This window comes from Salmonella sp. NW645 (assembly GCF_051703725.1).
Lineage (GTDB): Bacteria > Pseudomonadota > Gammaproteobacteria > Enterobacterales > Enterobacteriaceae > Salmonella > Salmonella enterica.
The window spans coordinates 1-57671 of sequence record NZ_JAMMKR010000005.1; the positions used below are offsets into that span (position 1 = coordinate 1).

A 57671-nucleotide genomic window follows, 5' to 3' on the forward strand; every position below is an offset into this window, starting at 1 on the left:
ATAAATTGTTAAAGAGCAGGTGCGACGCGGCTTTCAGCTCACCGTCGCGAGGTGGCGTATATTACGCTTTCCTCTTTTTGAGTCAAGCCTTTATTTTCGCTTTCCTCACAGACTTCTTAACGAAGCCTTTCTGACCCGGCGGCCTGTATGCCGTTGTTCCGTGTCAGTGGTGGCGCATTATAGGGAGTTATTAGAGCCTGACAAGACCTAAATGCAAAAAAAAGCTCAACCGTTCACTTTTCAAGCAACATTTGAACCAAAAGCCTATTTTCGCCTGGTTTTTAAACAAAAACGAGCCCGTCAGGGCCCGTTTTATTCAAATTTGTGACTTACTGCACTGCCACAATACGATCATCATTGGCTTCAAGGCGAATCACTTTGCCAGGAACCAGTTCACCAGACAGGATTTGCTGCGCCAGTGGGTTTTCGATCTGCTGTTGAATAGCACGTTTTAACGGACGCGCCCCGTAGACCGGATCGTAACCGTTGGCGCTCAACAGTTTCAGCGCCTCGTCGGAGATATGGATTTCATAACCACGTTCTTCCAGACGTTTGTACAGACGCTGCAGCTGGATCTGAGCAATAGAAGCGATGTGTTGTTCACCTAACGGATGGAATACCACAACTTCATCAATACGGTTGATAAATTCCGGACGGAAGTTTTGGCTAACCACACCCAGCACCATCTCTTTCATTCGACCGTAATCCAGTTCGCCAAAGCGCTCCTGAATGAGATCGGAACCGAGGTTAGAAGTCATAATGACCACCGTATTACGGAAGTCGACCGTTCTCCCCTGCCCGTCAGTCAGTCGACCGTCGTCCAGCACCTGCAACAGAATGTTGAATACATCCGGATGCGCTTTTTCCACTTCATCCAACAAGATGACGGAATAAGGACGACGGCGCACCGCTTCCGTCAAATAACCGCCTTCTTCATAGCCGACATATCCCGGAGGCGCCCCGACCAAACGAGACACGGAGTGTTTCTCCATAAACTCAGACATGTCGATACGCACCATCGCGTCGTCGCTGTCAAACATAAAGTTAGCCAGCGCTTTACACAGTTCGGTTTTACCGACCCCCGTCGGCCCAAGGAACAAGAAGGAACCAATCGGACGATTCGGATCGGACAGCCCCGCGCGGCTACGACGTATGGCGTTCGATACTGCGTCAACGGCTTCATTCTGCCCGATCACACGGCTGTGTAACTCTTGTTCCATACGCAACAGTTTTTCACGTTCGCCTTCCAGCATTCTGGCAACCGGAATACCGGTCCAGCGCGCCAGCACTTCGGCAATTTCCGCATCCGTTACTTTGTTACGTAACAGACGCATGGTTTTACCTTCCGACTGGGTCGCGGCTTCCAACTGTTTTTCCAGCTCCGGAATTTTGCCGTACTGCAGTTCAGACATTCGCGCCAGATCGCCCACACGACGCGCCTGCTCAATGGCGATCTTCGCCTGCTCCAGCTCCGCTTTAATAGTTTGCGTACCAGAGAGCGACGCTTTTTCCGCTTTCCACTCTTCTTCTAACTCAGAGTACTGGCGCTCTTTATCGTCCAGTTCTTCATTCAGCATATCGAGACGTTTTTTACTCGCCTCGTCAGACTCTTTCATCAACGCCTGCTGTTCCAGTTTGAGCTGAATAATGCGGCGGTCGAGCCTGTCCAGCTCCTCCGGCTTAGAGTCAATCTGCATACGAATGCTGGATGCCGCTTCATCGATGAGGTCGATAGCTTTATCCGGCAACTGACGGTCGGCGATATAGCGGTGAGACAATGTTGCCGCCGCCACAATCGCCGGGTCAGTGATCTGCACATGGTGGTGCAGCTCGTAACGTTCTTTCAGGCCACGCAGAATAGCGATGGTATCTTCCACTGAAGGTTCTGCGACAAACACTTTTTGAAAACGACGTTCCAGCGCCGCGTCTTTTTCAATGTACTGACGGTATTCATCCAGCGTGGTGGCGCCCACACAGTGCAGTTCACCACGCGCCAGCGCCGGTTTCAGCATATTCCCGGCGTCCATGGCGCCATCAGCTTTACCTGCGCCAACCATGGTGTGCAGCTCGTCGATAAACAGGATGACGTTGCCTTCCTGTTTCGCCAGATCGTTCAGCACGCCTTTCAGACGCTCTTCAAATTCGCCGCGATATTTCGCCCCGGCCACCAGCGCGCCCATATCCAGCGCCAGCACGCGACGACCTTTTAAGCCTTCAGGGACTTCACCGTTAATAATGCGCTGCGCCAGCCCTTCAACAATTGCCGTTTTACCTACGCCCGGCTCACCGATCAAGACGGGGTTGTTTTTGGTACGACGTTGCAGTACCTGAATGGTACGGCGAATTTCTTCATCACGACCAATTACCGGGTCAAGCTTGCCTTGTTCAGCCCGCTCGGTCAGATCGACGGTATATTTTTTCAAGGCCTGACGTTGGTCTTCAGCCCCTTGATCGTTCACGCTTTCACCTCCGCGCATCTGTTCAATTGCCTGAGTGATATTGGCCGTGGTCGCACCGGCTGATTTCAGCAGATCGGTTAACGTGCCGCGAGACTCAAGCGCCGCCAGAACAAACAGCTCTGACGAAATAAAATTGTCCCCCCGTTTTTGCGCCAGCTTGTCGCAAAGGTTCAGTACGCGTACCAGTTCCGAAGAAGGCTGTACGTCGCCGCCGGTACCTTCCACCTGCGGTAAACGGCTCAGCGCCTGATCGATAGCGGTGCGCAACTGGCCAGCATTAATGCCGGCGGAGGTTAATAAAGGACGTATCGATCCCCCTTCCTGGTTCAGCAAGGCGCTCATTAAATGAAGAGGTTCGATGAATTGGTTGTCGTGCCCCAGCGCGAGCGACTGGGCATCGGCAAGAGCAAGCTGGAATTTGTTAGTAAGACGATCCAGACGCATAACTCCTCCCATAACAGGTCAAAATTGCTACTGGAGATTAAATGAGGTCATCCCTCAATTATTCAAGGTGAATGACCTGAATTATGTGAAAAGAAAGTTACCCGTACCGGATCGTCTTGATTCTTTAGGTTATATCAGCCAAATAAAACTTGCCATACGACCTGTCGTCTTGTCGCGACGATAAGAGAAGAAAGTCTCACTTTCGCTAAAGGTGCAGCGATCCCCGCCATAGACATGTTCAACGCCGGTATTCGCCAGACGTTGGCGTGCAAGCTGATAAATATCCGCCAGAAATTTTTCCCCGTGCGGCAAAAATGCGCTATCGGCTTGCGCATCTTTTGCTAAAAATGCGTCACGCACTTCCGGCCCCACTTCAAACGCGGTCGGGCCGATCGCCGGACCTAACCAGGCGATGATATTTTCTGGTTTGTCAGCAAAGCAGGTGACAGTTTCCTCCAGTACGCCTTCACATAATCCGCGCCAGCCCGCATGAGCCGCCGCCACTTCTGTTCCCTCACGGTTACAGAATAGCACGGGCAGGCAGTCTGCCGTCATTACTGCGCAGACGGTTCCTGGCGTATTGCTGTAAGACGCATCCGCACGTTTGGAGGCATAAGGTTCTCCGGTAAGCCTCAACACATTTTTACCGTGAACCTGTTCAAGCCAGACAGGTTTCGAAGGCAGATTGCCCGCCGCAAACAGACGCTTGCGGTTCTCTTCAACATGCTCCGGGTTATCGCCGCAATGCGCGCCCAGATTCAACGAATCGTAAGGCGGTAAACTCACCCCGCCAATACGGGTAGAACTACAGGCTGCGACGCCTTTCGGCAGCGGCCACTGCGGGACAATCAGTGCATTCATAACCAGTCCACATCATCTTTATGATCTTCGAAATCGGCGCGCATCGCATCGATAAGGTCCACCATATCTTGTGGAATCGGCGCGTGCCACTCCATTTCGATACCCGATACAGGATGGTAGAGACGCAGCATCGTTGCATGAAGCGCCTGGCGGTCAAACTTACGCAACGTGGAAATAAACTCTTCCGATGCGCCTTTCGGTGGACGTGGACGACCACCGTAGACCTGATCGCCCACTAACGGGTGCGTAATATGCGCCATATGCACGCGGATCTGGTGCGTACGCCCGGTCTCCAGACGCAGCCTAAGACGCGTGTGCACACGGAAATGTTCCATAATGCGGTAGTGGGTCACCGCCGGTTTGCCCATGGGATGCACCGACATATGGGTACGTTTGGTCGGGTGACGACTGATGGGTTCATTCACCGTTCCTCCCGCCGTCATATGTCCGATCGCGACCGCTTCATATTCGCGGGTGATCTCGCGCAGCTGCAAAGACTCCACCAGGCGCGTTTGCGCCGGAACGGTTTTGGCCACCACCATCAGCCCCGTCGTGTCCTTATCCAGACGATGGACAATGCCCGCGCGCGGAACATCCGCAATCGGCGGATAATAATATAGCAACGCGTTCAGTACCGTACCGTCCGGGTTACCCGCGCCAGGATGTACCACCAGATCGCGTGGTTTGTTGATAACCAGAATATCGTCATCTTCATAAACAATATCTAACGGGATATCCTGCGCTTCAAAACGAATCTCTTCGTCGATCTCCGCATCAATAGCCACCCGCTCGCCGCCTAACACTTTTTCTTTTGGCTTATCGCAAAGTTGACCATTGACCAACACGCGCTGATTCAAAATCCATTCTTTTATACGCGAACGTGAATAATCCGGGAACATTTCGGCCAAAGCCTGATCTAAGCGTTGACCGAGTTGGTTTTCGGAGACCGTTGCGGTGAGTTGTACTCGTTGTGCCATATACAGCTTCTTCGTTTAACGTTGGGTTTTACGGCTTTGCCGTTTAATATAGTGTGCTATTGTAGCTGGTCTTAACCGGGAGCAGGAACAGAGAATCTCCCGTAAAACATTTTGAGGAAAGTCAAAACGTCATGACGCGCATGAAATATCTGGTGGCAGCAGCCACGTTGAGCCTGTTTCTGGCGGGTTGCTCGGGTTCAAAGGAAGAGGTGCCCGATAATCCGCCGAATGAAATCTACGCGACTGCTCAGCAAAAGCTGCAGGACGGTAACTGGAAACAGGCAATAACGCAATTGGAAGCGTTAGATAATCGTTATCCATTCGGACCGTATTCTCAGCAGGTGCAGTTGGATCTTATCTACGCCTATTACAAAAACGCCGATTTGCCGCTAGCGCAGGCCGCCATCGATCGTTTTATGCGTCTTAATCCAACGCACCCTAATATTGACTATGTCATGTACATGCGCGGCCTGACGAACATGGCGCTGGATGATAGCGCGCTGCAAGGTTTCTTTGGCGTCGATCGCAGCGATCGCGATCCGCAACATGCGCGGGCGGCGTTCAATGACTTTTCGAAACTGGTACGCAGCTATCCTAATAGCCAGTACACCACCGACGCCACTAAGCGTCTGGTATTCCTGAAAGACCGTCTGGCGAAATATGAATATTCCGTCGCAGAGTACTATACCGCGCGCGGCGCATGGGTTGCGGTCGTAAACCGGGTAGAAGGTATGCTACGCAATTATCCTGATACGCAGGCCACGCGCGATGCGTTGCCGCTGATGGAAAACGCCTATCGTCAGATGCAGCTGAATGCGCAGGCTGACAAAGTCGCGAAAATTATTGCCGCTAACAGCAAAAACACCTGAAGCAATACCAACAAGCAAAACGGCAGCCTTCCGGCTGCCGTTTTTTTATTCGGTATCTGATGCAACAGAAATGATTTCACTGCAACGCATCCAGTCAAATATGGCCTGCTTTCAGCCATTCCTCAAGTAAAAGATCGCTTCTTCCTGCGATGCCTCACAAAAAGTTCGCCTTGACAAAAAGTGACAAAATAATGTGATTTACATCACACATTTTGACATTAAGAACGGTATGCTGGAATCACCAAGACGGGAAAGACAAGAGGTAAAATTTATGACAATGAACATTACCAGTAAACAAATGGAAATTACTCCGGCAATCCGCCAACATGTCGCAGACCGTCTCGCCAAACTGGAAAAATGGCAAACTCACCTGATTAATCCTCATATCATTCTGTCTAAAGAGCCACAGGGCTTTATTGCTGACGCCACCATTAATACACCGAACGGACATCTGGTCGCCAGCGCAAAACACGAAGATATGTATACCGCTATTAATGAATTGATCAACAAGCTGGAACGGCAGCTCAATAAAGTGCAGCACAAAGGCGAAGCCCGTCGTGCCACCGCATCGGTGAAAGATGCCAGCTTCGTCGAAGCAGAAGAAGAGTAGTCCCTTACATTGAGTGTATCGCCAACGCGCCTTCGGGCGCGTTTTTTGTTGACAGGATTAAAACAGTACGGGTACTGTACTTACGTACACAAAGGAAACAGTTATGAAGCTCACCCGGTTTTTCTTCGCATTCTTTTTTATCTTCCCCTGACCGGGAGGCGTTTCGTCATGTGATAAAGAATGCGAAGACGAACAAGAAGGCCTCCCCCACCGGGAGGCCTTTTTTATTGATAACAAAAAAGGCAACACTATGACATCGGAAAACCCATTACTGGCGCTGCGAGATAAAATCAGCGCTTTAGACGAAGAGTTACTGGCCTTACTGGCAAAACGACGCGCGCTGGCGATTGAAGTGGGACAAGCAAAACTACTGTCGCATCGTCCGGTTCGGGATATCGATCGTGAACGCGCGCTGCTGGACAGGCTCATCCATCTCGGTAAAGCCCACCATCTCGACGCACACTACATTACCCGTCTGTTCCAGCTTATCATTGAAGACTCCGTGCTTACTCAGCAGGCGCTGCTGCAACAACATCTGAATAATACTCACCCTCATTCGGCACGTATTGCGTTTCTTGGGCCGAAAGGCTCCTATTCTCATCTCGCTGCGCGCCAGTATGCTGCACGCCATTTTGAGCAATTTATTGAGAGCGGTTGCGCAAAATTCACCGATATTTTTCATCAGGTCGAAACCGGCCAGGCCGATTACGCCGTGGTTCCGATAGAGAACACCAGCTCCGGCGCTATCAACGATGTGTACGACTTATTGCAACACACCAGTCTGTCGATTGTCGGTGAGATGACCGTCACTATCGATCACTGCGTGCTGGTTTCCGGCGCTACGGATCTGAATACCATCGAAACGGTGTACAGCCATCCGCAGCCGTTCCAGCAGTGCAGTAAGTTTTTGAGCCGCTATCCGCACTGGAAAATCGACTATACCGAGAGTACGTCGGCAGCGATGGAAAAAGTCGCGCAGGCGAACTCTCCGCGCGTCGCGGCGCTCGGCAGCGAGGCAGGTGGCATGTTGCACGGATTACAGGTGCTGGAACGCATCGCCGCAAACCAGACGCAGAATATCACCCGCTTTCTGGTACTGGCGCGCAAAGCCATCAACGTTTCCGATCAGGTTCCGGCAAAAACCACTCTGTTAATCGCCACCGGGCAGCAGGCTGGCGCGCTGGTCGAAGCGCTGCTGGTGCTGCGTAACCACAATCTCATCATGACGAAACTGGAGTCGCGCCCCATTCACGGCAATCCGTGGGAAGAGATGTTTTATCTCGATGTTCAGGCGAACCTGGAGTCGCAGGTAATGCAAAGCGCGCTAAAAGAGCTGGGCGAGATCACGCGCTCAATGAAAGTGCTTGGCTGCTATCCCAGCGAAAACGTCGTGCCGGTAGAACCTGCCTGACGTTCAATAAAACGGCTTTTCTTCATCCCTGCGACGGCTACCTGCAGGGTGAAGATGGCGCCGGAGAGCGGATAATCCGCCACTTCCTGAGCAGACATATTTTCTCTGGTAGTTGTAATAAACAGCGTTTTCATATCTGCGCCGCCAAAGCAAACCATCGTCGGACAACGTACCGGCAACCGGTACTCTTCCAGCTGCTCTCCTTGCGGTGAGAAACGCGCCACGCGCCAGCCGTCAAACATCGCGCTCCAGTAGCACCCTTCGCTATCCATCGCCGCGCCGTCGGGAAGTCCTTCTCCTTCGCCAAAATGGCGAAAAAGTTCACGCTTGCCCGGTTCGCCATGTTTATCAAGTAACGTGCGGTATATCACGCCATTCGGCGTATCGGAGGTATACATCCACTGGTTATCCGGGCTGAACGCCAGGCCGTTGTGTCCCTGGATATCGCACTGGATCACTTTTGCCGTCAGGTCATGATCGATCCGCATCAGCAACGCGCCATTATAGTCACCTGGCGCCCAGAACGTTCCGGCATAAAAACGTCCATCGCCATCAGTGCCGCCATCGTTGAAACGCGCCAGTTTCGTATTAGAGGGATTGTCGCAAACCTTACGCTGCAATAATCCATTTTTATCGGCCAGCCAGATAGCATGACGCATGGCCACAATAAATCCGCCCTGCTCACGCAAGGCAAAACAGCCCACCTCTTCCGGAAACGCCAGCACGCTATGCGTCCCGCTCGCCGGATGGTAACGATGGATCTCCTGTTCCAGGATATCGGTCCAATATAGCGCGCTTTCATCCTCGCTCCATGTGGGACATTCTGGTAGATGTCCGACATAATTAAATAAAACGTGCGGCGTAGTCATAACGGTTCCTTAAACGAAAAAAGCCAGCAAAGCTGGCTTTTAGTATAGATGTCATCATTATGGTCGGCTGTCATTCGCCTGACGCAATAACACACGGCTTTCATTCTGGAAGCGTCTGGCATAATCGCCAAACCAGTGTTCAACTTTGCGAAAACTGTCGATAAAAGCCTGCTTATCACCCTGTTCCAGTAACCCGATCGCATCACCAAAACGTTTATAGTAACGCTTAATAAGCGCCAGATTGCGCTCCGAGGACATAATAATGTCCGCATACAGTTGCGGGTCCTGGGCGAACAGACGCCCGACCATCGCCAGCTCCAGTCGATAAATCGGCGATGATAGCGCCAGAAGCTGCTCAAGCTGGACGTTCTCTTCCGCCAAATGCAGCCCATAAGCGAAGGTAGCAAAGTGGCGCAGCGCCTGGATAAAAGCCATGTTCTGATCGTGCTCGACAGCGCTAATTCGGTGCAACCGCGCGCCCCACACCTGGATTTGCTCAAGGAACCACTGATACGCTTCCGGTTGACGCCCATCACACCAGACCACCACCTGCTTCGCCAGGCTCCCGCTGTCCGGGCCAAACATCGGATGCAAGCCCAACACGGGGCCATCATGGGCCGCCAACATTGCCTGCAACGGACCGCTTTTCACCGATGCCAGATCGACCAGAATACAGTCGGACGGCAGGGGCGGCAGTTGCGCTATGACCTGTTCAGTAACATGAATCGGCACGCTGACGATCACCATTCCGGCATCGGCGACAATGTCCCTGGCGCGCGGCCAGTCCTGTTGTTCCAGAATACGGACCTGATAGCCCGACAGCGTGAGCATTTTTTCAAACAGACGCCCCATCTGTCCGCCGCCGCCCACAATGACGACCGGACGCAGAGAAGGACAAAGCGTTTTGAACCCCTTATCATTTTCGCTGGAGTAAGATTCGCGCATTACCCGGCGCAGGACATCTTCAATGAGATCGGGCGGGACACCGATCGCTTCTGCTTCCGCCCGTCGTGAAGCCAGCATAGAGGCCTCACGCTCTGGCACGTAAATAGGCAGGCCAAAACGGCTTTTCACCTCGCCGACTTTGGCAACCAGTTCCAGGCGCTTAGCCAGTAAATTCAACAACGCTTTATCGACATCATCTATTTGATCGCGTAATGCGGTCAATTCAGCAACCATAACAACCTCTTATGCGACGCGCACCGCCAGCTGGCCGCTCAAATCTTTATGAATTTCACGCAACAGGGCATCGGTCATCTCCCAGCTAATACAAGCATCGGTGACGGAAACGCCATACTTCATTTCGCTGCGCGACTGTTCGGAAGACTGATTACCCTCATGAATATTACTTTCAATCATTAAGCCAATGATTGAACGATTGCCATCTTTAATCTGCGCAACCACAGATTCGGCAACGGCTGGCTGGCGGCGATAATCTTTATTGGAGTTACCATGACTGCAATCTACCATCAGCGAAGGACGTAGTCCCGCCTGTTCCATCTCTTTTTCACACTGAGCGACATCTGCCGGGCTATAGTTTGGCGCTTTGCCGCCACGCAGAATTACATGGCCATGCGGATTTCCCTGGGTTTGCAATAACGCAACCTGACCGGCCTGGTTAATGCCAACAAAACGATGAGGTTGCGCAGCGGCGCGCATGGCGTTAATCGCTGTCGCCAGGCTGCCATCCGTGCCGTTTTTAAAGCCGACCGGCATAGAAAGACCAGACGCCATTTCGCGGTGGGTTTGCGATTCGGTTGTGCGCGCGCCTATCGCCGACCAGCTAAACAGATCGCCCAGGTATTGCGGGCTGTTCGGATCCAACGCTTCGGTCGCTAATGGCAACCCCATATTCACCAGTTCCACCAGTAGCTGACGCGCTATTTTCAACCCGGCTTCCACATCAAATGAGCCATCCATGTGAGGATCGTTAATCAGCCCTTTCCAGCCGACGGTAGTCCGCGGCTTTTCAAAATAGACGCGCATTACCAGATAGAGGCTATCGCTGACCTCTGCGGCAAGGGCTTTAAATCGACGGGCATATTCCAGAGCGGTTTCAGGATCGTGAATAGAACAAGGACCGCATACCACCAACAGACGCGGATCGCGCCCGGCAATAATGTCAGAAATGATTCCCCGGGACTGCGCTATCTGCGCTTCCTGCGCCAGACTCAACGGAAAGGCCGCTTTAAGCTGCTCCGGCGTCATTAATACCTGTTCATCGGTGATACGTACGTTATTCAGCGCGTCTTTTTGCATGATGGCGATCCTGTCTTTTCTTGTTTGCGATAGTTGATCCTCCACGAGGATGTTTAAACCATACCACAAAAAGTAAAGATTTCAATCCATATCACGTAAAATAAACTTTACACCATGCACAATCGTCGATTAAACCCCTTCATTTCGTATCAAAAACTTTACACAACAAGTGAATTATTTTATTCCCAGCCTCAGAAAAGCGGTAAAATGAGCGATGCTCGCTATTTTTTGATTATTTTTTCTCCGCACACATATTTTTACTTTCTGATATAGGGTGATTAATACCATTATCACAAGAATTTAATATCAGGGATGCCATTTAAATTATTCATATTATCAATAAGAAATAATGACGATATGGCAAAATAATGTTATTTTGCTACAAACAATCACGGATGTATTTTAATGCTTTACGACTGAAGATGGTGGGGACTTGTTAATGCGTTTTTCTCACCGATTTATCCTTCTGTTATCGCTATTATTAGCAAGCTTGCCTCTGTATGCTCAACGCGTCACGGAAGAAGAGAAATCCGTACGCGCCATCGTCTCCGGTATCGTCAGTTATACACACTGGCCGGCGTTATCCGGGCCGCCAAGGCTATGCATATTTTCATCTGCGCGTTTTGTCAGGGTACTTAGCGAAGAGGCTGACTGGGCTTTCCCTTATCAACCGCTTGTCATCCGTACCACACAAGAAGCCCTGAGCGCCCACTGTGATGGTTTTTACTTTGGCAATGAATCGCCAGCTTATCAGGTGGAGTTAACGCGTCATTATCCCGTTAATGCCTTGTTATTAATTGCCGAGCAAAATGCCGAATGTATTATTGGCAGCGCATTTTGTCTGATCATTAACAATGATGAAGTCAAATTTTCCGTCAACCTGGACTCCCTCTCGCATAGCGGCGTGAGAGTGAATCCAGAAGTATTAATGCTTGCACGGAATCAAAAGCATGAATAAGGAATTTTCTCTGTCCAGACCAACATTTAAACGCACACTACGGCGGATTAGTATAATCAGCGTGCTGCTTACGATGACATTGATCTGGCTATTAATTTGCGTTGCGTCTGTCCTTACGCTCAAACAGTATGCGCAAAAGAATCTCGATTTGACCGCCGCCACAATGGCCCATAGCCTTGAAGCGGCACTGGTATTTTCCGATAACACGGCCGCAGCGGAAACGCTCGCCACACTGGGACGCCAGGGACAATTTTCAGCGGCGGAGGTCCGCGATAAAAATGGCCGTATTATCGCCTCATGGCGCTATGATGCGCGAGCCGCAGACGATAAGCTCATTGGCTTAATTAGCCACTGGCTTTTTCCATTGCCGGTATCACAACCCGTCTGGCACAACGGCAGGGCCATCGGCGAAGTACGGCTTGTCGCCCGCGACAGCCTTATTGGTCATTTTATCTGGCTATCGCTGGCAGTGCTGACAGGATGTATTCTGCTGGCATCCGGCATTGCCCTGCTGCTCACGCGTTATTTACACAATGGCGTTGTGGATGCGCTGCAAAATATTACTGAAGTTGTACACGACGTTCGCACTAACCGAAATTTTTCACGCCGGGTACCTGATGAGCGTATTGCGGAATTTCACCTGTTTGCGCAGGATTTCAATAGCCTTCTGGATGAGATGGAAGAATGGCAGCTACGGCTTCAGGCTAAAAATGCCCAGTTACTACGTACCGCGCTGCACGATCCGCTGACGGGGCTTGCCAATCGCGCAGCATTTCGCAGCTGTATTAACGCGCTGATGAAGGACAATTCCGCTCGTAGCAGTTCGGCATTGTTATTTCTGGATGGCGATAACTTTAAATATATTAATGATACCTGGGGACATGCGGCAGGCGACCGGGTACTTATAGAGGTTGCCAAAAGATTAGCGGAATTCGGTGGTAGCCGTTATCAGACTTACCGACTCGGCGGCGATGAATTTGCGATGGTGCTTTACGATGTACATTCGGAATATGAAGTACAACGTATTTGCGCAGCGCTATCCCAGGCGTTTAATCGACCTTTTGAACTGCATAACGGCCAGCGGATAACGATGACCATGAGTATTGGCTTTGCGCTGACATGGGAACATGCCACTGCCGAAAAACTACAAGAACTGGCCGATCGAAATATGTATCAGGCTAAACACCGGCGTGCGGAACGCTCGCTAAACTAAGGAACGGGCCTGGCCGTTTCTGATTCAGCGTTGATACCACTGACCCGGCCTAATCATGTAACCGTCTATGGCGTGGAGCAACCCATAAAAAAGGGGCCAGCGTAATGCCAGCCCCTTCTTTTCTACAAGCTTTCGGATGTTGCGAAAGCGCGTTCTTAGTTAAGACGCTCTTTGATACGAGCCGCTTTACCAGTACGCTCACGCAGGTAGTACAGTTTAGCTTTACGAACAGCACCACGACGTTTAACAGCAATGCTGTCAACTACCGGAGAGTGAGTCTGGAAGACACGCTCAACGCCTTCGCCGTTGGAAATTTTACGAACAGTGAATGCAGAGTGCAGACCGCGGTTACGAATAGCGATAACCACGCCCTCGAATGCCTGCAGACGTTTCTTGGTACCTTCAACAACCCATACTTTCACTTCCACGGTATCGCCCGGACGGAAGGAAGGTACGTTCTGCTTCATCTGCTCTTGTTCAAGTTGCTTAATAATGTTGCTCATAATTTAATCTCTTATCCTGGGTAAACTGATATTCGGGGGCCTATGCCATCCCATCATGTTTATGCTGCTGTTGTGCGTGTTCTGTTTTGAACTCCGCCAGCAACCTTGCTTGCTCTTCAGTCAGAGCCAGGTTTTCCAGAAGTTCAGGTCTTCTAAGCCAGGTTCGGCCCAGCGACTGTTTCAAGCGCCAGCGACGTATCTCGGCATGGTTTCCCGACAGCAATACTGGCGGTACTTCCATCCCCTCTAACACTTCAGGGCGCGTATAGTGCGGACAATCCAGCAACCCATCAGCAAACGAATCTTCGATTGCTGATGCTTCATGCCCCAGAACTCCCGGTATAAACCGGGCGACGGAGTCAATCAGCGTCATTGCCGGTAGTTCGCCACCGCTGAGAACGTAATCGCCAATTGACCATTCTTCGTCAATTTCGGTCTGAATTACGCGCTCATCTACGCCTTCGTAGCGACCACACACCAGAATAAGTTTCTGATTCGTGGCCAGCTCGCTAACGCCCGCTTGATCAAGCTTGCGTCCCTGAGGCGACAGATAAATCACTTTAGCGCCTTCACCTGCCGCGGCTTTTGCTGCGTGAATGGCGTCCCGCAAGGGTTGCACCATCATTAACATCCCTGGTCCGCCGCCGTAAGGACGGTCGTCCACGGTACGGTGCCGGTCATGAGTAAAGTCTCGAGGACTCCAGCTCTGGATGTTCAGCAGGCCATTTTTTACTGCCCGGCCAGTTACCCCGTAATCGGTAATTGCGCGGAACATTTCAGGAAACAGGCTAACGATACCTATAAACACAAGCCAATCCCCATAACGCCGACTTTTACCGTTTATCCGGTGGTTTAAAAACCAGGATCCCAGTCTACTTCGATAGTACGAGTAGCGAGATCGACTTTCTTGATAACCTGCCCATCGAGGAACGGTACTAGTCGTTCCTTGATACCAAATGCATCTTTCAGGTTCGCCTTAATGACGAGAACGTCATTCGACCCGGTTTCCATCATGTCGATAACTTTACCGAGATCGTAGCCTTCAGCGGTGACTACCTGGCAGCCCATCAGGTCTTTCCAGTAGTAGTCTCCCTCCTCAAGCGCAGGAAGTTGCGAGGAATCCACGACAATTTCGCAATTCGTCAGAAGATTCGCGGCATCTCGATCGTCAACGCCTTTCAGCTTGATGATCAGATCCTGATTGTGGTGCTTCCAGCTTTCCAGCTGTACCTGCTGCCACTGACCCGCCTTCTGGATAAACCAGGGCTGATAGTCAAAAATGCTTTCGGCGTCTTCAGTGGAGGAAAACACTCTGAGCCAACCACGGATACCGTATGAAGAACCCATTTTCCCCAGTACAACCGGTTCAGCGGGTACTTGTGCGGCGAGTTGCTTGCTCATCATGACCACCGTGACAGATTAAGCTGCTTTTTTTACTTCTTTGATCAGCGCCGCAACGCGATCGGAAATGGTTGCGCCCTGGCCAACCCAGTGAGCGATGCGATCCAGATCCAGGCGGGTGCCTTCTTCTTTTTCGCTAGCGATTGGGTTGAAGAAACCAACGCGCTCAATGAAGCGACCGTTGCGTGCATTACGGCTGTCGGTGACAACAACCTGGTAGAACGGACGCTTTTTAGCGCCGTGACGAGCTAAACGAATAGTTACCATAACATCCTCTTGTGTGAATAAAACAACCGGGCCCCATCGAGGAACGGAGCCCGGCGTCATATTAAAAGCCCGAAAATTTTACTGATTTCTGGGAAAATTGCAATCAACAGTTAATAACTCTGCTGTAGAAGGCCGTCGGCGGCGCAGCGAGTTCGGTGCCGGCGTGCGCGCAGCCACCGCAGCGTACACGCAGTACGTGAGGATGGCTAGCACACCCCGGTGCCGAAATAGCAAGTGAGCCAGGCCGGGAAATTAGCGGCCAGGGAAGCCTGGCGGCATCATCCCCTTCATACTCCGCATCATCTTCGCCATCCCGCCCTTCTTCATTTTCTTCATCATGCGCTGCATGTCGTCGAACTGTTTCAGAAGGCGGTTAACGTCCTGCACCTGCATCCCACAGCCTTGTGCGATACGGCGTTTACGGGAACCTTTGATGATTTCCGGCTTCGCGCGCTCTTTCAGCGTCATCGAATTGATGATCGCCTCCATACGCACCAGCACTTTGTCATCCATTTGCGATTTAACGTTGTCCGGAATCTGCCCCATGCCCGGTAATTTGCCCATCAGACTGGCCATACCGCCCATGTTTTTCATCTGTTTGAGCTGTTCCAGGAAGTCGTTCAGGTCGAAACCGTCGCCTTTCTTCAGTTTGGTCGCCAGCTTTTCAGCCTGTGCGCGGTCAACTTTGCTTTCGATATCTTCGATAAGAGACAGTACGTCGCCCATGCCGAGAATACGCGAGGCGATACGATCCGGGTGGAACGGTTCCAGCGCGTCGGTTTTCTCGCCGACACCGAGGAATTTAATCGGCTTGCCGGTGATATGACGAATAGAGAGCGCCGCACCGCCACGCGCATCACCATCGACCTTGGTCAGCACCACGCCGGTTAACGGCAGCGCTTCGTTAAAGGCTTTTGCGGTATTCGCGGCATCCTGACCGGTCATCGCATCGACGACAAACAGCGTTTCTACTGGCTTAATAGAAGCGTGGACCTGTTTGATTTCGTCCATCATCGCTTCGTCAACGTGCAGACGACCGGCGGTATCCACCAGCAGCACGTCGTAGAATTTGAGCTTCGCTTCTTTCAGCGCGGCGTTGACGATATCAACCGGTTTCTGGCCGACATCAGACGGGAAGAAATCCACGCCAACCTGTTCAGCCAGCGTTTCGAGCTGTTTGATCGCCGCCGGGCGATAGACGTCGGCAGAGACGACCAGCACTTTCTTCTTGTGCTTCTCGCGCAAGAATTTACCCAGCTTACCGACGCTGGTGGTTTTACCCGCCCCCTGCAGACCCGCCATCAATACTACGGCTGGCGGCTGCGCAGCTAAATTCAGCGTCTGGTTCTCTTCGCCCATCGCCGCAACCAGTTCGCTACGGACAATCTTGACGAACTCCTGCCCTGGGGTCAGGCTCTTGTTAACTTCATGACCAACCGCTTTCTCTTTTACGCGATTGATGAACTCACGCACTACCGGCAGCGCAACGTCAGCCTCCAGCAGCGCCATGCGCACTTCGCGCAGCGTCTCTTTAACGTTGTCTTCAGTAAGGCGCCCACGGCCACTGATATTGCGCAGCGTGCGCGACAAACGATCGGTTAAATTATCAAACATTGTCTCTCGCCTGGGGTGGAAACGGTTGGTCGCCGCAGCGACACAGTTACAGAATTTCGCCACAGTATACCATGAAGCCGTCTTTGTTGTTATGCAACGGTTGGAGCTGCGGTCACGTAACGCTATACTGCTTCTCTTTCTCACTGGTCAACTGTCGACACAACTATGCCCGTTTTTGCTTTACTTGCCCTTGTCGCCTACTCCTTCAGCCTCGCGCTGATCGTTCCCGGACTGTTGCAAAAAAACAGCGGCTGGCGGCGTATGGCTATTCTTTCTGCGGTCATCGCGCTGGTGTGCCATGCTGTCGCGCTGGAATCGCGTATTCTGCCCGGCGGCGACAGTGGACAAAACCTGAGCCTGCTGAATGTCGGTTCGCTGGTCAGCCTGATGATCTGCACGGTAATGACCATTGTCGCGTCGCGTAATCGCGGCTGGCTACTTCTGCCCATTGTCTATGCTTTTGCGCTGATTAACCTGGCCTTCGCCACGTTCATGCCTAATGAATATATTACGCATCTGGAAGCGACCCCAGGCATGATGGTGCACATCGGTCTGTCGCTTTTCTCTTACGCGACGCTGATAATCGCCGCGCTGTATGCGCTACAACTGGCGTGGATCGACTATCAGTTGAAGAACAAAAAGCTGGCGTTTAGTAATGAAATGCCGCCATTGATGAGCATTGAGCGCAAAATGTTTCATATCACGCAGATTGGCGTCGTACTGCTGACCCTTACTCTGTGTACCGGCCTGTTTTACATGCATAACCTGTTCAGTACTGAAAATATTGATAAAGCCGTGCTCTCTATCGTGGCATGGTTTGTCTATATCGTTCTGCTGTGGGGGCATTACCATGAAGGCTGGCGGGGTCGGCGGGTCGTGTGGTTTAACGTCGCAGGCGCGGGTATTCTGACGCTGGCCTATTTTGGTAGCCGCATATTACAGCAATTTGTAAGCTAAGCTTTTAAAGGAGTTTCCCCTGGAACACATCTCCACCACCACGCTGATTATCATATTAATCATCATGGTGGTCATCTCGGCCTATTTTTCCGGTTCCGAAACTGGAATGATGACGCTAAACCGTTACCGTTTACGCCATATGGCGAAGCAAGGTAATCGCTCGGCAAAACGGGTAGAAAAATTACTGCGTAAACCCGACCGACTGATAAGCCTGGTGCTGATCGGCAATAACCTGGTCAACATTCTTGCCTCGGCGCTCGGCACGATTGTGGGTATGCGGCTTTACGGCGACGCCGGCGTGGCTATCGCCACCGGGGTACTGACGTTTGTCGTGTTAGTTTTTGCCGAAGTCCTGCCCAAAACTATCGCCGCGCTCTATCCGGAAAAAGTGGCCTATCCCAGCAGCTTCCTGCTGGCGCCGTTACAGATACTGATGATGCCGCTGGTGTGGTTACTTAACACCATCACCCGCCTGCTGATGCGTCTGATGGGAATTAAAACGGACATCGTGGTCAGCGGGTCGTTAAGCAAAGAGGAATTACGCACTATCGTGCATGAGTCCCGTTCGCAAATCTCTCGCCGCAATCAGGATATGCTGCTATCGGTCCTCGACCTGGAAAAGGTCAGCGTGGATGACATCATGGTACCGCGTAATGAAATTATCGGGATCGATATCAATGACGACTGGAAATCTATCGAGCGGCAGCTTACCCACTCCCCGCACGGACGCATCGTGCTCTATCGCGATTCGCTGGATGACGCCATCAGTATGCTGCGCGTGCGCGAAGCCTGGCGGTTAATGGCCGAGAAAAAAGAGTTCACCAAAGAGATGATGCTGCGCGCCGCCGATGAAATCTATTACGTCCCGGAAGGTACGCCGCTCAGTACGCAACTGATCAAATTTCAGCGCAATAAAAAGAAAGTCGGACTGGTCGTCAACGAATATGGCGATATCCAGGGGCTGGTCACCGTGGAAGATATTCTCGAGGAGATCGTTGGCGACTTCACCACATCGATGTCGCCGACACTGGCGGAAGAGGTCACGCCGCAAAACGACGGTTCGGTCATTATTGACGGTACCGCCAACGTCCGGGAAATCAATAAAGCGTTTAACTGGCACCTGCCGGAAGACGACGCGCGCACCGTCAACGGGGTGATTCTGGAGGCGCTGGAGGAAATTCCGGTTGCTGGCACGCGCGTGCGCATTGAGCAGTACGATATCGATATTCTCGATGTACAGGAAAATATGATTAAGCAGGTAAAGGTTGTACCGGTAAAGCCGCTGCGCGAGAGTATTCTTGAATAACCCTCCTCCTTTCTTAAAACGGCAGCCAATGGTTTGCCGTTTTCCTTATTAATTAAGATTTTATTCATTCATCTCCTCTCCGGAATAGTGACACAATAAAAACTTATTAATGGAAAGGAAAACCATACTATGTACGATGATTACGTTGTTGAATGGGATCTGGCGTTTGCTGAATATTTAAAAAAGCTGGCCAGCATTTTCTTAAAGGAAACGCCAGGTTTATGGCCCAATATCGTCTCCCGCCTCGCCAGCGATCCTGCCAGTTTTGAAGACGACGAGGACGATGACTACGGGATGGTGGAAGTGCTTGATTGCAGTGGCGGTGATTTAGACAATCGTGCGTTGTTACAGGCATTCATGCAGGTTCTACGTACTGAAGGCGTTATTGAAGAAATCGATTACAAGGGGGAGGGTGAAGAAGGTCTGCTCGCCACTTTTGCGGCCAATCGTTATTATGACCTGACAAAAGATTTTGCCAGTACAGATGAACTAAAAACGCGACTACTGGCACTCACCAGATATGATGAAATAGGCAAAGTCTGCAAAAAAGGCGACCGTTACGTCGATGAGATATTTGAGCGCATTCAAAGCCAGCTCAACGAACGTGGCTTTCAGATAGCCAGTCTCAATGAAGGCACTGATGCCTATAATATATTTGTTTTACCTATGGATGAGTACGAACAAATAGCTGACTTCAACACGCCGTGGCTGGAAGTGCAGGATTTTTTAAGCTAAAAAAATGGCCGACTTTACATCGGCCATCAGACTTTTACTTCGCCTTCGCTACAGTCACCATCGCCGCGCGAATGGTACGACCGTTCAGCGTATAGCCTTTCTGCATAATACCCAGCACATTGCCTGCCGGAACCTCTTCCGACTCCACCATCGCAATCGCCTGATGCACGTTCGGGTCCAGCGGCACGTTGGTCTCAGCAATCACTTCCACGCCGAACTTACGCACCACATCCAGCATAGACTTCAGCGTCAGCTCAATCCCTTCGACCATTGCCGCCATATCCGGATTGGCTTTGTCTGCGACTTCCAGCGCGCGATCCAGGCTATCGATTACCGGCAGCAATTCGTTGACGAACTTCTCGAGAGCGAATTTATGCGCTTTTTCGATGTCCTGTTCAGTACGACGGCGCAGGTTTTCCATTTCCGCTTTGATGCGCAACACGGTGTCGCGTTCGCGAGTCTGGGCTTCTGCAAGCTGAACTTCCAGATTCGCAATTTTTTCATCGCGCGGATCCACCTGCTCAGCAGAATCGTTTGGTTCAACTGCCTCAACCTCTTCGTGCTGATCCATGATAATTTCTTCCGGGGCTTGCCCCTCAGGCGTTTTCTGTTCTTTACTACTCATGAATTTCTCCGCGTTTTTTTCGCATTCATCTCGCTAACTTCGCTTATTATGGGGATCAGATTCAGGGTTTCAAGGGAAGTACTCACATTGTCATCAATCTTCGCTACAAGGACCTCAGAAAAATGAATAATCATTTCAAGTGTATCGGCATTGTGGGGCATCCGCGTCATCCCACCGCACTCACGACACATGAAATGCTCTACCGTTGGCTATGCGATCAGGGTTATGAGGTCATTGTGGAGCAACAAATCGCCCACGAATTACAGCTAAAAAATGTGCCAACCGGCACGCTGGCGGAAATTGGTCAACAGGCGGATCTGGCGGTAGTCGTGGGCGGCGACGGCAATATGCTTGGCGCAGCGCGTACGCTGGCGCGTTATGACATCAATGTGATTGGCATTAACCGCGGTAATCTTGGCTTCCTGACCGATCTCGATCCGGACAACGCCCTGCAACAATTATCTGATGTGCTGGAAGGGCGCTATATCTCCGAAAAACGTTTTCTGCTGGAAGCGCAGGTCTGCCAACAGGACCGCCAGAAGCGTATCAGCACAGCCATTAATGAAGTGGTGCTGCATCCGGGAAAAGTGGCGCATATGATCGAATTCGAGGTTTATATTGATGAAACCTTCGCTTTTTCACAGCGATCTGATGGTCTGATCATTTCTACGCCGACAGGCTCCACCGCCTATTCGCTCTCCGCAGGCGGCCCTATTCTGACCCCTTCACTGGATGCAATCACCCTGGTGCCGATGTTCCCGCATACCTTGTCGGCGCGCCCGTTAGTCATTAACAGCAGTAGCACGATTCGTCTGCGTTTTTCGCATCGCCGTAGCGATCTGGAAATTAGCTGCGACAGCCAGATAGCCCTGCCTATTCAGGAAGGAGAAGATGTGCTGATTCGCCGCTGCGACTACCATCTCAACCTGATACATCCCAAAGACTACAGCTATTTCAATACATTAAGCACAAAACTCGGCTGGTCAAAAAAATTATTCTAATTTTACGTTAGCCTCTTTACTGTATAAAAAACCAGTTTATACTGTATTTAATTACAGTCATGGTTTTTCATACAGGAAAACAGCTATGTTGGCGCAACTGACCATCAGCAATTTTGCTATCGTTCGTGAGCTTGAGATCGATTTTCAGAGCGGAATGACCGTCATTACTGGTGAAACCGGCGCGGGTAAATCTATTGCGATTGATGCCCTGGGTCTGTGTCTGGGCGGTCGCGCTGAGGCCGATATGGTCCGTACCGGAGCGACCCGTGCCGATTTGTGTGCCCGCTTTGCGCTGAAAGACACGCCTGCGGCATTGCGCTGGCTGGAAGAAAACCAGCTTGAAGAAGGGCGCGAATGCTTACTTCGCCGCGTTATCAGCAGCGATGGCCGCTCACGGGGCTTTATTAACGGCACCGCTGTGCCCCTGTCTCAATTGCGCGAGCTCGGTCAGTTGCTGATTCAAATTCACGGTCAACATGCGCACCAGCAGCTTACCAAACCCGAACAGCAAAAATCGCTGCTGGATAGCTATGCCAACGAAGCCGCTTTAGCGCAGCAGATGGCTGCCCGCTACCAATTATGGCATCAAAGCTGCCGCGATCTCGCCCATCACCAGCAACAAAGCCAGGAACGCGCCGCGCGCGCGGAACTGCTGCAATATCAGTTAAAAGAGTTGAACGACTTTAATCCGCAGGCCGGCGAATTCGAGCAAATTGACGAAGAGTACAAACGGCTGGCCAACAGCGGGCAGTTGCTTACGACCAGCCAGAACGCTCTGGCGCTACTCGCGGACGGCGAAGACGTTAACCTGCAAAGCCAGTTATATAGCGCAAAACAACTGGTTAGCGAGCTGGTGGGTATGGACAGCAAGCTTTCCGGCATCCTGGATATGCTGGAAGAAGCCACTATCCAACTCACTGAAGCCAGCGATGAATTACGCCACTATTGTGAGCGTCTGGATTTAGACCCCAATCGCCTGTTTGAACTTGAACAGCGCATCGCTAAACAAATTTCGCTGGCGCGAAAACATCACGTCAGCCCGGAAGCGCTGCCGCAGCTTTATCAGTCACTGCTCGAAGAACAGCAGCAGCTCGACGATCAGGCCGATTCGCTGGAAACGCTGACGCTGGCGGTTAATAAGCATCACCAACAAGCGCTGGAAACGGCGCAAGCGCTGCATCAACAGCGTCAGTTTTACGCCCAGGAGCTGGGGCAGTTGATCACTGAAAGTATGCATTTACTTTCGATGCCGCACGGTCTGTTTACTATCGACGTGAAATTTGATGAGCATCATCTGAGCAACGACGGCGCCGATCGCGTGGAGTTTAAAGTGACGACGAACCCGGGTCAGCCGCTGCAGCCTATCGCTAAAGTCGCGTCTGGCGGTGAACTGTCGCGCATTGCGCTGGCTATTCAGGTGATTACCGCGCGCAAAATGGAAACGCCGGCGCTAATTTTTGACGAGGTTGATGTTGGCATCAGCGGCCCAACCGCTGCCGTGGTCGGTAAACTCCTGCGTCAGCTTGGCGAATCCACTCAGGTGATGTGCGTCACTCACCTGCCACAGGTAGCCGGGTGCGGTCACCAGCACTTCTTTGTCAGTAAAGAAACTGACGGGGCAATGACCGAAACACATATGCAACCTTTGGATAAACGTGCGCGTTTACAGGAACTGGCCCGCCTGTTGGGAGGAAGTGAAGTTACGCGTAATACGCTGGCAAACGCAAAAGAACTGCTGGCGGCGTAAACTTTTTTATCTCCCGAAGGTCTGAGTTCACAACAAAAACGCCGTAAGACCCGACAGCAAAAGGTTTTAAAGTGATGAAAGGTCTATTATCATCGGCATATTAATATGAGCCACGTACTGCTCAGGCCCGAAAAGGAACCCAATCACTATGCGCTGTAAAACGCTGACTGCTGCCGCAGCAGTACTCCTGATGTTGACCGCAGGCTGTTCCACTCTGGAGCGAGTGGTTTACCGACCTGACATCAATCAGGGGAACTATCTTACACCTACGGATGTCGCCAAAGTGCGTGTTGGTATGACGCAACAACAGGTTGCGTATGCTTTAGGCACGCCGATGATGACCGATCCTTTTGGTACGGACACCTGGTTTTACGTCTTCCGCCAGCAGCCAGGACATGAGAACGTGACGCAGCAGACTCTGACGCTCACCTTTAACAGCAGCGGCGTGTTAACCAATATTGATAACAAACCGGCGTTGACGAAGTAATTTTGTGATACCGCCTGATGAGGTTACGTTCATCAGGCCTGCAAACCTCTCCCCACCATTTGGTACGAATTTGCCTGATGGCGCTACGTTCATCTGGCTTACAGGCACACCTGTGCTTCAGGTGTGGTACGGCTTTCACACCGTTATCCGGCAAGGTTAATTATCTGCCAGCCGATTTTTCGGCGCGCTGGCGGCGTAATGCTTTTGGATCGGCGATTAAGGGACGGTAAATTTCAACCCGATCGCCATCCTGCACCGTATCGGTGAGTTTTACCGGACGACTATAGATACCTACTTTATTTTTCGCCAGATCGATATCCGTGCGCAATTCCAGCAAGCCGGAAGCGCGAATCGCCTCTTCGACCGTCGCGCCCTCCTCCAGCGTTACGCGCTGCAAATACTGCTTTTCCGGCAGCGCATAAGCCACTTCAACCACAAGTTTATCCGGCACGGTAAACCTCTTTGGCGCGAACCGTAAACGCTTGCACCATGTTGGACGCTAACTCTTTGAATACACGACCAAACGCCAGCTCAATGAGTTTATTGGTAAACTCAAAATCAAGCTGAAACTCAATACGGCACGCCTCGGGGCTGAGCGGGGTAAATTTCCAGCCGCCGATCAGCTTTTTAAAGGGGCCATCCACCAGATGCATCAGAATGCTCTGGTTACGCGTTAGCTGATTACGCGTCGTAAACGTCTTGCTGATACCCGCCTTCGACACGTCAACAGCCGCCGTCATCTGTGCTGGCGATGACTCCAGGACGCGACTACCAACACACCCAGGCAAAAACTGGGGATACGATTGCACGTCATTCACTAACTGATACATCTGTTCCGCACTGTAGGGGACTAAAGCAGTCCGACTAATCTGAGGCATAGCAATTCCCATCAACATAAATCGTGTAAATAATACCACTTATCAGCGAGTAAAAAAAATGCTGTCCCCAACCGTCATGCCTTAATTGTGCGTGCATAGCCCAACTCATGCTAAGATAGATTTTTGCACCTCATCAGGACGTAATGGGGTGTTTTCGATATCAGATTACCTATGAATTCACGACACTTATGACGAAGAAAAAAGCACATAAACCGGGCTCAGCCACCATCGCGCTGAATAAGCGCGCCCGGCACGAATACTTTATCGAAGAAGAGTTCGAGGCTGGTCTCGCCCTGCAAGGCTGGGAAGTAAAATCTCTGCGCGCAGGAAAAGCCAATATCGGCGACAGTTACGTTATCCTCAAAGATGGCGAGGCCTGGCTGTTTGGCGCAAACTTTACGCCGATGGCGGTCGCCTCGACACATGTCGTATGCGACCCAACCCGAACCCGCAAACTGTTGTTAAATCAGCGTGAGCTTGATTCACTGTATGGCCGTATTAATCGTGAAGGTTATACTGTCGTCGCGCTTTCTCTGTACTGGAAAAATGCCTGGTGCAAAGTGAAGATCGGCGTGGCGAAAGGTAAAAAACAACATGATAAACGTTCCGATCTTAAAGAACGTGAGTGGCAACTGGATAAAGCACGCATTATGAAAAATGCAGGCCGATAATAGACATTTTTGTGACCAGCTTCTCAGTATGAAGCTGGTCAATATTCATATCTCAGGCATGCCTCGAAAATATATTCTCTGTGTCTGACGCTTATCAATAGCAATAAATACCACACCACAACAAGAATATATTCTTTGTTTAAAAATTTTTATAGTCTAATAACACAATACTTCAAATGATTTTTATAAAATTTAATATTGCTGAATACCTTCACAAAAAGTATTGTTTTTATGTTAAAAGAGAAAAAGAAGAAAAAATTAAAATTCATTATAAAACATAAAGATAAATAAAAAATTATCATGTATTGTTAGCCCACCCTACATCTCCTTAACACAAACTCCGTTATATTTCAGACGCACTAACACCTTTATCAATAGATCTTAATTTGCAGAAAGATTTTTTTCTGACTATATCATCTAATACGAAAGCACTAGTCAGGCACAAAAAACAAAGGGTTATTCGGCGAGAAAACCAGACCTTCACCTACGCTCATAAAAAAGAATATGGCTACGGAAATTCATCTCTCACGATGAACGGGAAGGCTCGTCTACGCATTTTGCCCTGAACGTCGTGCCCGTTAATTAATACACAGAGCAAATCCATCAGGAGCTAATTTATGCGTCTACTCGCCGTGGTTTCGAAATTGACTGGCGTCTCCACCACTGTGGAATCCTCAGCGGTCACTCTTAACGCCCCGTCAATTGTTAAATTATCAGTGGCCCGGGAAGAAATTAGTCAACTTACGCGCATTAATCAGGATCTGGTGGTGACGCTCCATTCCGGCGAAACGATCACGATTAAAAACTTTTACGTTACCAACGATCTGGGCGCAAGCCAGCTGGTACTGGCGGAAAACGATGGCACGTTATGGTGGGTAGAAAATCCGCAAGCCGGGCTACATTTTGAACAAATCGCTGATATTAATGAGCTGCTGGTCACTTCCGGCACTTCCCATGAAGCAGGCGGCGCCGTTTGGCCGTGGGTACTGGCTGGCGCGGTGGCGGCTGGCGGCATTGCCGCTATCGCGTCTTCCGGCGGCGGCGATTCCCACCATCATTCGGATGGCGATAATCCGCCCCCCGATAACACCAATCCTGACGGTAATCCCCCTGATAACAGCAATCCCGGCGGCAGTAACCCTAACGGCAATACTCCAGGTAGCAGTAATCCTGTAGATACTACCCCGCCTCTCGCTCCCGGCAAGTTGTTGATTTCAGCGGACGGAAAAACGGTGAGCGGCGAGGCCGAAGCGGGCAGTACCATTACCATCAAAGATCCTTCAGGTAACGTCGTTGGCGAGGGCAAAGCGGATAGCGACGGTAAATTTAGTATTGATCTGACAGCGCCACAGATTAGCGGCGAACAACTTACCGTGACCGCTACTGACGATGCCGGCAATACCGGCCCATCCGCAACCATTGATGCGCCCAACATTCCTCTCCCCGATACACCGATTATCACCGCCGCTATCGATGATGCCGCTCCCCTCACCGGCACGCTGAGCAATAACCAGTTTACGAACGACAATACCCCCACTCTGGAGGGAACCGGCAGCGCAGGCACAGTCATCCATATTTACGCCAATGGTCAGGAAATAGGCTCCACAACGGTTGATAGCAGCGGAAGCTGGCATTTTGCCATTACCAGCGCGCTAGCGGATGGGGAAAATCATTTCACCGCCATTGCGACTAACGTTAAAGGCGAAAGTAGCGAATCAGCCCGCTTTTCGCTGACTATCGACACACTCAGCCCCGATGCCCCACGCGTTGAACTGATTGCCGATAACACCGGTTTGCTCACCGGGCCGCTACAGAATAATGACCGGACTGACGAGGCAAAACCGCTATTTTCCGGGCAGGGAGAGGCTGGCAATACCATCACGATTAAAGAGGGTTCAACCGTTATCGGCAGCGCTACCGTAGACGAAAATGGGCGCTGGACCTTTACGCCGACTACACCGTTAAGCGATGGCGAACATACCTTTACCGTCGAACAAAGCGACAAAGCCGGAAACGTGAGCCGCGTGACGACAACGCCTACTATCATTGTGGACACCACGCCGCCTGACGCCGCTATCATTGATAATGTCGCGAAAGACGGCACAACCGTTAGCGGTACCGCTGAAGCTGGCAGTACCGTGTCGATCTATGACCCGGCGGGAAATTACCTGGGCTCCACGATTACCGGAGAAAATAACCACTTCAGCATCACGCTGAATCCGGCCCAGACCCACGGCGAGCGTCTGGAAGCGCGTATTCAGGACGCCGTCGGTAACATCGGCCCCACCACGGAGTTTACCGCTTCTGATTCACAGTATCCTGCCCAGCCGACTATCCTTACCGTGACGGATGACGCTGGCACCGTTACCGGGCTGCTGAAAAATGGCGATGCCACAGATGATAACCGCCCAACTCTCAGCGGTATTGCCGAACCAGGCAGTACGATATCGATTAACGATAATGGCTTTCCTGTACCGACCTTTCCGCCCATTGTCGCTGACGCTGACGGCAAATGGAGCTTTACCCCCTCGCTGGCACTTGCCGATGGCGACCATGTCTTTACCGCTACCGCGACCAACGATCGCGGCACCAGCGGGCAGTCCGCCTCCTTTACCATTGATATCGACACGCAGCCGCCGGTGCTGGAAGGCCTGGCGGTTAGCGACGTCGGCGACAGACTTACCGGCACTACGGAAGCTGGCAGTACTGTGGTTATCAAAGACAGCCAGGGAAATACGCTCGGTAGTGGAACGGCAGGCGACGACGGTACCTTCTCAATAGGTATTAGCCCGGCGAAAATTAACGGCGAAACATTAAGCATTAGCGTTACCGATAAAGCCGCGAATAGCGGTCCGGTAGAAACGCTGAACGCGCCGGATAAAACTGCGCCTGCGGCACCGAACGGTCTTATCGTGGCGACCGACGGTCTGTCCGTAAGCGGTCAGGCGGAAGCCGGGGCAACGGTAACTATCCGCGACAGTAGCAACACCGTACTTGGCAGCGCCGTCGCTAACGGCAACGGACAATTTATCGTTCCGCTGAATACGGCGCAGAATAACGGCCAGGCGCTTATCGCTACCGCCACCGATGTCGCGAAAAACGAAAGCGCCGCCGCGACGGTTATCGCGCCGGACAGTACCGCGCCGGAAATGCCGAAAAACGTGGTAATTAGTGAGGATGGCGCCAGTATCAGCGGCACCGCCGAACCGGGTAGCGCCATCACGATCGCCACGCCGGACGGCACGCCGCTCGGCAGCGGCAAAGCAGATGGCGAAGGTCATTTTACCCTTCCCCTCGTCCCCGCACAGACCAACGGCGAACAGGTTACCGTCACCGCCACCGACAGCGCCAACAACGTCAGCCCGCCAACCACAGCGCAAGCGCCCGATATCACCGCCCCGGATAAGCCCATTATCACTCAGGTGCTGGACGATGTTGAAAGCTTCACCGGGCCGCTGGTTAACGGACAAACCACCAACGACAACCGTCCTACCCTTAGCGGTACGGCGGAGGCTGGCGCGCGTGTCGAAATTTTTGATAACGGTGTTTCGCTGGGACTCGCCACGCTACAGCCCAACGGTGGCTGGACGTTTACGCCGTCGCAAAATTTAGGTGAAGGCGCGCATCAACTGACCGTAATCGCAACCGACGCTAAAGGCAATGCCAGTCCGGCCGCGTCATTCGACCTGGTGGTCGATACGCAATCGCCGCAGCAACCGGTAATCACCTTCATTACAGATGATGCGCCGGGTATTCTCGGTAGCGTCGCGCATCTGGGACTCACTAACGACAGCACGCCAACGATTAACGGTACAGGTGAACCGGGTTCCACAGTACACCTGTATCAGAATGGCGCCTGGATAGCAGATATTATCGTCGGTAATTCCGGCGTCTGGAGCTACGCCTACACCACGGCCTCGCCACTGGCGGACGACACCTACACCTTTACCGTGACGGCCAGCGACAGTAACGGCAACACCACGCCTTTTTCGACCGATTTTACGATTACCATTGATACCCAGGCCCCTGCCGCCCCCGGCGTTATCGGCGTAACTGACGGCGACGGAAATACGATTGATACCAATCAGATTACCCAGGAATCCCAGCCCCGGTTGAGCGGTAGCGGCACCGCAGGCGACATAATCATCCTTTACGATAACGGCAATGCCATAGGTCAGGTGCTGGTCGGCACGGACGGGCGCTGGCAGTTTACGCCGCCTGCCGCGCTGGGCGACGGCGACCACCTTCTGACCGCTCGCGCCAACGATCCGGCGGGGAACGAAAGTCCCGAATCCATCAGCTTTACCCTACGCATCGATACCCAGGCGCCGGATGCGCCGCAGATCGTGTCAGCCGCCATCACAGGCGGAGAAGGCGAGGTGCTACTGGCAAACGGCAGTATTACCAATCAGCGTATGCCGACCCTCAGCGGCACCGGCGAACCCGGCGCCATCATCACCCTGTACAATAACGGCGTAGAACTGGCTACCGTCCAGGTCAATCCACAGGGTAGCTGGACCTATCCGCTAACCCGTAATCTGAGCGAAGGGTTAAACATCCTGACGGCCACCGCCACGGATGCCGCAGGCAATAGTAGCCCCACCTCCGGCGTTTTCTCCGTTACCCTTGATACCCAGCCTCCAGCGCAGCCTGACGCGCCGCTAATCAGCGATAACGTCGCGCCGGTTATCGGCAACATCGGCAATAATGGCGCAACGAACGATACCACGCCGACCTTCAGCGGCACGGGAGAGATCGGCAGCACGATAATTCTCTACAATAATGGCAGTGAAATTGGTCGCACAACGGTAGGCGATAACGGAAGCTGGAGCTTTACGCCTACGGCACTGACGCCAGAAACCTATACCATTACCGTCACGGAAACCGATATAGCGGGTAATATCAGTCCACCTTCCGCCTCAGTCACTTTTACGCTAGACACCACTGCGCCCGCCAATCCAGTTATCACTTTTGCCGAAGATAACGTCGGCGAAGTCCAGGATACTATTGTCAGCGGCGCAACCACTGACGACAATACACCGGTCATTCACGGCACTGGCGACATCGGCAGCATTATTACGCTCTATAACGGCAGCAGCGTTTTAGGCGTAGTCACCGTCGATGAGACCGGCACCTGGACGCTGCCGGTGACCAGCGCGTTGCCGGATGGCGTCTACACCCTGACCGCCATTGCCGCCGATGCCGCCGGAAACAGCAGCGGCGTATCGAACAGCTTTACCTTCACCGTCGACACCGTTCCGTTGCTGCCGCCCGTCGTCAATGAGATCCTTGACGATGTTGCGCCAGTGACCGGGCCATTAACCGATGGCGCTTTTACTAACGATCGGACGCTGACTATCAACGGCAGCGGCGAAAACGGCAGCACCGTCACGATTTACGACAATGGCGTGGCAATCGGGACGGCGCTCGTCACCGACGGGGTCTGGACATTCAATACGCCCGAATTATCAGAAGTCAGCCATGCGCTAACCTTCAGCGCGACTGACGATGCTGGAAATACCACGGCGCAAACCCAACCGATCACCATTACCGTGGATATCACCGCCCCGCCCGCGCCAACGATCCAGACGGTGGACGACGATGGCACGCGCGTCGCCGGACGCGCCGATCCTTACGCTACCGTTGAAATTCATCATGCCGATGGCACCCTGGTCGGCAGCGCTGTCGCTAATGGCACCGGTGAATTCGTCGTTACGCTCAGTCCGGCGCAAACCGATGGCGGTACGCTGACGGCAATTGCTATCGATCGCGCGGGGAATAACGGCCCGGCTACGAATTTTCCCGCTTCCGACAGCGGTCTGCCCGCCGTCCCGGCCATCACGGCGATTGAAGATAATGTCGGGAGCGTACAGGGGAATATTGCGGCGGGCGGCGCCACGGACGACACCACGCCAACGCTGCACGGCACCACGGATATCGGCTCTACCGTTGAAGTTTTCATTGATGGCGATTCGGCAGGCTTTGCCACCGTTGACGCCAGCGGGAACTGGATCTTTGAGATCGCGACGCCATTAAGCGAAAGCACACATTACTTCACCGTCCAGGCAACCAATGCGAATGGCCCGGGCGGCCTGTCCGCACCGGTCGGGATCACTGTCGATCTTAGCGCGCCGGCGCAACCGGTTATTACCAGCGCAACGGATGATGTCCCCGGCATGACCGGTACGCTGGATAACGGCGCGCTCACCAATGATTCACGCCCGACGCTCAACGGAACGGGAGAAGCAGGTGCCACGATCCGCATTCTGGATAACGGCGTAGAAATCGGTTCCGCTACGGTAGATCAAAGCGGCAACTGGCGCTTCACCCCGAACGCGCCGCTGGAGAGCATCGCACACATCTTTACCGCCGTGGCGACCGATCCCGCCGGCAATAGCGGCCAGCCTTCGGACGGCTTTACGCTGAGCATTGACGCGCAGGTGCCAGATGTGCCGGTTATCACGTCCGTGATTGACGATAACAATCAACCGACCGTTCCGGTGTTACCGGGGCAATCCACCGACGATCGGCAGCCAATACTGAACGGAACTGGCGAACCTGGCGCGACAATCACCATTTTTGATAACGGTACGCCGCTTGGCACGGCTCAGGTAGGCGAAAACGGTAGCTGGATCTTCCCGGTGCCCCGCAATTTATCAGAGGGAAGCCATAATCTGACGGTTAGCGCTACCGATCCGGCGGGCAATACCAGCGCGGTCTCCGCGCCGTGGACGATCGTGGTCGATATTACGCCTCCGGCGATCCCGGTTCTTACCTCCGTCGTAGATGACCAACCCGGTATTACCGGCAACCTGGTAAGCGGGCAGCTAACGAACGATGCGACGCCCACCCTGAACGGGCGCGGAGAGGCTGGCGCGACGATTAATGTCTATCTTGACGGTAATCCCGCGTCCATCGGTACCACGACGGTGAATAGCGACGGCACGTGGAGTTTCACGCCGCAGACGCCGCTTGCAAACGGTAGCCACACGTTCACCCTTAGCGCCACCGATCCGGCGGGTAATAGCAGCGCGGTGTCCAGCGGATTTGTGCTGACGATTGACGCCACACCGCCCGCCGCGCCGGTTATCGCCAGCGTGGCAGACAATACGGCGCCGGTGACGGGCATCGTCCCCGACGGCGGCTCGACGAACGAAACCCGACCAACACTTTCGGGTACCGGTGAGGCGGGTACAACCATCTCGATTTATAATGGCAGCGCGCTGGTCGGCACGGCGCAAGTTCAGGCCAACGGTAGCTGGAGCTTTACGCCGTCTACCTCGCTGGGCGCGGGCGTCTGGAACCTGACGGCGACAGCAACCGATGCGGCAGGCAATACCAGCGCCGCGTCCGAAATACGCTCGTTTACTATTGATACCACGGCTCCCGCCGCGCCTGTTATTGATACGGTCTACGACGGTACGGGCCCCATTACCGGCAATCTGAGTTCAGGGCAGATCACAGACGAGGCGCGCCCTGTCATTAGCGGCACCCGTGAAGCCAACACAACTATTCGTCTTTACGATAACGGCACGCTGCTGGCTGAAATTCCCGCCGACAATAGCAATAGCTGGCGCTACACGCCCGATGCCTCGCTGGCGACGGGCAACCATGTAATTACCGTCATTGCCGTTGATGCCGCAGGCAACGCCAGTCCCGTTTCAGACAGCGTTAATTTCGTCGTCGATACCACGCCGCCGCTGACGCCGGTAATCACATCAGTCAGTGACGATCAGGCGCCAGGCCTCGGCACGATCGCGAACGGCCAAAATACCAACGATCCTACGCCAACCTTCAGCGGCACCGCAGAAGCCGGCGCCACGATCACGCTCTATGAAAATGGCACGGTCATTGGCACGACAACGGCTCAGCCTGACGGCGCGTGGAGCGTCTCCACCTCAAAGCTGACAAGCGGAACGCACGTCATCACCGCCGTCGCCACCGATGCCGCAGGAAACAGCAGCCCGAACAGTACGGCTTTCACCCTGACGGTCGATACCACCGCGCCGCAAACGCCGATCCTGACGTCCGTAGTGGATGACGTCGCGGGCGGGGTCACAGGAAATCTCGCTAATGGTCAGATAACCAATGATAACCGCCCCACGCTGAACGGCACTGCCGAAGCGGGCAGCGTGATCAGTATCTATGATGGCAACACTCTGCTTGGCGTCACCTCGGCTAACGCGGGCGGCGCGTGGAGCTTTACGCCGACGACAGGGTTAAACGACGGCACGCGCACATTAACAGTGACCGCCACCGACCCGGCAGGCAACGTTAGCCCGGCCACCAGCGGTTTTACTATCGTGGTCGATACCCTTGCGCCAACGGTTCCGCTTATAACCAGCATCGTTGATGATGTCCCGAACAATACCGGCGCCATTGGCAATGGACAATCGACCAACGACACACAGCCGACGCTCAACGGTACCGCGGAAGCCAACAGCGCGGTAAGCATCTTCGATAATGGCGCGCTGGTTGCGACCGTGAACGCCAATGCCAGCGGCAACTGGAGCTGGACGCCAACCGCCGCGCTCGGCCAGGGAAGTCACGCCTATAGCGTTAGCGCCGCCGATGCGGCTGGCAACGTTAGCGCCGCTTCGCCATCGACAACGATTATCGTGGATACCATTGCGCCCGGCGCGCCCGGCAACCTGGTCATCAATGCTACCGGTAATCGGGTGACGGGCACCGCGGAAGCAGGCAGTACAGTGACGATTACCTCTGAGACTGGTGTGGTACTGGGAACCGCCACCGCCGACGGTACAGGCAGCTTCACCGCCACACTCACGCCCGCGCAGACCAATGGTCAGCCGCTACTGGCATTTGCCCAGGATAAAGCAGGCAACACAGGCATTGCCGCCGGATTTACCGCGCCCGATACGCGTGTGCCGGAAGCACCGATCATCACCAACGTAGTAGATGATGTGGGTATTTATACCGGCGCTATCGCCAACGGCCAGGTCACTAATGACGCACAACCTACATTGAATGGTACCGCTCAGGCGGGCGCCACGGTGAGCATTTATAACAACGGGGCGCTGCTCGGCACCACCACGGCGAACGCCAGCGGAAACTGGAGCTTTACCCCGACAGGCAATTTGACCGAAGGCAGCCACGCCTTCACCGCCACCGCGACTAACGCCAACGGTACAGGCAGCGTCTCCACCGCCGCGACGGTGATTGTCGATACGCTGGCGCCCGGTACGCCGTCAGGTACGCTCAGCGCCGATGGCGGTTCACTTTCCGGACAGGCAGAGGCAAACAGCACCGTAACCGTCACGCTGGCGGGCGGCGTGACGCTCACCACCACCGCCGGCAGCAACGGCGCATGGTCTCTCACCTTGCCGACAAAACAAATTGAAGGTCAACTCATTAACGTGACGGCCACTGACGCTGCGGGTAACGCCTCCGGCGCGTTAGGCATTACCGCGCCGGTTCTGCCGCTGGCGGCAAGGGATAACATCACCAGCCTTGATCTGACCTCGACCGCCGTCACCAGCACGCAAAATTATTCGGATTACGGCCTGCTGCTGGTTGGCGCGCTTGGCAATGTCGCCTCGGTTTTGGGTAACGATACCGCTCAGGTTGAGTTCATCATTGCTGAAGGTGGTACGGGCGACGTCACCATTGATGCCGCCGCAACGGGAATCGTGCTTTCGCTGCTCAGTACTCAGGAGATTGTGGTACAGCGCTACGACACCAGCCTCGGCGCCTGGACGACGATCGTCAACACCGCCGTTGGCGACTTCGCGAATTTGCTTACCCTGACCGGGAGCGGCGTTACCCTGAACCTGAGCGGCCTGGGCGAAGGCCAGTACCGGGTACTCACTTATAACACCAGTCTGCTCGCCACCGGGTCATATACCAGCCTGGATGTCGATGTACACCAGACCAGCGCAGGTATTATTAGCGGGCCAACCATCAGTACCGGCAACGTCATGGCTGATGATACCGCGCCGACGGGCACCACGGTCACCGCCATCACCAACGCCAACGGTGTCAGTACGCCGGTCGGCGCGGGCGGCGTGGATATCCAGGGGCAATACGGCACGCTGCACATTAATCAGGATGGCAGTTACACCTACACGCTGACTAAGCCCACGGCAGGATACGGACATAAAGAGAGCTTCACCTACACCATCACCCAGAATGGCGTCGGTAGCAGCGCCGCGCAACTGGTTATCAATCTGGGTCCCGCTCCTGTACCGGGCAGCGTGATAGCGACAGACAATAACGCCTCTCTGGTCTTTGATACTCACGTTAGCTACGTCAACAACGGTCCCTCGACGCAAAGCGGCGTCACGGTATTAAGCGTCGGACTTGGTAATGTACTGAACGCGAATCTGCTTGATGATATGACTAATCCGATCATCTTTAACGTTGAAGAAGGCGCTACGCGAACCATGACGTTACAGGGAACCGTCGGCGGCGTCTCACTGGTTTCCACGTTCGATCTGTACGTTTATCGCTTCAACGATGCCATTCAACAATATGAGCAGTTCCGGGTGCAAAAGGGCTGGATTAACACCCTGCTGTTAGCCGGACAGTCCCAGCCGCTGACCCTGACGTTGCCTGGCGGCGAATACTTGTTCGTGCTGAATACCGCCAGCGGCATTAGCGTCCTCACTGGCTATACGCTGGCGATTTCCCAGGACCACACCTATGCCGTTGACAGTATCACCGCCAACACCACCGGCAACGTACTGACCAATGATGTCGCCCCTACGGACGCCCTCCTCACTGAAGTAAACGGCGTGGCGATTGCGGCGACCGGCACGACGGAGGTAAACGGGTTGTATGGCTCGCTCATCATTGACGCAAGAGGCAACTATACCTACACGCTGAAGAATGGCGTCGGTGCCGACAGCATTAAAACGCCGGACAGCTTTATCTATACGGTCAAAGCGCCAAACGGCGATACCGATACGGCCTCGCTCAATATCACGCCAACCGCCAGGGCGCTGGATGCGATTAATGATGTCAGCGATACCCTTAGCGTCGCCACGCTTCAGGATACCGCTGCCTGGCTGGACTCCAGCGTCGGCAGCGCCAGTTGGGGGCTACTCGGTAAATCGGGCAGCGGGAGCGGCACCTTTGACGTTGCAACGGGCACCGTACTTAAAGGCGCGTCACTGGTCTTTGATGTCTCCACGCTCATTACGCTGGGCAATCTGAATATTAGCTGGGCCATTCAGGAGAACGGGACCGTCATACGCAACGGAACCGTTCCGGTGGCGAATATCACGCTGGGCAGCGCGACGGTGACCGTCAACCTGAGCGGCCTGGAGCTGGATGCCGGAACGTACACGCTTAACTTTACCGGCACCAATACCCTGGCCGGGGCGGCGACGATCACGCCACGCGTCATCGGCACCACCGTCGATCTGGATAATTTTGAAACGTCCGGAACGCATACCGTTCTCGGCAATATTTTTGACGGCAGCGATGCGGCGGGGGCGATGGATCAGCTTAATACGGTGAATACCCGCCTGAGCATTAGCGGGTATAACGGCAGCGCCGCCACGCTGGACGCCGCGGCGAATACCACCAGCGCCACGATTCAGGGACATTACGGCACATTGCAAATTAACCTCGATGGCGCTTACACCTACACGCTGAATAATGGCGTCGCGATGTCGTCCATCACCAGTAAAGAGGTCTTTACCTATCAACTGGATGACAAGATGGGTCATACGGATAGCGCCACATTGACCATTGATATGGCGCCGCAAATCGTCAGTACCAACCAAAACGATGTTCTCATCGGCTCCGCCTATGGCGATACGCTGATTTACCACCTGTTAAACGGCGCGGACGCGACCGGCGGCAATGGCGCCGATCGCTGGCAAAACTTCTCCACCGCGCAGGGCGACAAGATCGATATCCACGAACTGCTGACCGGCTGGGATCATCAGGCGGCGACGCTGGGTAACTTTGTTCAGGTTCATACCAGCGGCGCCAATACGGTGATATCCGTCGATCGCGACGGCGTCGGCAGCGCGTTTAAATCCACTGACCTTGTCACTCTGGAGAATGTGCAGCTCACGCTAAATGATCTTTTGCAAAACAACCACCTGATAACCGGCGGTTGATAAAAAAGCCCCAAACGCCACGACGTTCGGGGCAACAAGCGGTGATATTTAAAAGGGATAAACTATGGGAAGAGTCGCGCCTGTCGCCATCGTACTGGCATTTGCTTTGTTTCATCACCAGCCCCGGGGCGCAGAAGCGCCGCCAATGATTACATCCGAAGGATTAGCAACGGACCAGATGCTTCCTTCGCTGGATGGCTCCGCCGCTGAGTTGCCGCTCAGCGCCGCCGCGCCGGGCAACCTGACGCTCAATGACGCGGTCAATCGCGCCGTTAGCTGGCATCCTTCTATTCGCGAAGCCGTCGGCAAACTGCTCGCACAGAATGAACAAATAGAGGTCGCCAAATCGAAATATTATCCGCAAGTCAGCGCTGGTGTGAACAATGGGTACAGCAATACCTACACCGATCACGGGTATAGTCCCTCGCTGGTGCTGTCGGTATCGCAAATGCTTTATGACTTCGGCAAAGTGGCAAGCCAGGTTCGCGCCGAAACCGCAGGCGCAGCGCAGCAACAGGCCAATGTGTTGCTCAGTATTGATACCGTCGCGCACGAAACCGCCAACGCCATTGTACAAACGCAGAGCTGGCAGCAAATGGTAGAAGCGGCGGAAGAACAGCTCGTCGCGCTGGACAGCATCGGTAAACTTATCCGGCAGCGCAGCGATGAAGGCGCTACGTCGCTATCTGACGTAGTGCAAACCGAAGCCAGAATCGAATCCGCCCGCTCGCAACTGGCGCAGTATCAGGCCAATCTCGACAGTGCGAAAGCCTCACTGATGAGCTGGCTGGGCTGGAATTCGCTTAACGGCATCAATAATGACTTCCCGGCGAAACTTGCTCGCAGCTGTGAGACGGCAACTCCCGACGATCGACTGGTGCCCGCGGTACTGGCCGCCTGGGCGCAGGCCAACGTTGCGCGGGCGAATCTGGACTATGCCAGCGCGCAAATGACGCCGACAATTTCGCTCGAACCTTCCGTTCAACATTATCTTAATGATAAATATCCCAGTCATGAAGTGCTGGATAAAACCCAGTATTCCACCTGGGTGAAAGTTGAGATGCCGCTTTATCAGGGCGGAGGGCTGACTGCCCGACGCAACGCCGCCAGCCATGCGGTAGACGCGGCTCAGTCGACCATTCAGCGCACCCGGCTTGATGTCCGCCAGAAACTGATGGAGGCGCGCAGCCAGGCAATGAGTCTTGCCAGCGCGTTACAAATCCTTCGTCGGCAACAGCAGCTTAGCGAACGCACGCGCGAACTGTATCAGCAGCAATACCTTGACCTCGGTTCCCGCCCGCTGCTCGACGTGCTTAATGCGGAGCAGGAAGTTTACCAGGCGCGTTTTGCCGAACTGCAAACGGAAAGCCAGTTGCATCAGTTGCAACTGAACTGTCTGTATAACACCGGCGCGCTTCGTCAGGCGTTCGCGTTAAATCATCGCAGCATTCAATCCGTGGAGATCCAGCCATGACCCGCGCCGCCCCCGATGTAGAAGAGGTACTCAGTGAGCGCGCGCTAAGCCAATGGGCGCAGGCCATCAGCTATGTCGCCGGTCATTATCGCGTTGCCTGTTCTCCCGGTTCAATTCAGGCCAACGCCCCGTGGTTTAGGGGTAAAAGCAGAACGACCGCCTTAACGCAGCTCGCGCGGCAGGCGGGTTTATCCTTTCATGCGCCGGACATAGACAAAACGGCATTTAGTCAGTGGCGATTGCCGTTGGTTGTCGAGCTCCAGGACAGGCAGTTATTGGTCATCGAGCATGTTAATGGCGAAGATGCGGTAGACGTTTTTGTGATTGAAGAAGAGGGTCAGCGTAACCGCCTGACGCTCAGCGAGTTATTGCCGGAGATCCTCTATGTTGCCGCGCTACGCCCGCTATCGGCGCTCAAGGATAGCCGCGTCGATCGCTATATCTCCCGCTTTAAACCCGACTGGATGCGCGAGCTGGTTCTGCAGGATATTCGCCCTTATTTACCGGTAATGGTCGCCGCCTTTCTGATTAACGTGCTGTCGCTGGCCGGGATTGTGTTCTCTATGCAGGTTTACGATCGAGTGATCCCCGCTCAGTCATATCCTACCCTGTACGTGCTCTCCTTCGGCGTGCTGGTAGCGGTGCTGTTCGGTTTTCTCCTGCGTGAAGCGCGTACGCACATTATGGACGTGCTCGGTAAACGCGCCGATATGCGCATTTCCGATCGGGTATTCGGTCATGCGTTAAGGCTGCGCAACAGCGCTATCCCCCGTTCCACCGGCAGTTTTATCTCGCAGTTACGCGAACTGGAGCAGATCCGCGAGATGATTACCTCTTCAACGCTGGCGACCATTGTCGATCTGCCTTTCTTTTTCCTGTTTATGATAGTCTTGGCGATTATTGCCCCACCGCTGGCATGGATAGCGCCCGTGGCGGCTCTGCTGATGATCCTGCCGGGCGTCGCACTGCAAAAAAGACTGTCTGTCCTCGCCAACCAGGCCGCCCACGAAGCGACGCTACGCAATGCAGTCTTGGTCGAAAGCGTTCAGGGGCTGGAAGATATTAAACTGATGCAGGCGGAGAACCGCTTTCTTCAGCAGTGGAATAGCTATATCCGTATTACCGGCGAGTCGGGTCTACGCACCCGCAAACTCACGCAAGGGCTTATCAGTTGGGGGATGTCGGTACAAAGTCTGGTGTATGCCGCAGTGATTATGTTCGGCGCACCGATGGTCATTGAAGGCAGTATGACTACCGGCGCCGTGGTCGCCGCGTCGATGCTCGGCTCGCGGATGATCGCGCCAATGGCTAACCTGTGCGGCGTGCTGGCGCGCTGGCAGCAGGTGAAAGCGGCGAAGATGGGTCTCGACAACATTATGCAACTGCCCACCGAAACACAGCATGACGATAGCCTGATACACCGCGACATCCTCCACGGGCATTACCTCTTTGAAAACGCTCAGTTTCGTTACCATAACGACGATCAACGCATACCGTTGCGCCTCGTGCGTCTGGAGATCATGCCAGGCGAGCGGATTGCGATACTGGGGCGTAACGGTGCGGGTAAATCCACACTTTTACAGGCGATGGCGGGCGGCCTGGAGATGATTCAGGGAGATGCCCGGCTTGATAATCTCAGCTTGTCGCACATCGATATGGCGGATTTACGCCGCAACATCGGCTTTCTTAGCCAGAACGCGCGGCTTTTCTTCGGCACCCTACGAGAGAACCTGACGCTCGGCGCGCCGCACGCCAACGATGAACAGATTTTTGACGCGCTCGAAGTCAGCGGCGGCGCCGTCTTCGTCAGGCGGCTGGCAAAAGGGTTGGATCATCCCATTATGGAGGGTGGTAACGGCCTGTCCGGCGGGCAGCGTCAGTCCCTGTTGCTGGCGAGAATGCTGCTGCGCTCCCCCAATATTGTGCTACTTGACGAACCCAGCGCCTCGCTGGACGAGCATACGGAGCGAGAGTTTATTCAGCGGTTACATCAGTGGCTTGGCAATCGTACCCTGGTCGTTGCGACGCACCGGGTACCAATACTGGAGCTGGTTGAGCGTGTCATTGTCCTGAAAGAAGGACAACTGGTGATGGATGCGCCAAAAGCGCAGGCGCTTAACGCGGATCGGATGCAAAGTCACCGTCGGGAGTGGAAAAATGAAAATCAGTCAGCATGATGCCGCGATGGACGATCCCGATATTCAGCGTGAACGGGCGTTTTCCGGCGCGGGTCGTATTGTTCTGATCTGCTCACTGTTATTTCTCATTCTCGGCATCTGGGCGTGGTTTGGCCGACTGGATGAGGTTTCCACCGGCAACGGGAAAGTGATCCCCAGTTCACGCGAACAGGTTCTGCAGTCGCTGGATGGCGGCATTCTGGCGCAGTTGACGGTGCGGGAAGGCGACAGAGTTCAGGCTAATCAGATTGTCGCCCGGCTTGATCCGACGCGTCTGGCGTCCAATGTTGGTGAAAGTGCGGCAAAATATCGCGCTTCACTCGCCTCCAGCGCACGGTTAACTGCGGAAGTCAGCGACTTACCTCTCGCCTTTCCCGCTGAGCTGAACGGCTGGCCGGATCTGATTGCCGCAGAGACGCGTCTCTATAAAAGCCGCCGCGCGCAGCTGGCCGATACCGAAGCCGAGCTACGGGATGCGCTGGCGTCGGTTAATAAAGAGCTGACCATTACCCAGCGGCTGGAGAAAAGCGGCGCGGCCAGTCATGTTGAAGTGCTACGCCTGCAACGACAAAAAAGCGATTTAGGCTTAAAAATTACCGATCTGCGCTCACAATATTATGTGCAGGCACGCGAAGCGTTATCGAAAGCGAACGCTGAGGTCGATATGCTCTCCGCCATTTTAAAAGGACGCGAGGATTCCGTCACCCGCCTTACCGTGCGTTCGCCGGTACGCGGCATTGTTAAAAATATCCAGGTCACGACGATTGGCGGCGTGATCCCGCCTAACGGCGAGATGATGGAGATAGTGCCGGTAGACGATCGTCTGCTGATTGAAACCCGCCTTTCGCCGCGTGATATCGCCTTTATTCATCCCGGCCAACGCGCATTGGTTAAAATTACTGCTTACGATTACGCCATTTACGGCGGGCTTGACGGCGTGGTGGAGACCATTTCACCAGACACCATTCAGGATAAAGTGAAACCGGAAATTTTCTACTATCGCGTGTTTATCCGCACCCACCAGGACTATCTACAAAATAAATCAGGACGCCGTTTTTCGATTGTTCCAGGCATGATCGCCACGGTGGATATCAAAACCGGTGAAAAAACCATTGTCGACTATTTAATCAAACCGTTTAATCGCGCGAAAGAAGCGCTGCGCGAGCGGTAAATCGTTGAAGATAAGAAGATACGGGGGCTGGTCACGCGTGTCACAAGTCTGTTATACTTACCTTACACATTGGGGCTGATTCTGGATTCGACGGGATTTGCGAAACCCAAGGTGCATGCCGAGGGGCGGTTGGCCTCGTAAAAAGCCGCAAAAAAATAGTCGCAAACGACGAAACCTACGCTTTAGCAGCTTAATAACCTGCTTAGAGCCCTCTCTCCCTAGCCTCCGCTCTTAGGACGGGGATCAAGAGAGGTCAAACCCTAAAGAGATCGCGCGGATGCCCTGCCTGGGGTTGAAGCGTTAAAACGAATCAGGCTAGTCTGGTAGTGGCGTGTCCGTCCGCAGGTGCCAGGCGAATGTAAAGACTGACTAAGCATGTAGTACCGAGGATGTAGGAATTTCGGACGCGGGTTCAACTCCCGCCAGCTCCACCAAATATTGATACACTGACGTTCAGTGAAGTACAGAAAGTCCGCACGGCACAAGCCCTGCGGGCTTTTTTACATCTATTGCCGCCTGGTGAGGATTGCTGAGAGCCTCACGGGCATTGACGTCAAATGACGCAATGGGTGACAGGGCAAAACGCCAAAAGTCTCACCAATAACTCCCGAAAGAATTGGAATACGAGAGTCAAAGAAAATAGAACACTCACTGAGAGTCCTGCCTGGCTGGGGCAAAGCTCGCAGTCAGACTGTCGAGCATAAAGATAAGCAGTTGCCCGTGAGACGCCAGGATGTTGGGCTACGGTATCCATAGATTTACGAAGATTCAGCAGACCTTCTTTGCGAAGCTTTAATGATCAATTCTTTTCTGTCAGCTGCTTTAAGCGTCCTGGCCGTAGTGGCACGAGCAGCGGCGAAACTATCTATGCGCTGTCGAATGGTCTCTGTTCCTCCAGGATCAATATTTTCTCACGGAATTTTTTACTACCGTATACGTTATTCAGCGTAATCCGAAGACGTGATCCTGCTCACCCAGTCAAACATAACTTGCATATGATTGCCATTGGATGTCCTCACACCAACCTGACACGCATTTACGCCTGTCGTTTTGCCAGTCAAAACCTGTCCATACTTCATATAGATTTTGATACCGACTCCCTGTTTATAGCACTTATTGCAAATCGAGAAATAATCTCTTCTTGATGGAGTATCTTGCTGAAGATTAAATTCGTCAGCCGGCACCAGCGAAAGATTAAAAGCGTCATTACCTGATAATTCTTCAAGAATTGCCAGAGACTCTAATTTAACTTCAATGCGCTTATTTCCTTTAGGTTTATCCGAAGCCAGAATCAAATTTTCCCTCGGATTAAACTTCGCAATGTAGCCTGTGATTATCCGGGCATTATTACTCACCAATCGAACAGGGATATCATTAAAACGTAGAAATTGAACTCGACGAGCAAGCATAGAATAATCCCGCGGCCATATTTCAGCCTCTCGCCCGTAGGAAATATCATTTACAGCTATACATTCCATAAAGATATATTCATCTATGCTGAATGAAAAAGCCCCGAATTCACGGGGCTGAATAAAACGAAATAAATTAACGTAACAGAGACAGCACGTTCTGCGGGACCTGGTTAGCCTGTGCCAGAACGGAAGTACCGGCCTGCTGCAGGATCTGCGCGCGAGACATGTTGGAAACTTCGGTCGCATAGTCAGAATCTTCGATACGGCTACGCGCTTCAGACAGGTTGTTTACGGTATTGCCCAGGTTGGTGATAGCGGAGTTAAAACGGTTCTGTACCGCACCCAGGTCAGAACGCAGCGCATCCACCTGCGCCAGCGCGGCATCAATTTTCTGCAGCGGGTTTTCGGTGGTTTTAGCGGCTGCTTCAGCCAGCTCTGGTTGTGCTTTGAAATCATGACCAGCGGCTTTGCTGGCATTATAGGTTTTACCGTCGATAGTAACGACTTCGGTTTTACCGTCTACGCCACCCAGTTGGTTAGCCGCTGTTTTGGTAGTGCCGTCAGCAGCAATATAACTTGTGGTTTTAGCTTTAATTGCTCCTGTCGCTTCATCGTAATCTGCGGCGTAATACTTATCGCCAGCTTTAAGCGCATAACCGCCTTCAATTGTCTTACCATTTTTATCGGTATAAGACATTTTGACCAACTCAGCGCCATTAGCATCGGCAGTGTCAACGCCGCCAGCGATTAAGGCATTTTTAGCATCTGCTGAAACAACTGCTGGTGTATCTTTTAACTCCTGTACTTCTGTTTTAGTTGTCGCACCAGCAGGCATTGTGGTTTTAGTTGCGCCAGCCGCAAGGGTTACTGTACCGTCAGTAGCAACGTTAACTTCATAATCGCCATTTTTGTCGAGATCAGCACCAGTAAAGCCACCAATAGTAACAAAGTACTTGTTATTATCTGCGTCAAATTTAACCGCACTACCTGTTACACTAGGTGCACCATTCGTACCACCCGTAGCCGCTTTAATAGCTGCATCATCAAGACCCGATACATCCAGTGTAGTACCATTATTGGCATAAGCTTTCGTTGTTACTGCTGTATCTTTCACATCATACGCTTTCTGCACGTTCAGTGAATCCAGACCCAGGGTCTGCGAGTTGATCTGCTTCAGATCGATATCGATAGTTTCACCGTCGTTGGCACCAACCTGGATGGTCAGGGTGTTGTCCTGCGCCAGGACTTTCACGCCGTTGAACTGAGTCTGGCCGGATACACGGTCGATTTCGTTCAGGCGCTGGGTGATTTCAGCCTGGATGGAGTCGAGGTCAGACTGGGAGTTGGTGCTGTTAGCAGACTGAACCGCCAGTTCACGCACACGCTGCAGGTTGTTGTTGATTTCGTTCAGCGCGCCTTCAGTGGTCTGCGCAATGGAGATACCGTCGTTAGCGTTACGGGAAGCCTGAGTCAGACCTTTGATGTTCGCGGTAAAACGGTTAGCAATCGCCTGACCTGCCGCATCGTCTTTCGCGCTGTTGATACGCAGACCAGAAGACAGACGCTCGATAGCGGTGCCCAGTGCGGACTGGGATTTGTTCAGGTTATTCTGGGTCAGCAGCGACAGACTGTTAGTGTTGATTACTTGTGCCATAAAATTTTCCTTTTGGAAGGTTTTTGATAAAACAATCTCCCATGAGAAAAGCGACTAAAATTCTTCTTTATCTGATGTAAAGGAGAAAATCATGGCTACTATTGGGTATATTCGGGTGTCAACAATTGACCAAAATATCGATTTACAGCGTAATGCTCTTACTAGTGCAAATTGTGACCGCATTTTTGAGGACCGTATCAGTGGCAAGATTGCAAACCGCCCCGGCCTGAAACGAGCGCTAAAGTATGTAAATAAAGGCGATACTCTTGTCGTCTGGAAATTAGACAGACTGGGCCGCAGCGTGAAAAACCTGGTGGCGTTAATATCAGAATTACATGAACGTGGAGCTCACTTCCATTCTTTAACCGATAGTATTGATACCAGTAGCGCGATGGGGCGATTCTTTTTTCATGTAATGTCAGCACTGGCCGAGATGGAGCGAGAATTAATTGTCGAGCGAACCCTTGCCGGACTGGCTGCCGCCAGAGCGCAAGGACGACTGGGAGGGCGCCCTCGGGCGATCAATAGACATGAACAGGAACAGATTAGCCGGCTATTAGAGAAAGGCCATCCTCGGCAGCAATTAGCTATTATTTTTGGTATTGGCGTATCCACCTTATACAGATACTTTCCGGCAAATCGTATAAAAAAACGAATGAATTAAAATAAAAATTACAACAGGATGGATATAACATTTTTGTAATACAGACGTATGGCATGAATAAACCGAAAGGGTATACGAAAAAGACAGCATCTAATAAAAAAGAGAAAAAATTCAACGCATTAACATATATAGTATAACACACTCACGATAAAGCCTATGTTATATCCAGCTATAGACGACATCGCTCAAAACACTACCAGACGCAGTGTTCACATAGAAAGGCTTTTTAATCAAACTGTTAGATGTAAGCATTTACGGATAGAAAAAGTAGTAAAGTTTATGCCTTAAGTGTCGATAACCTGGATGACACAGGTAAGCCTGGCATAACATTGGTTATCAAAAACCTTGGTTTTCAAGAACCAATAAATCGTGTGGCTGATGCGCTATAAAAATCGCAGAGCGGTGACGATATCCGCATAAGGAGCTGTTCGTTCGCAACATTCGAACGGTGACGTTAAAGCCGGTTTCATTGGCTAATGAAGACGAAGGGGACAAAATTACTACAGAGTTGATACCACAGAGATAGTCCAGGCTCGCAGGTGATACGGGATTTAACGCCGTAAAGTCTGCACAGAACACGATCTGCCGCCGGATACCATTAAATTGCCCCGCAACGCGTTATCAATACAACTACCGACGTTTCCCGTTACCTTGTTGTCGGTACGTTTACCTCATTGTCTGAAAGGTTATTTGCGAAGTTATCATTAATAATCCACGGGCGTCTGGTATGCGAATCCAGTTCCCCAATCCTGGCGCTTTGCCTGTGCGACCATACGCGCATAAATAAGCCTGAAACCAAACTTCACCGCTTAACGCTCTCCTCTTTCCCGATTTTTACGCAAAAAATCATCACATGATCAAGTGTCGTATTAGTTATTGCATTTTACAAATGATATTGGTAATTATTATCATTCTCATTAACAGCTTGTTCGATTTATGACGTGGAGAGAGAGGATTTCTCATGCGTATTCTGTTTGTCGGTCCACCACTGTATGGACTGCTATACCCTGTGCTGTCCCTGGCGCAAGCGTTTCGTGTTAATGGCCATGAAGTACTGATTGCAAGCGGTGGAAAATTTGCACAGAAAGCAGCCGAAGCCGGGTTGGTGGTATTTGACGCTGCGCCTGGTTTCGATTCGGAAGCGGGTTATCGCCGTCAGGAGGCATTACGAAAAGAAAATAACATTGGAACAAAAATGGGGAACTTCTCATTCTTCAGCGAAGAGATGACTGACCCGCTGGTCGCGTTCGCCGGGCAGTGGCGACCAGATCTCATCGTCTACCCTCCCCTTGGGGTCGTTGGACCACTGATTGCCGCTAAGTATGACATTCCGGTAGTGATGCAAACCGTCGGCTTCGGTCATACGCCCTGGCACATCAAAGGCGTGACGAAATCACTTTCTAACGCCTACCGCCGCCATGGGGTCAGCGCGACACCAAGAGATCTGGCGTGGATAGACGTCACACCGCCCAGCATGAGCATACTGCAAAATGACGGAGAGCCAGTTATCTCCATGCAATACATCCCGTATAACGGCGGCGCCGTCTGGGAAGAATGGTGGGAACGTACACCTGATCGCAAGCGTCTTCTGGTCAGCCTCGGCACCGTCAAACCGATGGTGGATGGCCTGGATCTGATTTCCTGGGTAATGGATTCTGCCGGCGAAGTAGATGCCGAAATCATCCTGCATCTTCCGGCAAATGCCCGCTCGGATTTACGTTCACTACCGCCGAATGTCCGTCTGGTCGACTGGCTTCCGATGGGCGTTTTCCTTAACGGCGCCGACGGTTTTATCCACCATGGCGGCGCAGGCAACACCCTGACGGCACTACATGCCGGCATTCCGCAGATAGTCTTTGGCCAGGGTGCCGACAGACCCGTCAATGCCCGCGCCGTGGTCGAGCGCGGATGCGGAATTATTCCCGGTAAGAGCGGACTTACGAGCAGCATGATCAATACCTTCCTCGGTAATCGCGCGCTTCGCGAGGCGTCGCAGGAGGTCGCGGCGGAAATGGCGGCCCAGCCTTGCCCGACCGAGGTGGCAAAAAAACTGATCGCCATGCTGCAACACGGCTAACCGCGGCAGCGCAATGACAATATGGCGGCTGAACCCAGACTGTGTCGCCATATCTCATCTTTCACCGATAAGGAGGCTTAATGCCCGCGACTCATTCCCCCATGCCCGCTCGTGCCTGGATAGTTCGCCTTGCCCGCGTGTGTTGGGAACGTAAAACACTGAGCATCATTGTCATCGTAGCATCAGTATCGACCATTTTACTGGCTGCGCTGACGCCGTTAATAACGCGTCAGGCCGTCAATGACGCGATAGCAGGCGATACGACACGCCTGCCGTTACTTGCCTGCGGCCTGCTATTAATTGCCCTTTTTGATTTTATCGGGAATTACGTGCGCCGCGGCTATGCCGGGGAACTCTCGCTGTGGGTTCAGCATACGTTACGTAGCCGTGCGTTCGACAGTATTCAAAAACTGGACGGCGCAGGCCAGGACGCCTTGCGTACCGGGCAGGTCATTTCGCGTACCAACAGCGATCTTCAACAGGTACACACCTTGCTACAGATGTGTCCGGTGCCGCTGGCGGTGCTCACTTACTATGTGGCCGGTATCGCGGTGATGCTATGGATGTCGCCATCCATGACGCTTATCGTGATTTGCGTACTGGCCGCCCTTGCTATTACCGCCCTGCGCGCCCGTCGCCGTGTTTTCGCGCAAACGGGGCTTGCCTCAGACCGGCTGGCGCACATGACGGAACATATGCGCGAAGTATTGGAACAGATCTCAGTGGTGAAGTCCTGCGTGGCGGAGTTACGCGAAACGCGTTGGCTCGATGGTCAGTCGCGGCAGATGGTGCGAGTACGCATCGGTGCCGCTATCTCGCAGGCGATGCCGGGCGCAACCATGCTGGCGCTACCGGTGATAGGGCAGATCGTCCTGCTGTGCTATGGCGGCTGGTCGGTAATGAATGGGCGCATCGATCTGGGAACCTTCGTTGCGTTCGCGAGTTTTCTCGCTATGCTGACCGGCCCCACCCGCGTACTGGCATCGTTTTTGGTTATTGCACAGCGCACACAGGCGTCGGTAGAGCGCGTCTTCGCGCTTATCGACACGCGTTCTCGCATGGAAGACGGTACTGAGTCGGTTGAGGGTCAGATTATTGGGCTGGACGTGGAGAAGATGAGTTTCCACTACGACAACGGTAACCGTATCCTCAATGAGATCTCGTTTTCCATTCACGCCGGTGAAACCGTGGCAGTGGTTGGCGCCTCCGGCTCCGGGAAATCAACATTGCTGATGTTGCTGGCGCGCTTTTACGATCCCACCTCCGGCGGGGTGTGGCTCAACACCACTGCGGGTCAACAGAATATTCGCGACCTGAAACTGACGGCGCTTCGTCGTCGCGTTGGCGTAGTGTTTGAAGACGCGTTTCTGTTTGCCGGTACGGTGGCGGAAAACATCGCTTATGGGCACCGGCAAGCGACTCAGGACGACATTCGACGCGCCGCCGATGCCGCAGGCGCCAGCGGGTTCATCAATGCGCTACCGCAGGGGTTCAACACCCGACTGGCCGAACGCGGAAGCAACCTCTCCGGCGGCCAACGCCAGCGTATTGCGTTGGCCCGGGCACTGATTACCGCGCCGGAACTGCTGATTCTCGATGACACCACCTCGGCGGTCGATGCCGGTACTGAAGCGGAAATTAATACGGCTCTTGGTCGTTATGCCGATAATGAGCATATGCTGCTGGTGATTGCACGCCGCCGTTCAACACTGCAGTTAGCCGATCGGATCGTCGTGCTGGATAAAGGCCGCGTCGTGGATATCGGTACCCAGGCGGAGCTGGATGCAAGGTGTCCGACGTTTCGCTCGCTGATGAGCGGCGAGGGTGACTTTCTCGCCCTCGCCCCGGCGGAACAACGTGCGCTATGGCCAACAACGCCGACGGTAAAATCCGACGACGCGCATGAGCGCCAGCCCCCCGCCGGAAAAGGTTTTGTCGACCGGATGACGCGCGTTCCGGAACGCGCCGTACAGATGGCGCTGGCAGGCCACGGGCGTCAAGTCTCATCGCTGCTGACGCCAGTAGCCTGGATGTTCGTCATCGCCGCCCTGCTTATCGCGCTTGATTCCGCCGCAGGCGTTGGCGTGCTGGTGCTTTTGCAGCGCGGTATTGACTCAGGCGTTGCCGCAGGGGATATGTCGACTATTGGCATATGCGCCCTGCTCGCGCTGTGCCTGGTGGCGATCGGTTGGTGCTGCTATGCGCTGCAAACGATCTTCGCCGCCCGCGCGGCAGAGTCGGTACAGCATACGGTACGCTTACGCAGCTTCAGCCACCTGCTACGCCTGAATCTTCCCTGGCACGAGAAGCACATCGACTCGCGTCTTACTCGCATGACCGTCGACGTTGATTCACTCGCCCGATTTCTGCAAAACGGTCTTGCCAGCGCGGCCACCAGCATCGTGACGATGGTCGCTATCGCCGCGGCAATGTTCTGGCTTGATCCCATTCTTGCGTTAACGGCATTAAGCGCCGTGCCTGTAGTGATGCTGGCGACGTGGATTTACCGCCGTTTGAGCTCGCCTGCCTACGCCCAGGCACGGCTGGAAATTGGTAAGGTGAACAGTACGCTTCAGGAAAAGGTCTCCGGTATGCGGGTAGTGCAGTCACACGGCCAACAGAAGCAGGAAGCCGCTAGGCTACGGGCGTTATCAGACAACTTCCGCGCCACCCGCGTGCGGGCGCAAAAATACCTTGCTGTCTATTTTCCGTTCCTGACCTTCTGCACCGAGGCCGCCTATGCCGCCGTGCTTTTAATCGGGGCGACTCGGGTCGCCGGAGGCGAAATGACGCCCGGGATACTGGCGGCGTTCTTCCTGCTACTGGGACAATTTTATGGCCCGGTACAGCAGTTGTCAGGCATTGTTGATTCCTGGCAGCAGGCGACCGCCAGCGGCAAACATATCAATGCGCTATTGGCGACTGAGGAAACGGAGAATATTGAACCGTCATCCATAACGCCTGGCACTGGCGGCGCGCTACGTCTGGAGGCATTGACATTCCGCTATCCCGAAAAAACGCAACCTGTGCTTGATAATCTCTCGCTCACCATTCCGCCAGGAACGGTAGTCGCGGTGGTCGGACGTAGCGGCGCCGGCAAATCGACGCTGATCAAACTGCTGGCCGGGCTCTACTCTCCCGGCAGCGGGCAAATCCGTGTCGGTGAGCGCCTAATTGATGCCGCGTCGCTTAGTGATTATCGTCGCCAGACGGGGCTGGTCACTCAGGATGTCGCATTATTTAGCGGCGATATTGCCGAAAATATCCGCTATTCGCGGCCAGACAGCAGCGACACGGAGGTGGAGATCGCGGCGCGACGGGCGGGACTCTTTGAAACTGTGCAACATCTGCCGCTGGGGTTTCGTACTCCGGTCAATAACGGCGGCACGGATCTGTCCGCGGGCCAGCGTCAGTTGATTGCCCTCGCCCGCGCGCAACTGGCGCAGGCGCACATTCTGCTGCTCGACGAGGCGACAGCGCGTATCGACCGCAGCGCCGAGGAGCGCTTAATAACCTCGCTTACCGGAGTGACGCATACCGAGAAACGCATCGCGCTTATCGTCGCGCACCGGCTGACCACCGCTCGCCGCTGCGATGTGATTGTCGTAATCGATAAAGGATGTATCGCTGAATATGGCAGCCATGAGCAGTTGATAGCGGCTCATGGCCTGTATGCTCGTCTGTGGCGGGACAGCATCGGCCAGACACGCGATACGCAAGGAGAGGTCACAGGATAGTTTTTATCGCCACGATTTACGCAAAAGAAAGCCCGCAAGCGGCTGTTCCTGTAACAGCCGCTTTAGCTATTGATACTGACCGAAATATAAATGAGATGGAATACAGAAAATGAGACTGAGCCCGCCCGTCGCTCCTGTCGCTATACAGACCGCTACGCGCCTTCGCCGCCAACTCGCCGCCGGAAGCCAGGTTGACGCTTCTCACTTCTGGCGAGAAGCAAACTCGCTCGCGCTGCCGCTGGTGACAGCCATTAACGACGCAGACGATGAACGGGAAGTCACCTTCCTGTGGCGTGCCGCCTCTCCTCTGCGGGGGGTTTATGTCCGCCTGAACCGTGTCACCGATAAAGATAACGTGGCGAAAGGTATGATGACGCAACTGCCCACAACGGATATCTGGCATCTGACGCTTCGCTTACCGGCATCCTACTGCGGTTCCTATACGATGGTCGAAATACCACCGGAAACCCCGGACGAGACGGTGTTGCAGCTTGGAAGCCGTTTCGCCTCCCTTGTCGGGAAGGCGGACCCGCTGAACAGCACGCCGGGAATAAATGTTCGGGGCAATGCGCAGGAATCCGTTCTGGCGCTGGATCACGCCCCGGCACAGGAGGAGTGGTCAGGCTGTCGCGCTTACGCCGGGCAGCTTTTCACCTCAGAACATCGGCTCGCCGGACAACGTCGCCGTGTGCGGCTGTATCTTCCTGACGTTCCTGTCGTACAACCGCTGGGCTTACTGGTACTCACGGATGGCGAGATCTGGTTCGACCATCTTGGGGTAAGTGCCGCCATTGACGCTGCCATCCGCAGCGGACGCATCGCGCCGGTGGCCGTACTCGGCATTGATAACATCAACGCGCGTGAACGCGTCGCAATCCTCGGCGGTCGCCGCGAGCTGGTGCTCGACATTGCCGAACGCCTGCTGCCAACCCTTCGCGCCAAATACCCGGAACGGCGGTGGGCGGACCGTACACAAACGGTGCTGGCAGGGCAAAGCCTCGGCGGCGTGACCGCGCTGATGGCGGCCCGCCACGCGCCAGAGAGCTTCGGCCTGGTGCTGAGCCACTCCCCCTCAATGTGGTGGACGCCGGACAACCGCAATCGCCCGGACCATTTCAGCGCAGAAGAGCGCTCATGGGTCAGCGAACATGTGTTATCCGCGCCCTCGCCAGCCGTACGTACGCATCTGTGCGTGGGATCGCTGGAAGGTTCGACGGTCCCGCAGGTCAAACAGTTGCATGAAAAATTGCGCGCCGCCGGCGTCGAAAGCCATTGCAGCGTGTACACCGGCGGTCACGATTATGCCTGGTGGCGCGGCGCGCTGATTGACGGATTACGTCTACTGCCCCGATAAAACTTCACCTGCCAAAAAGGAATCACATCCGATGTATGGTCGCCAGTACCACAACAAGTGCTATCGCATGGCGCTATTTTTAGTGAGTTTTTGTTTTAGCGCGCTGAGTTATGCGCAGCCGGATATGCAGCCATTAGGGCCGAATATTGCTGATAAAGGTTCGGGATATTACCATTTTAGGGTCAATGACTTTCAATCTGCCGATGGCGCAAGACATTACCGGGTATGGACCGCTATTCCCAATAAAGCCGCCCCGCCGTCGGGTTATCCTGTCTTATATATGTTGGACGGCAACGCAGTGATGGACAGGCTGCCGGAGGCGTTGCTCAAACAACTGGCAGACCACTCGCCGCCGGTGATTGTGGCGATTGGCTATCAGACTAACCTGCCGTTTGATCTTAACGGCAGAGCTTATGACTATACGCCGGCGCCGGGAATCGATCGCGATGGCAGTGAAAATAACCCGCGTTTCCATCGTAAAACCGGCGGCGGGCCAGCGTTCCGCCAGCTACTGGAGAAACATATCGCGCCGCAGGTGGAACAAGGAATAACCATCAACCCCGAACAGCGCGGGGTATGGGGACATTCTTATGGCGGCCTGTTCGTTTTGGACTCCTGGCTGTCGTCATCCTTCTTTCATATCTATTACAGCGCCAGCCCGTCACTCAGCAGGGATAACTTTGCCCTGTTGAATCGCCTTACGACAGTGAAGCCGTCGCCGTTCTGCCATAAAAAACTCATCATAATGGAAGGTTCAGCGTCGAATGGGGATAGCAGGCAACGCCAGATGGCCGAGCTCCTGCAAAAAGTTCAGGAGACCGTGAGAACGCTTGAGAACAACGGCGTTAACGCGGCCCTGCAGCATTACCCGGGCCTGGGCCACGGGCCCATGTTTAACGCCTCTTTTCGCAGTGCATTGCTGGATATCAGTCGCGAACCGGCAAGCCAAAAACCACGCTGCCATTAACCCGCCGCCAGAATATGCCCGCCAGCAGCGGGCATAATCCATCAAAACGAGGCCGTCACACCGGCATAATAAGCCCGACCCGGTTCGTTATAGGTATTTGCCCCTTCGGCGGAGCGATAGATCTGTTTATCGAAGATATTGCTGATACCGACATTAAGACGCAGGTTCTTGTTGATATCGTAATTAACGTTAGCGCCGACCAGTGAGTAAGCCCCCAGCGCTTTCCCGGACAATCCTTTGGTCTCTTCACTACGCGACTCCGCATGTGTTCGCGGTTTTTGCTTGCCGTATAACGTCCAGTTGACGTTAGCGGAGAGCGCGCTGGTAATAGTCCAGTCGAGGAAGGTATTCACCGTATATTTCGGGATTATCGATAAGGGATTGCCGGTATCTTTTTGCTCAGACGCGATCATATAAGTCGCATTGGTATTCCAGTTCAGACGGTCCGGCATCAGCGGAACAGCCATGCTGGCTTCAATACCTTCAATCAGCGCTTTACCGCCGTTCTGCCATTGCAATACATAAGCGCCAGATGCGCTTCTGCCAATAATTTTATCACCTGCGACAATCTTATTCTGATAATCGTTACGGAAATACGTGACGCTTGCGTGGTAATCGTCTACGGTAAATTCCAGCCCAATCTCTTTATTAATGCTAATTTCAGGATCGAGGTTCTTATTACCGACCAGGTAACAGCCGCCCGACGTAATATCTTTTGGACAACCGTTTCCTTTCGAATAGAGTAAATACCCCTCACTGGTTTGATACAAGTTCGGTGCCTTAAAGGCACGGGCAATACCGGCTTTCACCTTGACGTATTCACCTAACTCCTGGGAAAGGTTAAGACTGGGACTAAAATTACTCCCGGATTCGCTCAAATAGTCAAAACGCAGACCCGGAATAATATTGGTACCGGCCATGGGTTCGATATTATCTTCAACGTACAGCGCACTGATTTCCGATTTATTTTTGCTGCTACGGTTAGCCGCCGAACCGGGAATCCCGGCGATATTGCTATCCTTAACCGTCAGACTGGTAGAGGAAGGATCGTTCAGTTCATCGCGGTTCCACTCCGCGCCGACGGTGAGCGTTTGCTCAAATAGCCATATCACCGGGACATTCACCTCGCCGCTGGTGCGATACGAGGTCAGGCGGTTAGTGGTGAACGTCTGGTCGTTGGTAATACGCCCCTCGCCGCCGCCGGAGAGCCCCTCATTCATGCGGGTATTATCGGTTTTTTCATAGTAGAACCCCAGGCGGCTTTGCCCCCAGTCCCAGATGCCGTTATGAGTTAGACCGTAATTCTGCCGGTACAGGCGATTGGTCTCCCGCCCGGACTGCGCGAGACTTTTGGTAACCGCGTTTGAAGTACTGTTTTGCGTATCGCCGGCATAGATATTCCCCTGCCGACTGTATCCCGCTTCAAAATCAAGGATTTGCTGCGGGGTCATTTTCCATGAGAAGACGCTATTAATATCTTTATTGGTGACCCCCTCCCGTCCGGCGGCATTCTTGGTACCGGCGGAGGAGTTAATATCCCAGCTGTCGGCATCGGTTCTATTGAGATTACCGTACAGGCGCATCGTCAATGTATCTCCAGCCAACGGGCCGCTAAGGCTAAAGTTACCCCGCCGGGTGTCACCTTCTTTGCTGCTTTCCGGCTGGTTGGTATAGAGCGACAGCGAGCCGTGCCAGTCATTAGTGGGGCGTTTGGTGATGATATTCACCACCCCGCCTGCGGCACCGGAGCCATAGCGCGCGGCGGCGGGCCCACGGATCACTTCAATACGTTCTACCATCTCCGGCGGTACCCAGTTTGTATCGCCACGGGTGTCGCGTTCTCCGCGCCAGCTATAGCGAACCGAATTTCGCGACGTCACCGGCACGCCGTCAATCAGCACTAAGGTATTTTCCGGCCCCATACCACGAATATCAATTTGTCGGTTATTTCCGCGCGTCCCCGAGGCGCTATTGCCGGTAAGATTAACCCCAGGCATCTTACGAATAATATCGGCAAGATCGTTAACGGGAGGATTCTTTTGAATATCGTCACGAGTAATAATCGAAACGCCCGGCTGTTGCTTTAATACTTGCTCGGCAGTGGATTCAACCACCATCGTTTCGCCGTTGTCGTCTGTAGATTCTGCTGCTGATAATGGACTATTAATCCCTGTAGAAACCACGGTTATTAACCAGATGAACTTCTTAACTCTCATACCCATTCCCTAAATAATGCCTAAAGTAGCGCTGTTGCCCTCAAACTCACATCCTTGCCAGGTTACGGCTATATAGTAATTGTTATCATATGCTAATGATAACAATTATCATTCAATTAAGAAAAAGGCAATCTTTCAACCGCAAAAATCTGGTAATAAAAAAACGGAAACGGGATTTTGCAATATGACTCTCTGTCCGGGCTCCACTTTGCCAGTAAATCCGGGAAGGGGGGCAGAATGCGCCTACTGAACGAAGGTTTTACAAAACAGGAATAGAGGAAATTAATTATTTTTCAAAGCATTAATGATAATAAACAACCAGATAAGATGGTATAGCGCGGTTCAGGGTTCACCGCCGCTTCCCTGCCGACGGCGAACCGTTCTTACAGTTTGCCAGAGACTTTCCGTCTGGGTAATGGTGGGATCGGATACGATTGTAGCCATTCGATATTTGATGATGAAAGTGATGTTAGCGCCAAAATACAAAGCGCCTGGTAATAATTATCAGGCGCTTTGCAGACAGAAAACCATCAAACATCGGTTTCTCGTTCTCCAGGAGCTACTGGAAAATATGACAACCCACAGTTAGTGGGTTTTACTGCCGTGTCTTGAGAAGTACCTTCTTGTATTCCCAAGTCGTCCAGGAGACGCCGCAACCAATAAAGTTCAATCGCCTGTATTTTTCTCTGTCGTCTGTCTTCCCTTTCAGAAGGCGGGCGAATATCAGACTCATGAGTACATGTAACACAATAACCTTTTAACTCTATCCACTTAGGCTTAGGGGGGCCCTTAGGCTCGGGAGGCGTTGGGCTGGCAACGCATGAACAGGCACTTATACATCCAGGCATAGCGTTTTCCTTTTCAAACAATTCGCTTTAGTTGGAAGTTCTACTTGAGAAAATAGAAATGGTTATTCAGATATTTTTACCGTCGCATACTCCTGTAATAATAAAAGACACTGTAAATAATTTACTCTCAGCTACTATTCAGTAGCAGATAGTTATTCTTACATTTCTTTTATTTCAGATTTACGTCAAGTAGGGCTAAATATTTTCACTATAAAATACGTTAAAGAGTGTTTGTGTACTTGTAGACATTGTGGCGTCTTCAGTACGCAAATCGGTTAGTGTACAATCTTTAAAACTGGTATTTTTTAAATTAGCTTCGGACAAATCAGCCTCGCCCAGGTTCGTAGAAATGAAACTCGCCTTTTGCAGGTTTGCCCGGGTTAAGATAGCGCCTTCCATATCAGCAGCCATTCATTATAGTAGCACCCTTTAATGTCGCACCGCTCATATCGGCACGTATAAGGGTTGCACCTGAAAGATTAGTGTGATCCATATTTGCACCGGAACAATTACATTCTACCATGCTACAGCCTAACAGACTTGTGTGTTGTAAATTGGCACCAGTAAGATTAGCGCGATCGAGGGTAGCGCCACACATAATACTATCTTCCAGACAGGCGTTCATTAAATTACTGTCGCCTAATGATGCTCCCGATAGATTTGCGCCCTTAAAATTTGCACCGTCACAATCCGCCATAAACAGTAC

At 53.1% G+C, this 57671-nt stretch carries 39 protein-coding genes, 1 other RNA gene, 2 pseudogenes and 1 other annotated feature (1 of these 43 running past the window's edge); of the genes and pseudogenes, 23 read left to right on the forward strand and 19 right to left on the reverse strand.

Translation table 11 applies throughout. From position 1 onward, the window contains the following. Positions 1 to 329: 329 nt before the first annotated feature. From clpB to rluD, 3 genes are all read right to left on the reverse strand, one after another. Entirely contained in the window at positions 330 to 2903 is a 2574-nt protein-coding gene (clpB, locus tag NA389_RS11855; protein ID WP_001235090.1) for an ATP-dependent chaperone ClpB, read from the reverse strand. Positions 2904 to 3032: 129 nt separating this feature from the next. Further along, the gene (gene yfiH, locus NA389_RS11860) at positions 3033 to 3764 is read right to left on the reverse strand and encodes a purine nucleoside phosphorylase YfiH (RefSeq protein ID WP_000992639.1); all 732 of its coding nucleotides are present in this window, start codon (positions 3762 to 3764) and stop codon (positions 3033 to 3035) included. Next, positions 3761 to 4741, reverse strand: a complete 981-nt coding sequence (rluD, locus tag NA389_RS11865; protein WP_000079133.1) for a 23S rRNA pseudouridine(1911/1915/1917) synthase RluD — start codon at positions 4739 to 4741, stop codon at positions 3761 to 3763. The genes yfiH and rluD overlap by 4 nt, the downstream gene beginning before the upstream one ends. A 131-nt stretch (positions 4742 to 4872) precedes the next feature. Here rluD and bamD point away from each other — a divergent pair, with 131 nt between their 5' ends. From bamD to pheA, 4 genes are all read left to right on the forward strand, one after another. Continuing rightward, complete coding sequence (bamD, locus tag NA389_RS11870; RefSeq protein WP_000197660.1) at positions 4873 to 5610, forward strand: outer membrane protein assembly factor BamD; 738 nt, start codon at positions 4873 to 4875, stop codon at positions 5608 to 5610. Between the two features lie 271 nt (positions 5611 to 5881). Further along, positions 5882 to 6220: a ribosome-associated translation inhibitor RaiA gene (raiA, locus tag NA389_RS11875; protein ID WP_000178449.1), complete on the forward strand. Its 339-nt coding sequence runs from the start codon at positions 5882 to 5884 to the stop codon at positions 6218 to 6220. Between the two features lie 102 nt (positions 6221 to 6322). After that, positions 6323 to 6448: a sequence feature (Phe leader region), on the forward strand. Beyond that, positions 6324 to 6371 (forward strand): pheA operon leader peptide PheL, encoded by a 48-nt coding sequence (pheL, locus tag NA389_RS11880; protein ID WP_010989056.1) that lies wholly within the window; start codon positions 6324 to 6326, stop codon positions 6369 to 6371. It overlaps the preceding feature by 48 nt. 22 nt (positions 6449 to 6470) lie before the next feature. Continuing rightward, positions 6471 to 7631 carry a bifunctional chorismate mutase/prephenate dehydratase gene (pheA, locus tag NA389_RS11885; RefSeq protein WP_000200082.1) on the forward strand — a complete coding sequence of 387 codons (1161 nt, stop codon included), beginning with the start codon at positions 6471 to 6473 and terminating at the stop codon, positions 7629 to 7631. On the opposite strand, the gene NA389_RS11890 is transcribed toward pheA, so the two are convergent. Genes NA389_RS11890 through aroF form a run of 3 tightly spaced genes read right to left on the reverse strand, consistent with a single transcriptional unit; the run spans position 7592 to position 10759 of the window. Then, positions 7592 to 8500 carry an SMP-30/gluconolactonase/LRE family protein gene (locus tag NA389_RS11890; RefSeq protein WP_000210999.1) on the reverse strand — a complete coding sequence of 303 codons (909 nt, stop codon included), beginning with the start codon at positions 8498 to 8500 and terminating at the stop codon, positions 7592 to 7594. The two genes, pheA and NA389_RS11890, sit on opposite strands and share 40 nt — an antisense overlap. 57 nt (positions 8501 to 8557) lie before the next feature. Then, positions 8558 to 9679 carry a bifunctional chorismate mutase/prephenate dehydrogenase gene (gene tyrA / locus NA389_RS11895; RefSeq protein WP_000225191.1) on the reverse strand — a complete coding sequence of 374 codons (1122 nt, stop codon included), beginning with the start codon at positions 9677 to 9679 and terminating at the stop codon, positions 8558 to 8560. 9 nt (positions 9680 to 9688) lie between these two features. Then, positions 9689 to 10759, reverse strand: a complete 1071-nt coding sequence (aroF, locus tag NA389_RS11900; protein WP_001168063.1) for a 3-deoxy-7-phosphoheptulonate synthase AroF — start codon at positions 10757 to 10759, stop codon at positions 9689 to 9691. 439 nt (positions 10760 to 11198) lie between these two features. Here aroF and NA389_RS11905 point away from each other — a divergent pair, with 439 nt between their 5' ends. Both NA389_RS11905 and dgcN read left to right on the forward strand, forming a co-directional pair. Next, positions 11199 to 11717, forward strand: a complete 519-nt coding sequence (locus tag NA389_RS11905) for a YfiR family protein (RefSeq protein WP_001212374.1) — start codon at positions 11199 to 11201, stop codon at positions 11715 to 11717. Further along, positions 11710 to 12930 (forward strand): diguanylate cyclase DgcN, encoded by a 1221-nt coding sequence (gene dgcN, locus NA389_RS11910; protein WP_001030989.1) that lies wholly within the window; start codon positions 11710 to 11712, stop codon positions 12928 to 12930. Before NA389_RS11905 ends, dgcN begins: the two co-directional genes overlap by 8 nt. A gap of 155 nt (positions 12931 to 13085) precedes the next feature. Here the strand turns inward: dgcN and rplS are convergent, their stop codons facing one another. The 5 genes from rplS to ffh all read right to left on the reverse strand — a co-directional run bounded on the left by rplS (position 13086) and on the right by ffh (position 16715). Then, positions 13086 to 13433, reverse strand: a complete 348-nt coding sequence (gene rplS / locus NA389_RS11915; RefSeq protein WP_000065257.1) for a 50S ribosomal protein L19 — start codon at positions 13431 to 13433, stop codon at positions 13086 to 13088. Between the two features lie 40 nt (positions 13434 to 13473). Further along, complete coding sequence (trmD, locus tag NA389_RS11920; protein ID WP_000469813.1) at positions 13474 to 14241, reverse strand: tRNA (guanosine(37)-N1)-methyltransferase TrmD; 768 nt, start codon at positions 14239 to 14241, stop codon at positions 13474 to 13476. 44 nt (positions 14242 to 14285) lie between these two features. Beyond that, on the reverse strand, positions 14286 to 14834 hold the full coding sequence (gene rimM / locus NA389_RS11925) for a ribosome maturation factor RimM (RefSeq protein WP_000043266.1): 549 nt from the start codon (positions 14832 to 14834) through the stop codon (positions 14286 to 14288). A gap of 18 nt (positions 14835 to 14852) precedes the next feature. Continuing rightward, on the reverse strand, positions 14853 to 15101 hold the full coding sequence (gene rpsP, locus NA389_RS11930) for a 30S ribosomal protein S16 (RefSeq protein ID WP_000256453.1): 249 nt from the start codon (positions 15099 to 15101) through the stop codon (positions 14853 to 14855). 252 nt (positions 15102 to 15353) lie between these two features. Then, a complete protein-coding gene (ffh, locus tag NA389_RS11935; protein ID WP_000460052.1) occupies positions 15354 to 16715 on the reverse strand; it encodes a signal recognition particle protein in 1362 nt (453 codons plus the stop codon). 165 nt (positions 16716 to 16880) lie between these two features. Here ffh and NA389_RS11940 point away from each other — a divergent pair, with 165 nt between their 5' ends. The 3 genes from NA389_RS11940 to NA389_RS11950 all read left to right on the forward strand — a co-directional run bounded on the left by NA389_RS11940 (position 16881) and on the right by NA389_RS11950 (position 19713). Further along, positions 16881 to 17672 (forward strand): cytochrome C assembly family protein, encoded by a 792-nt coding sequence (locus NA389_RS11940; protein ID WP_001537507.1) that lies wholly within the window; start codon positions 16881 to 16883, stop codon positions 17670 to 17672. A gap of 19 nt (positions 17673 to 17691) precedes the next feature. Beyond that, a complete protein-coding gene (locus NA389_RS11945; protein ID WP_127908301.1) occupies positions 17692 to 18978 on the forward strand; it encodes an HlyC/CorC family transporter in 1287 nt (428 codons plus the stop codon). A 129-nt stretch (positions 18979 to 19107) separates the two neighbouring features. After that, a complete protein-coding gene (locus NA389_RS11950; protein WP_000271805.1) occupies positions 19108 to 19713 on the forward strand; it encodes a DUF6630 family protein in 606 nt (201 codons plus the stop codon). Between the two features lie 34 nt (positions 19714 to 19747). Here NA389_RS11950 and grpE read toward each other — a convergent pair whose 3' ends face one another. Beyond that, positions 19748 to 20338 (reverse strand): nucleotide exchange factor GrpE, encoded by a 591-nt coding sequence (gene grpE / locus NA389_RS11955; protein ID WP_001518875.1) that lies wholly within the window; start codon positions 20336 to 20338, stop codon positions 19748 to 19750. Between the two features lie 122 nt (positions 20339 to 20460). On the opposite strand from grpE, the gene nadK reads away from it, so the two are divergent. The 3 genes from nadK (at position 20461) to bamE (ending at position 23573) form a co-directional block, all read left to right on the forward strand. Then, positions 20461 to 21339 (forward strand): NAD(+) kinase, encoded by an 879-nt coding sequence (gene nadK / locus NA389_RS11960; protein WP_001059155.1) that lies wholly within the window; start codon positions 20461 to 20463, stop codon positions 21337 to 21339. 85 nt (positions 21340 to 21424) lie between these two features. Continuing rightward, positions 21425 to 23086: a DNA repair protein RecN gene (gene recN, locus NA389_RS11965; protein WP_000880965.1), complete on the forward strand. Its 1662-nt coding sequence runs from the start codon at positions 21425 to 21427 to the stop codon at positions 23084 to 23086. Between the two features lie 148 nt (positions 23087 to 23234). Next, positions 23235 to 23573, forward strand: a complete 339-nt coding sequence (bamE, locus tag NA389_RS11970; protein WP_001203443.1) for an outer membrane protein assembly factor BamE — start codon at positions 23235 to 23237, stop codon at positions 23571 to 23573. A gap of 160 nt (positions 23574 to 23733) precedes the next feature. On the opposite strand, the gene NA389_RS11975 is transcribed toward bamE, so the two are convergent. Next, positions 23734 to 24024, reverse strand: a complete 291-nt coding sequence (locus tag NA389_RS11975; protein ID WP_001112990.1) for an RnfH family protein — start codon at positions 24022 to 24024, stop codon at positions 23734 to 23736. Further along, the gene (locus tag NA389_RS11980) at positions 24014 to 24451 is read right to left on the reverse strand and encodes a type II toxin-antitoxin system RatA family toxin (RefSeq protein ID WP_001543334.1); all 438 of its coding nucleotides are present in this window, start codon (positions 24449 to 24451) and stop codon (positions 24014 to 24016) included. The genes NA389_RS11975 and NA389_RS11980 overlap by 11 nt, the downstream gene beginning before the upstream one ends. A gap of 188 nt (positions 24452 to 24639) precedes the next feature. Between NA389_RS11980 and smpB the strand changes: the two genes are divergently transcribed. The 6 genes from smpB to ssrA all read left to right on the forward strand — a co-directional run bounded on the left by smpB (position 24640) and on the right by ssrA (position 42470). Then, positions 24640 to 25122 (forward strand): SsrA-binding protein SmpB, encoded by a 483-nt coding sequence (gene smpB, locus NA389_RS11985; RefSeq protein WP_001518569.1) that lies wholly within the window; start codon positions 24640 to 24642, stop codon positions 25120 to 25122. 617 nt (positions 25123 to 25739) lie between these two features. Then, positions 25740 to 37214: a biofilm-associated protein BapA gene (gene bapA / locus NA389_RS11990; protein WP_001237700.1), complete on the forward strand. Its 11475-nt coding sequence runs from the start codon at positions 25740 to 25742 to the stop codon at positions 37212 to 37214. 64 nt (positions 37215 to 37278) lie between these two features. Further along, a complete protein-coding gene (locus tag NA389_RS11995) occupies positions 37279 to 38688 on the forward strand; it encodes a TolC family outer membrane protein (protein WP_000533871.1) in 1410 nt (469 codons plus the stop codon). After that, the gene (locus NA389_RS12000; RefSeq protein WP_000196146.1) at positions 38685 to 40865 is read left to right on the forward strand and encodes a type I secretion system permease/ATPase; all 2181 of its coding nucleotides are present in this window, start codon (positions 38685 to 38687) and stop codon (positions 40863 to 40865) included. The genes NA389_RS11995 and NA389_RS12000 overlap by 4 nt, the downstream gene beginning before the upstream one ends. A 7-nt stretch (positions 40866 to 40872) precedes the next feature. Further along, complete coding sequence (locus NA389_RS12005; RefSeq protein WP_000342601.1) at positions 40873 to 42036, forward strand: HlyD family type I secretion periplasmic adaptor subunit; 1164 nt, start codon at positions 40873 to 40875, stop codon at positions 42034 to 42036. 71 nt (positions 42037 to 42107) lie between these two features. Next, positions 42108 to 42470: a transfer-messenger RNA gene (gene ssrA, locus NA389_RS12010) on the forward strand. Between the two features lie 254 nt (positions 42471 to 42724). On the opposite strand, the pseudogene NA389_RS12015 reads toward ssrA, so the two are convergent. The 3 genes and pseudogenes from NA389_RS12015 to NA389_RS12025 form a co-directional block, all read right to left on the reverse strand. Further along, positions 42725 to 42947, reverse strand: a pseudogene (locus tag NA389_RS12015) (helix-turn-helix domain-containing protein); the annotation flags it as partial. Between the two features lie 27 nt (positions 42948 to 42974). After that, positions 42975 to 43514, reverse strand: coding sequence for a phase 1 flagellin gene repressor FljA (fljA, locus tag NA389_RS12020; RefSeq protein ID WP_000388872.1), 540 nt, complete (start codon positions 43512 to 43514; stop codon positions 42975 to 42977). A gap of 67 nt (positions 43515 to 43581) precedes the next feature. Then, positions 43582 to 45102, reverse strand: a complete 1521-nt coding sequence (locus NA389_RS12025; protein ID WP_001667195.1) for a FliC/FljB family flagellin — start codon at positions 45100 to 45102, stop codon at positions 43582 to 43584. A gap of 91 nt (positions 45103 to 45193) precedes the next feature. On the opposite strand from NA389_RS12025, the gene hin reads away from it, so the two are divergent. The 5 genes from hin to NA389_RS12050 all read left to right on the forward strand — a co-directional run bounded on the left by hin (position 45194) and on the right by NA389_RS12050 (position 53901). Then, positions 45194 to 45766, forward strand: a complete 573-nt coding sequence (gene hin, locus NA389_RS12030; RefSeq protein ID WP_000190917.1) for a flagellar phase variation DNA invertase Hin — start codon at positions 45194 to 45196, stop codon at positions 45764 to 45766. 961 nt (positions 45767 to 46727) lie between these two features. Beyond that, the gene (iroB, locus tag NA389_RS12035) at positions 46728 to 47843 is read left to right on the forward strand and encodes a salmochelin biosynthesis C-glycosyltransferase IroB (RefSeq protein ID WP_001221114.1); all 1116 of its coding nucleotides are present in this window, start codon (positions 46728 to 46730) and stop codon (positions 47841 to 47843) included. Between the two features lie 80 nt (positions 47844 to 47923). Next, positions 47924 to 51580, forward strand: coding sequence for a salmochelin/enterobactin export ABC transporter IroC (iroC, locus tag NA389_RS12040; RefSeq protein ID WP_023251672.1), 3657 nt, complete (start codon positions 47924 to 47926; stop codon positions 51578 to 51580). Between the two features lie 109 nt (positions 51581 to 51689). Next, positions 51690 to 52934, forward strand: a complete 1245-nt coding sequence (locus NA389_RS12045) for an esterase family protein (protein ID WP_001239929.1) — start codon at positions 51690 to 51692, stop codon at positions 52932 to 52934. Between the two features lie 31 nt (positions 52935 to 52965). Next, entirely contained in the window at positions 52966 to 53901 is a 936-nt protein-coding gene (locus NA389_RS12050) for an alpha/beta hydrolase (protein WP_000274358.1), read from the forward strand. 41 nt (positions 53902 to 53942) lie between these two features. Here NA389_RS12050 and NA389_RS12055 read toward each other — a convergent pair whose 3' ends face one another. Together NA389_RS12055 and pipB2 are read right to left on the reverse strand one after the other, a co-directional pair. After that, the gene (locus NA389_RS12055; protein ID WP_001645730.1) at positions 53943 to 56117 is read right to left on the reverse strand and encodes a TonB-dependent siderophore receptor; all 2175 of its coding nucleotides are present in this window, start codon (positions 56115 to 56117) and stop codon (positions 53943 to 53945) included. Between the two features lie 1043 nt (positions 56118 to 57160). Next, positions 57161 to 57671, reverse strand: a pseudogene (pipB2, locus tag NA389_RS12060) (type III secretion system effector PipB2) (it continues 546 nt past the right edge of the window).

What these genes read in the sequence shown, in the direction of transcription:
- NA389_RS12050 (WP_000274358.1), top strand. Translation starts at nt 52,966, where the DNA reads ATGTATGGTCGCCAGTACCACAACAAGTGCTATCGCATGGCGCTATTT.
- rplS (WP_000065257.1), bottom strand. Translation starts at nt 13,433, where the DNA reads ATGAGCAACATTATTAAGCAACTTGAACAAGAGCAGATGAAGCAGAAC.
- yfiH (WP_000992639.1), bottom strand. Translation starts at nt 3,764, where the DNA reads ATGAATGCACTGATTGTCCCGCAGTGGCCGCTGCCGAAAGGCGTCGCA.
- rluD (WP_000079133.1), bottom strand. Translation starts at nt 4,741, where the DNA reads ATGGCACAACGAGTACAACTCACCGCAACGGTCTCCGAAAACCAACTC.
- recN (WP_000880965.1), top strand. Translation starts at nt 21,425, where the DNA reads ATGTTGGCGCAACTGACCATCAGCAATTTTGCTATCGTTCGTGAGCTT.
- aroF (WP_001168063.1), bottom strand. Translation starts at nt 10,759, where the DNA reads ATGCAAAAAGACGCGCTGAATAACGTACGTATCACCGATGAACAGGTA.
- NA389_RS12025 (WP_001667195.1), bottom strand. Translation starts at nt 45,102, where the DNA reads ATGGCACAAGTAATCAACACTAACAGTCTGTCGCTGCTGACCCAGAAT.
- NA389_RS12005 (WP_000342601.1), top strand. Translation starts at nt 40,873, where the DNA reads ATGGACGATCCCGATATTCAGCGTGAACGGGCGTTTTCCGGCGCGGGT.
- iroC (WP_023251672.1), top strand. Translation starts at nt 47,924, where the DNA reads ATGCCCGCGACTCATTCCCCCATGCCCGCTCGTGCCTGGATAGTTCGC.
- rimM (WP_000043266.1), bottom strand. Translation starts at nt 14,834, where the DNA reads ATGAGCAAGCAACTCGCCGCACAAGTACCCGCTGAACCGGTTGTACTG.
- nadK (WP_001059155.1), top strand. Translation starts at nt 20,461, where the DNA reads ATGAATAATCATTTCAAGTGTATCGGCATTGTGGGGCATCCGCGTCAT.
- NA389_RS12045 (WP_001239929.1), top strand. Translation starts at nt 51,690, where the DNA reads ATGAGACTGAGCCCGCCCGTCGCTCCTGTCGCTATACAGACCGCTACG.
- ffh (WP_000460052.1), bottom strand. Translation starts at nt 16,715, where the DNA reads ATGTTTGATAATTTAACCGATCGTTTGTCGCGCACGCTGCGCAATATC.
- bamD (WP_000197660.1), top strand. Translation starts at nt 4,873, where the DNA reads ATGACGCGCATGAAATATCTGGTGGCAGCAGCCACGTTGAGCCTGTTT.
- clpB (WP_001235090.1), bottom strand. Translation starts at nt 2,903, where the DNA reads ATGCGTCTGGATCGTCTTACTAACAAATTCCAGCTTGCTCTTGCCGAT.
- raiA (WP_000178449.1), top strand. Translation starts at nt 5,882, where the DNA reads ATGACAATGAACATTACCAGTAAACAAATGGAAATTACTCCGGCAATC.
- dgcN (WP_001030989.1), top strand. Translation starts at nt 11,710, where the DNA reads ATGAATAAGGAATTTTCTCTGTCCAGACCAACATTTAAACGCACACTA.
- NA389_RS12000 (WP_000196146.1), top strand. Translation starts at nt 38,685, where the DNA reads ATGACCCGCGCCGCCCCCGATGTAGAAGAGGTACTCAGTGAGCGCGCG.
- tyrA (WP_000225191.1), bottom strand. Translation starts at nt 9,679, where the DNA reads ATGGTTGCTGAATTGACCGCATTACGCGATCAAATAGATGATGTCGAT.
- bapA (WP_001237700.1), top strand. Translation starts at nt 25,740, where the DNA reads ATGCGTCTACTCGCCGTGGTTTCGAAATTGACTGGCGTCTCCACCACT.
- NA389_RS11905 (WP_001212374.1), top strand. Translation starts at nt 11,199, where the DNA reads ATGCGTTTTTCTCACCGATTTATCCTTCTGTTATCGCTATTATTAGCA.
- fljA (WP_000388872.1), bottom strand. Translation starts at nt 43,514, where the DNA reads ATGGAATGTATAGCTGTAAATGATATTTCCTACGGGCGAGAGGCTGAA.
- NA389_RS11890 (WP_000210999.1), bottom strand. Translation starts at nt 8,500, where the DNA reads ATGACTACGCCGCACGTTTTATTTAATTATGTCGGACATCTACCAGAA.
- NA389_RS11995 (WP_000533871.1), top strand. Translation starts at nt 37,279, where the DNA reads ATGGGAAGAGTCGCGCCTGTCGCCATCGTACTGGCATTTGCTTTGTTT.
- NA389_RS11980 (WP_001543334.1), bottom strand. Translation starts at nt 24,451, where the DNA reads ATGCCTCAGATTAGTCGGACTGCTTTAGTCCCCTACAGTGCGGAACAG.
- iroB (WP_001221114.1), top strand. Translation starts at nt 46,728, where the DNA reads ATGCGTATTCTGTTTGTCGGTCCACCACTGTATGGACTGCTATACCCT.
- grpE (WP_001518875.1), bottom strand. Translation starts at nt 20,338, where the DNA reads ATGAGTAGTAAAGAACAGAAAACGCCTGAGGGGCAAGCCCCGGAAGAA.
- NA389_RS11950 (WP_000271805.1), top strand. Translation starts at nt 19,108, where the DNA reads ATGTACGATGATTACGTTGTTGAATGGGATCTGGCGTTTGCTGAATAT.
- NA389_RS11940 (WP_001537507.1), top strand. Translation starts at nt 16,881, where the DNA reads ATGCCCGTTTTTGCTTTACTTGCCCTTGTCGCCTACTCCTTCAGCCTC.
- NA389_RS12055 (WP_001645730.1), bottom strand. Translation starts at nt 56,117, where the DNA reads ATGAGAGTTAAGAAGTTCATCTGGTTAATAACCGTGGTTTCTACAGGG.
- pheA (WP_000200082.1), top strand. Translation starts at nt 6,471, where the DNA reads ATGACATCGGAAAACCCATTACTGGCGCTGCGAGATAAAATCAGCGCT.
- bamE (WP_001203443.1), top strand. Translation starts at nt 23,235, where the DNA reads ATGCGCTGTAAAACGCTGACTGCTGCCGCAGCAGTACTCCTGATGTTG.
- smpB (WP_001518569.1), top strand. Translation starts at nt 24,640, where the DNA reads ATGACGAAGAAAAAAGCACATAAACCGGGCTCAGCCACCATCGCGCTG.
- rpsP (WP_000256453.1), bottom strand. Translation starts at nt 15,101, where the DNA reads ATGGTAACTATTCGTTTAGCTCGTCACGGCGCTAAAAAGCGTCCGTTC.
- hin (WP_000190917.1), top strand. Translation starts at nt 45,194, where the DNA reads ATGGCTACTATTGGGTATATTCGGGTGTCAACAATTGACCAAAATATC.